This window comes from Paenibacillus artemisiicola (genome assembly GCF_017652985.1).
Classification (GTDB): domain Bacteria; phylum Bacillota; class Bacilli; order Paenibacillales; family Paenibacillaceae; genus Paenibacillus_Z; species Paenibacillus_Z artemisiicola.
The window spans coordinates 1-57,671 of record NZ_JAGGDJ010000031.1 but is presented as its reverse complement, the minus strand read 5'-3'; the positions used below and the strand labels follow the sequence as shown (position 1 = coordinate 57,671).

The 57,671-nt window shown below is 65.5% G+C and carries 48 protein-coding genes (1 of these 48 running past the window's edge); 40 read left to right on the top strand and 8 right to left on the bottom strand.

The annotated features are described in order from the left end of the window. From I8J29_RS24360 to I8J29_RS24330, 7 genes are all read left to right on the top strand, one after another. Nucleotides 1-2,113, top strand: partial view of a xanthine dehydrogenase family protein molybdopterin-binding subunit gene (locus tag I8J29_RS24360; protein WP_208850025.1) — the 3' portion only. Its footprint begins 215 nt before the window's first position; the window shows 2,113 of its 2,328 coding nt (coding positions 216-2,328); its start codon lies off the left edge, out of view; the stop codon is at nt 2,111-2,113. Further along, nucleotides 2,110-2,949, top strand: a complete 840-nt coding sequence (locus tag I8J29_RS24355; protein WP_208850024.1) for an FAD binding domain-containing protein — start codon at nt 2,110-2,112, stop codon at nt 2,947-2,949. The genes I8J29_RS24360 and I8J29_RS24355 overlap by 4 nt, the downstream gene beginning before the upstream one ends. Next, complete coding sequence (locus I8J29_RS24350; RefSeq protein ID WP_208850023.1) at nt 2,946-3,416, top strand: (2Fe-2S)-binding protein; 471 nt, start codon at nt 2,946-2,948, stop codon at nt 3,414-3,416. The genes I8J29_RS24355 and I8J29_RS24350 overlap by 4 nt, the downstream gene beginning before the upstream one ends. Next, complete coding sequence (locus I8J29_RS24345) at nt 3,409-4,617, top strand: XdhC family protein (RefSeq protein ID WP_208850022.1); 1,209 nt, start codon at nt 3,409-3,411, stop codon at nt 4,615-4,617. The genes I8J29_RS24350 and I8J29_RS24345 overlap by 8 nt, the downstream gene beginning before the upstream one ends. Beyond that, nucleotides 4,614-5,249 (top strand): nucleotidyltransferase family protein, encoded by a 636-nt coding sequence (locus I8J29_RS24340; RefSeq protein ID WP_208850021.1) that lies wholly within the window; start codon nt 4,614-4,616, stop codon nt 5,247-5,249. Before I8J29_RS24345 ends, I8J29_RS24340 begins: the two co-directional genes overlap by 4 nt. Before the next feature lie 299 nt (nt 5,250-5,548). Continuing rightward, a complete protein-coding gene (locus I8J29_RS24335; RefSeq protein ID WP_208850020.1) occupies nt 5,549-6,655 on the top strand; it encodes a glycosyltransferase in 1,107 nt (368 codons plus the stop codon). After that, nucleotides 6,652-7,269: a glycerol-3-phosphate acyltransferase gene (locus I8J29_RS24330; RefSeq protein WP_208850019.1), complete on the top strand. Its 618-nt coding sequence runs from the start codon at nt 6,652-6,654 to the stop codon at nt 7,267-7,269. The genes I8J29_RS24335 and I8J29_RS24330 overlap by 4 nt, the downstream gene beginning before the upstream one ends. Before the next feature lie 659 nt (nt 7,270-7,928). Here the strand turns inward: I8J29_RS24330 and I8J29_RS24325 are convergent. Both I8J29_RS24325 and I8J29_RS24320 read right to left on the bottom strand, forming a co-directional pair. Continuing rightward, entirely contained in the window at nt 7,929-9,353 is a 1,425-nt protein-coding gene (locus I8J29_RS24325; RefSeq protein ID WP_208850018.1) for a M81 family metallopeptidase, read from the bottom strand. Continuing rightward, nucleotides 9,350-10,150 carry a glucosamine-6-phosphate deaminase gene (locus I8J29_RS24320; protein ID WP_208850017.1) on the bottom strand — a complete coding sequence of 267 codons (801 nt, stop codon included), beginning with the start codon at nt 10,148-10,150 and terminating at the stop codon, nt 9,350-9,352. The genes I8J29_RS24325 and I8J29_RS24320 overlap by 4 nt, the downstream gene beginning before the upstream one ends. Before the next feature lie 95 nt (nt 10,151-10,245). On the opposite strand from I8J29_RS24320, the gene I8J29_RS34270 reads away from it, so the two are divergent. From I8J29_RS34270 to hflX, 13 genes are all read left to right on the top strand, one after another. After that, complete coding sequence (locus I8J29_RS34270; protein ID WP_276316327.1) at nt 10,246-10,371, top strand: hypothetical protein; 126 nt, start codon at nt 10,246-10,248, stop codon at nt 10,369-10,371. 80 nt (nt 10,372-10,451) lie between these two features. Beyond that, nucleotides 10,452-11,474, top strand: coding sequence for a zinc-dependent alcohol dehydrogenase (locus tag I8J29_RS24315; RefSeq protein ID WP_208850016.1), 1,023 nt, complete (start codon nt 10,452-10,454; stop codon nt 11,472-11,474). A gap of 662 nt (nt 11,475-12,136) precedes the next feature. After that, nucleotides 12,137-13,105 carry a CehA/McbA family metallohydrolase gene (locus tag I8J29_RS24310; RefSeq protein WP_208850015.1) on the top strand — a complete coding sequence of 323 codons (969 nt, stop codon included), beginning with the start codon at nt 12,137-12,139 and terminating at the stop codon, nt 13,103-13,105. Between the two features lie 13 nt (nt 13,106-13,118). Then, nucleotides 13,119-14,075 carry a CehA/McbA family metallohydrolase gene (locus I8J29_RS24305; RefSeq protein ID WP_208850014.1) on the top strand — a complete coding sequence of 319 codons (957 nt, stop codon included), beginning with the start codon at nt 13,119-13,121 and terminating at the stop codon, nt 14,073-14,075. Between the two features lie 9 nt (nt 14,076-14,084). Beyond that, nucleotides 14,085-15,437 (top strand): MATE family efflux transporter, encoded by a 1,353-nt coding sequence (locus I8J29_RS24300; protein ID WP_208850013.1) that lies wholly within the window; start codon nt 14,085-14,087, stop codon nt 15,435-15,437. Between the two features lie 156 nt (nt 15,438-15,593). Further along, on the top strand, nt 15,594-16,952 hold the full coding sequence (locus I8J29_RS24295; protein WP_208850012.1) for an aspartate aminotransferase family protein: 1,359 nt from the start codon (nt 15,594-15,596) through the stop codon (nt 16,950-16,952). 133 nt (nt 16,953-17,085) lie between these two features. Beyond that, complete coding sequence (locus tag I8J29_RS24290) at nt 17,086-18,507, top strand: ABC transporter substrate-binding protein (protein WP_208850011.1); 1,422 nt, start codon at nt 17,086-17,088, stop codon at nt 18,505-18,507. Nucleotides 18,508-18,616: 109 nt separating this feature from the next. Further along, the gene (locus tag I8J29_RS24285; RefSeq protein ID WP_208850010.1) at nt 18,617-19,573 is read left to right on the top strand and encodes a carbohydrate ABC transporter permease; all 957 of its coding nucleotides are present in this window, start codon (nt 18,617-18,619) and stop codon (nt 19,571-19,573) included. Nucleotides 19,574-19,598: 25 nt separating this feature from the next. Next, nucleotides 19,599-20,429: a carbohydrate ABC transporter permease gene (locus I8J29_RS24280; RefSeq protein WP_208850009.1), complete on the top strand. Its 831-nt coding sequence runs from the start codon at nt 19,599-19,601 to the stop codon at nt 20,427-20,429. Then, nucleotides 20,426-21,544, top strand: coding sequence for an ABC transporter ATP-binding protein (locus tag I8J29_RS24275; RefSeq protein ID WP_338113275.1), 1,119 nt, complete (start codon nt 20,426-20,428; stop codon nt 21,542-21,544). Before I8J29_RS24280 ends, I8J29_RS24275 begins: the two co-directional genes overlap by 4 nt. Nucleotides 21,545-21,590: 46 nt before the next feature. Continuing rightward, nucleotides 21,591-22,955: a (R)-1-hydroxy-2-aminoethylphosphonate ammonia-lyase gene (pbfA, locus tag I8J29_RS24270; protein ID WP_208850008.1), complete on the top strand. Its 1,365-nt coding sequence runs from the start codon at nt 21,591-21,593 to the stop codon at nt 22,953-22,955. 50 nt (nt 22,956-23,005) lie between these two features. After that, nucleotides 23,006-23,782: a DeoR/GlpR family DNA-binding transcription regulator gene (locus I8J29_RS24265; RefSeq protein WP_208850007.1), complete on the top strand. Its 777-nt coding sequence runs from the start codon at nt 23,006-23,008 to the stop codon at nt 23,780-23,782. Between the two features lie 519 nt (nt 23,783-24,301). Beyond that, complete coding sequence (gene hflX, locus I8J29_RS24260) at nt 24,302-25,582, top strand: GTPase HflX (RefSeq protein WP_208850034.1); 1,281 nt, start codon at nt 24,302-24,304, stop codon at nt 25,580-25,582. 395 nt (nt 25,583-25,977) lie between these two features. On the opposite strand, the gene I8J29_RS24255 is transcribed toward hflX, so the two are convergent. Further along, on the bottom strand, nt 25,978-27,045 hold the full coding sequence (locus tag I8J29_RS24255; RefSeq protein ID WP_208850006.1) for a phosphodiester glycosidase family protein: 1,068 nt from the start codon (nt 27,043-27,045) through the stop codon (nt 25,978-25,980). A gap of 10 nt (nt 27,046-27,055) precedes the next feature. Beyond that, nucleotides 27,056-27,478 carry a flagellar basal body-associated FliL family protein gene (locus tag I8J29_RS24250; RefSeq protein ID WP_240546447.1) on the bottom strand — a complete coding sequence of 141 codons (423 nt, stop codon included), beginning with the start codon at nt 27,476-27,478 and terminating at the stop codon, nt 27,056-27,058. Between the two features lie 286 nt (nt 27,479-27,764). Here I8J29_RS24250 and I8J29_RS24245 point away from each other — a divergent pair, with 286 nt between their 5' ends. The 11 genes from I8J29_RS24245 (at nt 27,765) to I8J29_RS24195 (ending at nt 45,394) form a co-directional block, all read left to right on the top strand. Next, entirely contained in the window at nt 27,765-29,594 is a 1,830-nt protein-coding gene (locus tag I8J29_RS24245; RefSeq protein WP_208850005.1) for a sensor histidine kinase, read from the top strand. Further along, complete coding sequence (locus I8J29_RS24240) at nt 29,587-31,236, top strand: response regulator transcription factor (protein ID WP_208850004.1); 1,650 nt, start codon at nt 29,587-29,589, stop codon at nt 31,234-31,236. Before I8J29_RS24245 ends, I8J29_RS24240 begins: the two co-directional genes overlap by 8 nt. A 151-nt stretch (nt 31,237-31,387) precedes the next feature. Further along, nucleotides 31,388-32,902 carry an ABC transporter substrate-binding protein gene (locus I8J29_RS24235; protein ID WP_208850003.1) on the top strand — a complete coding sequence of 505 codons (1,515 nt, stop codon included), beginning with the start codon at nt 31,388-31,390 and terminating at the stop codon, nt 32,900-32,902. A 223-nt stretch (nt 32,903-33,125) separates the two neighbouring features. Then, entirely contained in the window at nt 33,126-34,061 is a 936-nt protein-coding gene (locus I8J29_RS24230) for an ABC transporter permease (RefSeq protein WP_090639877.1), read from the top strand. Nucleotides 34,062-34,146: 85 nt separating this feature from the next. Then, nucleotides 34,147-35,061: a carbohydrate ABC transporter permease gene (locus tag I8J29_RS24225; protein ID WP_208850002.1), complete on the top strand. Its 915-nt coding sequence runs from the start codon at nt 34,147-34,149 to the stop codon at nt 35,059-35,061. 239 nt (nt 35,062-35,300) lie between these two features. Beyond that, on the top strand, nt 35,301-36,626 hold the full coding sequence (locus I8J29_RS24220) for a glycoside hydrolase family 125 protein (protein ID WP_208850001.1): 1,326 nt from the start codon (nt 35,301-35,303) through the stop codon (nt 36,624-36,626). After that, nucleotides 36,619-39,801 carry an alpha-amylase family protein gene (locus I8J29_RS24215; protein ID WP_208850000.1) on the top strand — a complete coding sequence of 1,061 codons (3,183 nt, stop codon included), beginning with the start codon at nt 36,619-36,621 and terminating at the stop codon, nt 39,799-39,801. Before I8J29_RS24220 ends, I8J29_RS24215 begins: the two co-directional genes overlap by 8 nt. After that, complete coding sequence (locus I8J29_RS24210; RefSeq protein ID WP_208849999.1) at nt 39,788-42,538, top strand: alpha-mannosidase; 2,751 nt, start codon at nt 39,788-39,790, stop codon at nt 42,536-42,538. Before I8J29_RS24215 ends, I8J29_RS24210 begins: the two co-directional genes overlap by 14 nt. A 295-nt stretch (nt 42,539-42,833) precedes the next feature. Continuing rightward, a complete protein-coding gene (locus I8J29_RS24205) occupies nt 42,834-43,676 on the top strand; it encodes a DNA-primase RepB domain-containing protein (RefSeq protein WP_208849998.1) in 843 nt (280 codons plus the stop codon). A 318-nt stretch (nt 43,677-43,994) separates the two neighbouring features. Further along, nucleotides 43,995-44,378 (top strand): ArsR/SmtB family transcription factor, encoded by a 384-nt coding sequence (locus tag I8J29_RS24200; RefSeq protein ID WP_208849997.1) that lies wholly within the window; start codon nt 43,995-43,997, stop codon nt 44,376-44,378. A 14-nt stretch (nt 44,379-44,392) separates the two neighbouring features. After that, on the top strand, nt 44,393-45,394 hold the full coding sequence (locus I8J29_RS24195; protein ID WP_208849996.1) for a cation diffusion facilitator family transporter: 1,002 nt from the start codon (nt 44,393-44,395) through the stop codon (nt 45,392-45,394). Between the two features lie 180 nt (nt 45,395-45,574). Here I8J29_RS24195 and I8J29_RS24190 read toward each other — a convergent pair whose 3' ends face one another. The 3 genes from I8J29_RS24190 to I8J29_RS24180 all read right to left on the bottom strand — a co-directional run bounded on the left by I8J29_RS24190 (nt 45,575) and on the right by I8J29_RS24180 (nt 47,322). Then, entirely contained in the window at nt 45,575-46,042 is a 468-nt protein-coding gene (locus I8J29_RS24190; RefSeq protein WP_208850032.1) for a hypothetical protein, read from the bottom strand. A gap of 8 nt (nt 46,043-46,050) precedes the next feature. Continuing rightward, nucleotides 46,051-46,842, bottom strand: a complete 792-nt coding sequence (locus I8J29_RS24185; RefSeq protein WP_208849995.1) for a hypothetical protein — start codon at nt 46,840-46,842, stop codon at nt 46,051-46,053. 147 nt (nt 46,843-46,989) lie between these two features. Beyond that, nucleotides 46,990-47,322 carry a YrdB family protein gene (locus I8J29_RS24180; RefSeq protein ID WP_208849994.1) on the bottom strand — a complete coding sequence of 111 codons (333 nt, stop codon included), beginning with the start codon at nt 47,320-47,322 and terminating at the stop codon, nt 46,990-46,992. A gap of 118 nt (nt 47,323-47,440) precedes the next feature. Here I8J29_RS24180 and I8J29_RS24175 point away from each other — a divergent pair, with 118 nt between their 5' ends. The 6 genes from I8J29_RS24175 to I8J29_RS24150 all read left to right on the top strand — a co-directional run bounded on the left by I8J29_RS24175 (nt 47,441) and on the right by I8J29_RS24150 (nt 54,102). After that, nucleotides 47,441-47,770 carry a four-helix bundle copper-binding protein gene (locus I8J29_RS24175; protein WP_208849993.1) on the top strand — a complete coding sequence of 110 codons (330 nt, stop codon included), beginning with the start codon at nt 47,441-47,443 and terminating at the stop codon, nt 47,768-47,770. 308 nt (nt 47,771-48,078) lie between these two features. Next, nucleotides 48,079-49,368, top strand: coding sequence for an ABC transporter substrate-binding protein (locus tag I8J29_RS24170; RefSeq protein ID WP_208849992.1), 1,290 nt, complete (start codon nt 48,079-48,081; stop codon nt 49,366-49,368). A gap of 131 nt (nt 49,369-49,499) precedes the next feature. Continuing rightward, complete coding sequence (locus I8J29_RS24165; protein ID WP_208849991.1) at nt 49,500-51,326, top strand: ABC transporter permease; 1,827 nt, start codon at nt 49,500-49,502, stop codon at nt 51,324-51,326. A gap of 1 nt (nt 51,327) precedes the next feature. Further along, on the top strand, nt 51,328-52,491 hold the full coding sequence (locus I8J29_RS24160; RefSeq protein WP_208849990.1) for an ABC transporter ATP-binding protein: 1,164 nt from the start codon (nt 51,328-51,330) through the stop codon (nt 52,489-52,491). Continuing rightward, on the top strand, nt 52,463-53,221 hold the full coding sequence (locus I8J29_RS24155; protein WP_208849989.1) for a PHP domain-containing protein: 759 nt from the start codon (nt 52,463-52,465) through the stop codon (nt 53,219-53,221). The genes I8J29_RS24160 and I8J29_RS24155 overlap by 29 nt, the downstream gene beginning before the upstream one ends. Further along, a complete protein-coding gene (locus tag I8J29_RS24150; protein WP_338113274.1) occupies nt 53,218-54,102 on the top strand; it encodes a MurR/RpiR family transcriptional regulator in 885 nt (294 codons plus the stop codon). The genes I8J29_RS24155 and I8J29_RS24150 overlap by 4 nt, the downstream gene beginning before the upstream one ends. Nucleotides 54,103-54,612: 510 nt before the next feature. Here I8J29_RS24150 and I8J29_RS24145 read toward each other — a convergent pair. Then, complete coding sequence (locus I8J29_RS24145; protein WP_208849988.1) at nt 54,613-55,509, bottom strand: helix-turn-helix domain-containing protein; 897 nt, start codon at nt 55,507-55,509, stop codon at nt 54,613-54,615. 196 nt (nt 55,510-55,705) lie between these two features. Between I8J29_RS24145 and I8J29_RS24140 the strand changes: the two genes are divergently transcribed. The 3 genes from I8J29_RS24140 to I8J29_RS24130 all read left to right on the top strand — a co-directional run. Continuing rightward, nucleotides 55,706-56,026 carry an SDR family NAD(P)-dependent oxidoreductase gene (locus I8J29_RS24140; RefSeq protein WP_208849987.1) on the top strand — a complete coding sequence of 107 codons (321 nt, stop codon included), beginning with the start codon at nt 55,706-55,708 and terminating at the stop codon, nt 56,024-56,026. 77 nt (nt 56,027-56,103) lie between these two features. Continuing rightward, on the top strand, nt 56,104-57,201 hold the full coding sequence (locus I8J29_RS24135) for a mandelate racemase/muconate lactonizing enzyme family protein (protein WP_208849986.1): 1,098 nt from the start codon (nt 56,104-56,106) through the stop codon (nt 57,199-57,201). A 10-nt stretch (nt 57,202-57,211) separates the two neighbouring features. Next, nucleotides 57,212-57,671 (top strand): glycoside hydrolase N-terminal domain-containing protein (locus tag I8J29_RS24130; RefSeq protein ID WP_240546446.1); only part of this gene is annotated, 460 nt, incomplete at its 3' end.

The following is a 57,671-nucleotide window of genomic DNA, read 5'->3' as shown; positions in this document are numbered from 1 at the left end:
GCCGACGGGACCGCTGCTCGCCGACCGGCCGCCGCTGGCGTACGGCAAGGTGCGCTATTTCGGCGAGCCGATCGCGGTCATCGTCGCCGACACGGAGTGCCTCGCGAAGCTGGCGGCGGGGCGGATCCGCGCCGCGTTCGAGCCGCTGCCGGCCGTGCAGTCCCCGAGCGCCGCCCTGCTGCCGGACGCGCCGCTCGTGCACGACGACCCGGCCGGGTACCGGCGGTACGGCGACGTGTACCCCGAGCCGCGTTCCAACATCGGCAGCCGAGCCCGCATCCGCAAAGGCGATATGGCGGCCGGGTGGGCGGCCAGCGAGACGGTCGTGGAAACCGCGCTGCGGTTCCGCACGTCCGACCACGGCGCGATGGAGCCGCGCTGCGCCATCGTGGAGATCATGCCGGGCGGGCTCGTGCGGATCGAGTCTTCGACGCAGGACGGCTTTCATATGGGACCGCTGTTCGAGCGGTTTTTCGGTTTGAAGCAAACCGAGGTCGCGACGCATGTCCCGTTCGTGGGGGGCGCGTTCGGCGGGAAGGGCTCCGTGCAGCTGGAATATATCGCGTACCTGGCTTCGAAGGCGTGCGGGGGGCTGCCCGTCAAGATCAACAACGTTCGGGAAACGGACATGGCCGGCTCGCCCAGCCACATCGGCTTGGAAGCGACCGTGAAGGTGGGCGCCTCGCGGGACGGCAAGCTGCAGGCCGTGGACATCACGTATTTATTCGATACCGGAGGCTATACGGAGCTGGGGCCGTCGGTGGCGACGGCGGCGGCGGTCGACTGCACGGGGCCGTACCGCGTCGACAACGTGCGCTGCGACTCGCTCTGCGTGTACACGAACCATCCGTACGCGACGGCCTTTCGGGGCTTCGGCCACTCGGAATCGCATTACTGCATCGAGCGGGCGATGGATCTGCTGGCGGACCGCCTTGGCATGGACCCGCTCGCGCTGCGGCGTTTGAACGCCGTCAAACCCGGCGATACGACGCCGACTCAGGCGCCCTTGAACCGGAGCAACCTGGGCGACGTGGAGCGGTGCATCGATCGGCTGAAGACGCTGATCCGGTGGGAGGACGGCCGGCGGATCGAGGCCGGCGACGGCAAGGTGAGGGCGAAGGGGGCGGCCTGCCTATGGAAGACGTCCACGTCCAAGATCGACACCGGCAGCGGCGCGGTCGTCACGTTCAACCCGGACGGCAGCATGAATCTCGGGGTCGGCCCGAGCGAGATCGGGCAGGGGAACCGGACCGTGATGGCGCAGCTGCTGGCCGAGCGGATGGACGTTCCGCTGTCCCGGGTGCGGGTCAAAATGGACGTCGACACGGAGCTGACCCCCGAGCATTGGAAGACGGTCGCGAGCACGTCGTCGATGATGGCCGGCCGGGCGGTCCTCGGCGCCGCGGACGACGCCCTCGCGCAGCTGAAGCGCAACGCCTCGTTCGTGCTGAAGCGTCCGCCCGAGGAGCTGGAGACCGCCGGAGGAGAGGTGTACGCCAAGGACGACCCGGAACGGCGCCTGACGTTCGGCGATCTGGCGAACGGCTACTCGTTTCCGGACGGGGACTCGATCGGAAAGCCCGTCATCGGCCGGGGGACGTACAAGGTGCACGGGCTGCGGACGCTCGACCCCGAGACGGGCAAAGGCATTCCCGGCCCGCAGTGGACCGTCGGCGCGCAGGCGGTCGAGGTCGAGCTCGATACTCGCGACTGGACGTACCGCATCCTGACGGCGGCGTCCGTGCTCGACGCCGGCCGCGTGCTGAACGAGGCGCTGGCGCGCGGGCAGGTCATGGGCGGCATGAACATGGGGCTCAGCTTCGCCACGCGCGAAGGCTTCCTGTTCGACGAAGCGGGCGCGGTGCTCAACCCGCAGCTGCGCACGTACAAGATCACCCGCTACGGGGAAACGCCGGAGTACTTGGTGGACTTCGTGGAGACGCCGTATCACGACGGCCCGTACGGCGCGCGGGGCATCGGGGAGCACGGCACGATCGGCATGCCGGCGGCGCTCGCGAACGCGCTGTCGGCCGCGGCCGGCATTCCGCTGAACGAGCTTCCGCTGACCCCGGAACTCATTTGGCGGCATAAGGAGGGCGGTGGACACCCATGATTGCGTACGATTTCGAATATTTCCGGCCGGCGTCCGTCGGCGAGGCGGTCCGGCTGTACCGGCAAGCGGAGGCGAGAGGCCAATCGCCGCTCTATTACGCGGGCGGCTCGGAGATCATCTCCATGGCGCGCCTGGAGCAGCTGCGCACCGGGGCGGTCATCGACATCAAGGCGATCCCCGACTGCTGCGTCATGGAATTCCGCGGCGACCGGCTCGTCATCGGGGCGGCGGTGCCGCTGATCGCGGTGGAGGAGCATCCGCTGTTCCCGCTGCTCGCGGACACGACGCGGGACGTGGCCGACCATACGAATCGGAACCGCATCACCGTCGGCGGCAATTTGTGCGGAAAGTTCTACTATCGCGAAGTGCTGCTGCCGTTCCTGCTCGTCGACGGCGAGGCCGTGCTCGCCGGGCCGGGCGGGACGCGGACCGTGCCGGTCGCCGACATCTTGAACGGCGAGCCGCGGCTCGCGCCGGGCGAGCTGCTCGTGCAAGTAATCAGCGACCGCCGGTATTTCGGGCTGCCGTACGTGACGGTCAAGAAGACGAAGATGGAGCGCATCGACTATCCCGTCGTCCGCATCGCCGCCTTGAAGACGGGCGAGGGCATCCGGATCGCGTTCAGCGGCGTCAGCGACATTCCGTTCCGTTCGGCGCGGCTGGAGGCGATCCTGAACGACGCCTCGCTCCCCATGGAGGATCGGATCGACCGCGCGATCGCGGAATGGCCGGCGCCGATTTTGAGCGACATCCTCGCCTCGGGGGCGTACCGGACGTTCGTGCTGCGCAACACGCTGCGGGATACGATGGCGGAATTGGAACGGAGGGGCATATGAGCGATCGGGGTATCGTCAAAGGCGAAATGGAGCTGCTGGTCAACGGAAGGCGGCGGCCCGTCGTCGTCCGTTCGGCGGATACGCTGCTGCGCGTGCTGCGCGAGCATTTGGGACTCACGGGCGCGAAGGCCGGCTGCGAGAACGGCGACTGCGGCGCCTGCACGGTCATGCTGAACGGCCTCGCGGTCAAATCCTGCCTGGTGCTGGCCATCGAAACGCACGGCATGCGCATCACGACCATCGAGGGCTTGGAGGACGCGCCGATCCAGCAGGCGTTCATCGACAAGTTCGCGTTTCAATGCGGCTTCTGCACGTCGGGCTTCATCATGAATTGCCAGGCGCTCCTCGAACGGTTTCCGGACGCGGACGAGGCGGTCGTGACGGAATGGCTGCGGTCCAATATTTGCCGCTGCACGAGTTACCAAGAGATTCGCGAAGCGATCCATGCGGTGCTCGATCGTGAATGACCGCTGCCGCATGCTGCGGGCGTTGAAGGCGCGCGGCCGGCAGCGCTGCGCGATGGCGACGGTGATCGCGGTCGAAGGCTCGGCCTACCGGCACGCGGGGGCCAAGATGCTGATCGGCGAGGACGGGGACGCGCAAGGGGTCATCAGCGCGGGCTGCCTGGAGGAGGATCTGCGGCACCGCGCCGGGGAAGTCATTGCCGGCGGCCGGCCGATGTCGCTGACGTACGACCTGCGGGCGGAGGACGATCTGTCCTGGGGGCGCGGGGCGGGCTGCAACGGACGCGTCACCGTCTACGTCGAGCCGTGCGCCTGGGCGGACGGGGCCGGCGACGGCGGCGCGTCCGTCTGGGCGCGCGCGGCGGCGTGCCTGGAGCGGGGCGCGCGCGTGGTGCATGCGCGGCGGCTGCGCGGCGAATGCATGGCGATTGGTGCCGAGAACGAGGCGAGCGGGGTGGGGCCGCATCCGAATTCCGAGGCGCCGTCTCGGCCGGCCGAAGCAGCTAGGCGGCCGGAGCGCGGGGGAGATCCCGATGCCGGAGGCGTATCCGAATGCGGCGGGGAGCGGGACGATGGCGCCGGGTTGTTTTATGCGGAGGACGGGGAGACCTTCGGACGCGCGGCGGGGCTCGGCGCGGCGGACGAATGGCTGCTCCCGGCGATCGGCCGGTTTCTCGCGCGCGGCGCGGCGATCGGAACCTTGGCGCTGCCGGCGGGAGAGGGAGCGCTGCTGCTCGAGCTCTACCGGCCGCCGGAGCGGCTGATCGTCTTCGGCGCGGGGCCCGATACCGAACTGCTGGTCCGGCTGGCGGCGGCAGCGGACTTCGCCGTCACGGTCGTCGACCCGCGCGCGGCGAGGTGCAGCGCGGCGAATTATCCGGACGCGCGGCTCGTCGCCCTGCATCCGGAGACGTACCTCGCGCGGCATCCGATTCCCGCGGACGCCTTCGTGCTCGTCATGACGCACGGCTTCGCGCAGGACCGGCAGATCGTGCGGCGGCTGCAGCAGGCTCCGCCGCGCTACGCCGGCGTTTTGGGGGCGCGGGGCCGGACGGAGCGGCTGCTCGCGCCCGATCCCGTGCCCGGCTGGCTGCATGCGCCGGTCGGCGCGGACATCGGCGCCGAAGGGCCGGAGGAGATCGCGGTCAGCATCGTCGCGGAGCTGATCGCGCACCGGAGCGGCCGGTGCCGGAGGCCGACATGAGCCGGGTCGGCGCCGTGATTCTCGCCGCCGGCCTGTCGACGCGGATGGGGCGGTTCAAGCCGCTCGTTCCTTTGGCGGGCAAGCCGCTGTTCCATTATGCGGCGGAGACCGCGCTCGCGGCGGGGCTGTCGCCGGTCGTCCTGGTCGGGGGACACCGCATGCGGGAGCTTGCCGCGTCGGCGGCTCCGTTCGGCGCGCGCATCGAGATCGCCGAGAACCCGGCATACCGGACGGGGATGGCGTCCTCGCTGCGGACCGGGATCGCGGCGCTGGCGGACCGGACGGACGCGGCGCTCGTGTTTTTGGCCGACCAGCCGCTCGTCCCGCGCGCCGTCGTCGACGCGCTGCTGCGGGAGTACGTCCGGAGCCGCGGCGAGGGCGTCCGCATCGTGCGGCCCGCCTATTCCGGCGCCCCGGGCCATCCCGTGCTGTTCGACGCCGGGTTGTACGCGGCGTTCGAGACGCTGGGCGGCGACGAGGGCGGCAGGTCCATCCTCGTCCGGCACCGCTCCGCGCTGCGGGTCGTCCCGTTCGGCGACGCGGCGTGGGGGCTGGACGCCGACACGCCCGAGGGGCTGGCGGAGCTGGAGGCGCGATTGGCGCGGGAGGAGGGCGGACCGGGGCCGGGTTGAGGGCTCCTGTCTTGGGCGCGCGGGTCACGACTGGCGCGGTGCTCGCCGCCGGCAGCTTGGCCTCGGGTCAACGAGCACCGACGGCGCGCGGCCGGCTCGGCCGCAGCGCGCGGGCCGGCGGTCGTCCCGCCCGCCTTTCGAGCGGACCATCCCCGCCGCCCCGACGCCCGGACAAGCCCTCCCGCGCGCGCCGTCGTGGCGGTTTTTGCGATTTTCTTCGCCGGTTTACAAACCGTGGAAGTTTCTAGCAATATCTCTTATGATAGATTCATATCCTGGAACTATACGGGGGTGGGGATATGGGCTTGCTGCTGCTGGCGGCTCTGCTGGCGTGCGGTTGCGCCGCGGGCTTGGTCTTGTTTCGCGCGAATACGATTCCTCTTGCCCTCCCTTCGGACGCGCCGGCGGGCGGCAGGCTGTCCGTCGTCGTCCCGGCGCGCAACGAGGCGCGCAATCTGCCTCACCTGCTGGGCTCGCTGCAGGCGCAGACGCGCCGGCCGTTCGAGATCATCGTCGTGGACGACGGATCGGAGGACGATACGCGGGCCGTCGCGGAGCGCTTCGGCGTCACGGTCGTCGCCGGCACGCCGCCGCCGGCGGGCTGGACGGGCAAAAACTGGGCCGTCTGGAACGGCTACAAGCGTTCGTCCGGGGAGCTGATCGCCTTTCTCGACGCGGACGTGCGGCTTGCGCCGGACGCGCTGGCATCGCTGCTGGCGGAGCGGGCGAAGGCGGGGGGCGTCGTCTCCGTGGTGCCGTTTCACCTGACGGAGCGGTTTTACGAGCGGCTGGCGCTCATCGCGAACATCCTCGGGCTGTTCGCGTTCACGTCCCCGTTCGAGCGGACCAATCCGAAGAAAGGGCTGTACGGATCGTGCATCCTGACGGCGCGGGACGATTACGAACGGGCGCAGGGCCACGAAGCGATCAAATCCGAGCTGCTGGACGACTTGAACCTGGGCGCCAAATACATGGAGGCCGGCATTCCGGTCACGAATTTCATCGGCCGCGGCATGGTGTCCTTCCGCATGTACCCCGGCGGAATCCGCAGCGAGATCGAGGGCTTCAGCAAGGGCGCGGTGCTCAGCACGGGCAAGCTGAACGGACGGACGGTCGCGCTCGTGGCCGCATGGCTCGTCGGGCTGATCGCCGCGGAGGCGGCGCCCTTTCTGCTCGGCACGTCCTGGGCTTGGCCGTTCGTCGCCGGCTACGCGCTCTACACGGCGCAGATTTATTATTTCGTGCGCTATACGGGGCGCTTCGGCCGGTGGCTGCCGGCGGTCCATATGCTGAGCACGGCGTTTTTCCTGGTTGTGATGGCGTACTCGGCGTACCAGGTCGTCTTCCTGGGCCGCGTCGCGTGGAAGGGAAGGCGCATCGAGGTGGGAGGCCGAAAAAATCGATGATCATCGTGTGGACGGTTCTGTCTTTTCTATGCGGCTCCTTGATGTTCTCATACTGGCTCGGCCTGCTGGCGAACCATAATTTGCGCGACGTCGGCGACGGCAATCCGGGCGCGATCAATTTGTGGAAATCGGCGGGCTATTCGTACGGGCTGGCCGGCATCGCGCTGGATTTTCTGAAAGGCTGCGCGCCGCTCTTCGCGCTCGCCGCGTCGGGCGCCTTGGCCGGGTACGGCCTCGTGCTGCCCGCCGCCGCCGCGATTCTCGGGCATATGTTCTCCCCGTTCCTGCGCGGGCGGGGCGGCAAGGCGATCGCCGTGACGTTCGGCGTATGGAGCGGACTGACGGGCTTCGCCGCCTCGCTTGCGTATGCCGTCATTTTGGCGGCGCTGCTGGCCGGCTCCCGGCTGTTCACGCGGGGCAAGCCGACCACGTCGGCGGCGGACGGCTTCCAGGTCGTGGCCGGCATGCTGCTGCTGACGGGCTACCTGGCCGTCGCCGGCTATTCGGGCGCGACGGTGCTGTTCGGGTTCGTCAGCTTCGGGCTGCTCGCGTACTCGCATCGGCGGGAGCTGCGGCGTTTCTTAGCGCAGGTGCAGGCTAGCCGGGGGCGGTAGCGCGGCGCGCGGCGCGGAGAGCGGATTCGCCGAAGGCGAGGAGACGGGCACGGGGGGCTGCCAGAGCGATGCATGGACGGCGAGGGAGACGGTTCGGGCCCTCGCGGTGTCGTGGAGCAGGCATACCGGCGCAGCGAGGAAGGCCGGTTCATGGCTATTCGCGGCGGTTTGTTCCGGGCGCTCGCGGCTAACTGGGCCGGATACCGCGGGTGACACCGATGGATGCAGCCGGGCCAGGAAATATTTGGGCGTTGCCGCCGAATGTCCGGGCCATTCGAGGTACAGGATTGCCCTCAAGTGCGCGTTATGCGGACAGGAGATCCGTTATTGGCGCGAAAAGCTCGATTTTTGAGATTAAGCGGCCACAGGAGCCGTTATTCAGCTTGAACGAGGGGATTTAGCTGCTTGACCTCCAAATAACGGAACGTATGGCCGCTTAACGGTGAGAATCGCCGTTTTCAGCGAAATAACGGCATGTGTGTCCGCCAAACTAGCTGGCGCGCTCTTTATGCCGAGGACAGCCGTCCCCGGTCGCATGCGATCCAAAAAAACCACCCCCAAAAAAGCCCGGCCTGCAGAGGCTGGGCTTTCGTGCGGCTAGGCATCGTGAACGCCATAAATATTCAACGTCGCAAGTTTCTGCCGAACTGCACCCCGCCCTACATCGCGTCCAGCGGAAAGATCGGCCGCGGCAGCCGCCGGTAGGGCAGCTCGGCGAGCAGCTCGTTGGTGTCGCCCGGCGTCAGCGCGAGGATCGCGCGCGCCGCAAGCGCTTTGTAGGCGGGGCTCAGGTAGCCGCTCTTGACGACGATCAGGTCGAACGTCTCGAGCTCCAGCCCGAGCGCCTCCAGAATCGTCGGATCGTAGACGGCGACGCGCCGGTCCGAGACGACGACCGTGACGCCGGCGGCGGCCGCGACGGCATAGGTGACGCCGTGCACCGTGCCGGTGCGGACGACGCGCACCCGCAGCGGCAGCGGCGTCGGCCCGGCCGCGTACGGGTCCAGCCGGCCCAGCAGCAGGTCGGCGCTCCCGCCGGACCCGGCGGCCGCGCAGGCCTGCACGGAGCCGGGATCGCAGACGGCGGCGACGAGCGCGCGCCGGGCTTGCCGGTCGAGCAGCGCCCGGACGACGAGCGAGACGTCCTGCGACGCGCCGGCCGTCGGGTTGTCGCCGGCGTCCGAGAGGACGACCGGCTTCCGCGGCTCGCGCTCGGCGCGATCGAGCGCCTTCTCGAGCGGCGCCGCCTCGGTGGAGAAGGCGAAGTCGCGCCGCTTCGCCCAGAACAACTCGGCGAGCCGGGCGGCCGCTTGGCGCAGCCGCTCGCGGTCCTCCGCGTAGCCGCTGACGACGGCCGCGCAGCCGCCGTGCGGCGAGTCCGCCCACGGGAAGCCGAGCAGGAAGGAGGCGCTGCGCACGCCCGGCGCGTCCTCCTCGCGGCGGAGCGCGTCCATGAGCTCGCGCATCGGCTCGGCGCCGGTCTCGGACTGCTCGCCCGCGAGCAGCATGGGAATGGCGGCCCACTCGTTCGCGAGCTTCCTGCCGGACGCCACGGCACCGTGCAGCAGCCGCGCGGCGCGGGCGCCGGTGTCGTACTCGTCGACGTGCGGCGCCGTCCGGTACGCGGCGAACCCGTCCGCGTGCGCGATCATCGCCGCCGTCGCGGTCGCGTGCATGTCGAGCGCGCAGACGACCGGCAGCGCCGAACCGACCGCGGCCCGCAGCCGCGCCAGCAGCTCGCCTTCGGCGTCGTCGCAGCCTTCCGCGCACATCGAGCCGTGCAGCGCGAGGCAGACGCCGTCGAGCGGCCCGCAGCCGGCGATGCCGTCCGCAATGCCGCGGCACATCGCCTCGAACGCCTCGGCCTCGATCTGGCCGGAAGGCAGCGCGCGGGCGAAGTAGACCGGGACCGGCTCGGCCCCGAGTTTGGCCAGCGTCTCGAGCGCGCCGGCGAACACTGTCCCCTTCCAGCGCGCGACGCCATGCACGGCGGAGCCTTCCGCGACGGTGAAGTCCGCTAGGCCCGTCCGCAGCGACGTGAACGTATTGGTCTCGTGCATCAGGCCGGCGACCGCGATCCTCATCGCGCCGGCTCCCCGGCCGCTTCGGAACGGCCCTCGCGGCGCGCGGCCGATTCGGCTTCCGCCTGCAAATAAAGCTCCGCCGCGGCTTCGTCCAGCACGACCTCGACGTTCGGATGCAGCTGCAGCACGGTCGCTGGGCATTCGGTCGTGATCGGTCCGCGCAGCGCCCGGGCGACGATCTCGGCCTTCTCCCGGCCGACCGCGACGAGAATGATTCGGCGGGAACGCATCACGGTGCCCCAGCCGAACGTCACGGCCGCCGTGGGCACGTCCTCCAGCCGGCCGCCGAACAGCGGCGCGTACAGCTGCCGGTTGACGTCCGCGATCGGCGTCACGAAGGAACGCGCGGGCAGCGAGGGGGCCGGCTCGATGAAGCAGACGTGGCCGTTGATGCCGAGGCCGACGAGCTGGTAATCGATGCCGCCGCGCGCCTCGATGAACCGCTCCATGCGCTCGCATTCGTCCTCGGGGCGGTCCGCCATGCCGTCCGGGATGAAGCGGCGCTCCTCGGGATGGTTGATGTGGTCGAAGAAATGGCGTTTCATGTACGCATGGTAGCTTTCTTCGTGCTCGCGGGGGATGCCAAGCTGTTCGTCGGGGTTGACGAACCAGCAGGAGGACAAATCGGCGGCGCCCGACTGCTCCCGCGCGATGAGCTCCCGGTAAATGCCGGTGCGCAGCGGGGTGTTGCCGGTCGTCCAGGCGATCAGGACGTCCGGCTTCGCGGCGACGACCTCCGCGATCTCGTCGGCGACGCTGGCGCCGATCCGGTCAAGCGGCAAAACGCGAATGTTCATGTGTGGCGGCCTCCTTCGGTTAACGGGGATAACGGCGCGAGCGCCGCCAGGGACCCGTTCGTCCTTAAGCATGGCAAAGGGGGGCGGAAAAGTCGATGAAGGAAACCGAACATTTGGTGCACGGATTTGACATCCGGCCGCCCGGCGGAGCGCGGGAAGCGGGGCATGCGGGCGACGGCCGGTCCGCGGCGGCGGGGGAGCGGGGCGGCATGGCGCGATAACGGACTGTCCGAATCCGCGCGCGGGTTTATAATGGAGTTGTCGGAAGGACGAAATAGGATGGGCCGGGGAGGATACGGGAATGAAGACGAAAGCATGGTACGCCAAGGCGCCGTTTCAATTCGAGCTGCGCGAGGGCGAGCTGGGGGCGATCGGCGAGGACGAGGTGCTGATCCGCGTCAAGGCGTGCGGGATCTGCGGTACGGACATGACGAGCGTGAAGTCGGCCGCGGCCGGCTGGGAGGCGATCGGGCACGAAATCGCGGGCGTCGTGGTCGAGGCGGGCGCGCGCGTCGGGCATGTCGGCGTCGGCGCATCGGTGACGCTGGAGACGAGCACGTTTTGCCGGACGTGCGAATGGTGCCGGGACGGCCGGTACGACTTGTGCAACAAGGGGCCGAGCTTCTGGGGACGCCGCTTCTCCATGGGCTTCGCCGAATACGTCGTGGCGCCGAAGGAGGTCGTCGTGCCGTTCGAGGGGCTGTCCTTCGCGGTCGCTTCGCTCGTGGAGCCGCTCGGCGTCGCGGTCGACCTGACCGAGACGGTCGACATCCGCATGGGCGACGACGTGCTGGTGCTGGGCCTCGGGCCGATCGGCCTGATGGCCCTTCGGCTCGCGAAGCTGCGGGGCGCGCGCAAAATCTACGCGGCGGCCCGCTCCCACTCCGTCAAGCGCATCGAGACGGCGCTCGCGTTCGGGGCGGACGAGATCATCTACACGGACAAGACGCCGCTCGAGACGTACCCGTTCGAACGCGGCGGGGTGGACCGGGTGCTCGTCACGGCGCCGCCGCAGACGATCCCGCCGGCGTTCAAGGCGGCGCGGACGGGCGGCGTGATCGGCTTCATCGGCATCGAATACGGCGCGGGCGCGAGCATCTCGTTCGACGCGAACGAATTCCACTTCAAGAAACTGCAGCTGAGGGCCTCTCACGCGACGCCGGCGCTGTATTTCCCGAAATGCATCGAGCTGCTGAAGTCGGGCGCCGTCGACGGCGACGCGCTCATCTCGCATACGTTCGCGCTGGACGAATTCCCGGACGCGATGAAGGCGCTGCGCGATGACCGCGGGTCGGCCATCAAGATGGTCATGGTGAACGAGTAGGGAGCTCGGCAATCGAGCGCCAAAAGCCCGGCCGAGGCGGCCGGGCTTTTCGCCGTGCATGGTCGCACGGCAGGAGCGGATGCGAACGGGCTGGCAGAGGGCTGCCGGGCTTCTCGCTTCCAGGCCGGGGCGGGCAAGTCGCCGCCGATCGCGCGGATCCGGCGTGCCGGCGCGCATCCCGGCGCCGGCCCCGTCCTTAACGGCATGAACCGTTCGCCCCGCGTTAGCGGCCGCAAGCGTTCCCGCATGTCATCGCGCAAGCACGCGTTCAAATTCCGATGCCTGAATCCAAAAGCCCGTCATTCAAAGGTCGGAATCCAAAGCCGCATCGCCATCATCCGTCCCAGCCGAGAACCAAGCCGCCAAGCGGCCCGGTTCTCGGCTTTTTTTCATGTTGGATTTTGTTGATTTCACGTAAAGACGCCGTTCGCGCCGCCTTGGCGGGGCCGGTCCCGGCATGCCGGAGGCTTCGCGCCGCACCGCCGCCGCGCACCAAGCCGATTTACAAAACCAGGTATGACAGCTAGGATTTGCGGCCGCGAATGTTAATATACTGTTAATTATCCCGCAGACGATTGAATTGCGCGAGAGGCCATTGTATGCTGAGGACAAACAACATAATAACAACTAAATACATGATAAAACCAACTGGAGGGACATTCGTGAAAAACATCATTCTGATCGACCGCGACCAACCGGCGTACAAAGGCAATCTGCATCTGCATACCACCTGGTCGGACGGAAGGCTGCCGGCGGCGGACGTCGTCGAGGCGTTCAAAGCGAAGGGCTATCATTTTATCTCGATCAGCGACCATGACGTGTACGCGCGCACGGACGAATTCGATACGGCCGATTTCATCACGCTTCCGGGCACGGAACGGGGCGAGCTGAATCCGGTTCCCGATAAAAATCCCGGCTACCACTTCGGAGTGCTGGACGACCCGACCGTCGAACCGGAGCTGCCGCGCTACGGCCATCTGGAGCAGTTCCCGACGCCGGTGCCGTGGGTCGGCGAAGCATCGCCGCAGCTGCTCATCGACGAGCTGCGCGCGCACGGCAATCTCGTCGTGTTCAATCATCCGGAATGGCATCTGACGCGCTTCGACGACATGGTCAAGTACGACGGTTTCTTCGCCGTCGAGATTTACAACCACTCCACGGAATGGTCCGCCGCCAGCTCGTACGGCGCGGCGTACTGGGATCACGCCCTGCAGAACGGCAAGCGCGTCTTCGGCATCGCGTCGGACGATTCGCACACGCACGAGCCGGATTGGAAGATTCCCGAGTACGGCGGCGGCTGGGTGCGGGTGCAGGCCGAGGCGCTCACGCAGACCGGGCTGATCCGCAGCCTGAAGGCGGGCCGCTTCTATTCCAGCTCCGGCCCGGAGGTGCGCGATCTGCGCGTCGAGGACGGCGAGCTGAAGATCGCGTGCTCCCCGTGCAAATTCATCATGTTCAAGGCGTTCCCGCAGCGCGGCCCGTTCATCGGCAATTTCGCCTCCGGCAAGCCGCTGACGGAAGCGTCGATGGTCATCGAGCCGGACATGACGTACATCCGCGTGGAATGCGTCGATTTCGAAGGCAACGTCGCGTGGACGAACCCGGTGTTCGTCGCGGACCTGCTGGACTAGGAGGGGGCCGAGGATGAAACCGATCGTGTATTTGGACGGAAGCAAGCGCAAATACAAAGGCAACCTGCATACGCACTCGACCCGGAGCGACGGCCAATACGCGCCCGAGACGGTCATTCAAGCCTATAAGGATCGCGGTTACGACTTCATGTGCCTGAGCGATCACGAGATCTATTGGAAGTCCGACGCGTTCGACGACGAACGCTTCATCATGCTCGACGGCTACGAGATGGCGTGCGAGATGAGCTGGCGGGAGACGGGGCAGCAGTACCACATTCACGGCCTGCTCGACCGTTCCCTCGGCTCCAGCGACGAGTTCGCCCACGACGAGGAGCACGCCAAGCCGGATTACGCCGGCCTGGAGACGATTCAGGCGCTGATCGACGAGATGCGCGCGAAGGGCAACCTCGTCATCCTGAACCATCCGACCTGGTCGCGTAACGAGCCGGAGGATCTGCTGCAGCTCGAGGGATATGCCGCCGTGGAAATCTACAATCATCAGTCCGAGCTCGACGAAGCGGTCGGCTACGGCCTGCGGCACTGGGATTACCTGCTCGCCCGCGGACGCAAGGTGTTCGGCGTCGCCGCGGACGACGCGCACGGCGGTCCGATCGACGCGGCCGTCTCCGAGTTCTTCGGCGGCTGGGTGGCGGTGGAAGCGGACGCGCTGAAGCAGGACGCGGTGATCGACGCGATGAAGGCGGGCCGCTACTACTCGTCGAACGGGCCGGAGATCCGCGACCTCCGCGTGGAGGACGGCTACCTGAAGGTGACCTGCTCCGACGTCAAATTCATCAAGTTCATCACGCATCCGTTCAACGGCCGGACGATCTTCAACCGCGACGCGTCGCCGGTGCGCGAAGGCGCCTTCCGCCTCGACGGCGGAGAGGTCTACGTGCGCGTGGAATGCGTCGATTACGAAGGCAACGTCGCGTGGTCCAATCCGGTCTTCCCGGACGACCTGAAGTAAGAGGGTCCCGTGAACGCCTCCAGCTTGGATCGGACATTCCGCAAAGACGTCGCCGCGCTAGTCATCCCGCTGGTCGGCAATTCGTTTTCCCTCGTCAACACGCTCATGGTCGGCCGGCTCGGCGACGCCGCGATCGCGGTCGTCGCCGCGGCGGGGCAGGTCGGCTTCATGCTCAGCATGATCCTCTCGGGGGTCTACGGCATGAACGCGTTCATCACGCAATATGACGGCGGCCGGGACCAGGCCTCCGTCCGCAAGGCGTTCGGCCTGATGCTGCTGTCCGGCACGGCCGTGACGCTGACGCTCGTCGCAGCGGCCTTCCTCTTCCGGAAGCCGCTGCTGTTGGCGTTCGTCCACGACCCGGATGCCGCCGCGTACGGCATGCCGTACTTGACCGTGCTGCTGGCGGTCTACGCCGTGAACGCGGTCAAGGACGCGTACGGCGGCGCGCTCGGCGCGATCGGCCGGGCGAAGCTGACGCTCGTCGTCGGCTTCGCCGCCATGGCCGTCAACGTCGCGCTCGACTACGCGCTCATCTACGGCCATTTCGGCTTCGAGCCGCTCGGCATCGTCGGCGCGGCCTGGTCGACGCTCGTCTCCTCGATCGTCGGCGCCGCCGCGTTCGTCGGCTGGGTGTACGCCCGGAAGCTGCCGTTCAACGTGTCGCCGCGGGAGATCTTGGCCGTCGACTTCGCCTTCGCGAAGCGGGTGTACGCGAAGACGCTGCCGCTCGTCTTCCACGAAGGGCTGTGGTCGCTCGGCAACATGCTGTACGCCGCGGCGTTCGGCTACATGGGCGTGTCCGCGCTGGCCGCGTTCCAGCTCGCCCGGACGTTCAACGGCTACTTCATGATGGGCGTCTTCGGCTTCGCCTACGCGGCCAACGTCATGATCGGCCGCAAGCTCGGCCAGGAGAACGCCGGCGAGGCGATCCGGTACGCGCGTACGTTCACTAAGTGGACCGTCTTGATCGCGCTCGCCGTCGGCGCGGCGAGCGCGGCCGCGAGTCCGTGGATCGTCCGGCTGTTCGGCCGCGCGAGCGCGGAAGTGCGGACGGATTTCGAACATATCCTATTCATTCAGTCGGGCGTGATGCTCGCGTATTTTCTTAATAATCTGTGGATCGTCGGCTTGTTCCGGGCGGGCGGCGACAACGCGTACACGATGAAGCTGATTCTCGTGACGACGTGGCTGATCGCGCTGCCGCTCGTGTTCGCCGGGGCGTGCCTGCTCCATTGGCCGGTCGAGCTGGTGTACATCATGTTCGCGCTCGAGGAAGTCTCGAAGGCGTGCATCGGCTACTTCCGGTACCGTTCGAACCGGTGGGCGAACAGCCTCGTCCGGCCCGGCCTCTCGTCCTGAGACGGGGGCCTCGCCTCACGGCCGACAGCTTAGACGACAACACGAAAGGGGCGCTATCGCCATGACAAGCAGAGAGAGAAGCGGCAAGCGAACGGGAACGGCGGCCGGCGAAGGACGCACGGCTTCCGTTTCCGCGTTGCGGGGGAGGGCGTTCCGATGGAGCTGAAGCCGTATTTGCGGACGGAAGGGGACGTGAACCTGTCCGAGGAGCGCCGCCGCTGGCAGGAGGCGAACTTAAGCGAAGCGTCGCTGGACGTCTTGGAGGAGGACGGGCGGTACTTCCTGCACCAGTCGATGTCGACGCCGTGCCTGAACGTCATCACCGACGCCGACGGCATCTTCCTGGAGGATATGGACGGACGCCGGTACATGGATTTCCACGGCAACAGCGTGCATCAGGTCGGCTACAAGAACCGCTACGTGATCGACGCGATGAAGAGCCAGCTCGACGAGCTGCCCTTCCTGCCGCGGCGCTTCACGAACCCGGTCGCCATCCGGCTCGCGAAGAAGCTGGCCGAGCTCGCGCCCGGCGATCTGAACAAGGTGCTCTTCACGCCCGGCGGCACGAGCGCAATCGGCATGGCTTTGAAGCTGGCGCGCCGGGCGACGGGCAAATTCAAGACCATCTCCACGTGGGATTCGTTCCACGGCGCCGGGCTGGACGCCATCTCGGTCGGCGGCGAAGGCGTCTTCCGCAGCCGGATCGGCCCGCTGCTGCCGGGCACGGAGCATATGATGCCCTACAATTCGTACCGGTGCTTCATCGGCGGCTGCGACGGCTGCGGCCTGAAGTGCCTGGATTACCTGGAATATATGCTGGAGCGGGAGGACGACGTCGGCGCCATCGTGATGGAGCCGATCCGCAGCACGGACGTGCAGATTCCGCCGAAGGCCTACTTCAAGCGGCTGCGCGAGCTGTGCGACAAGCACGGCGTGCTGCTCATCCTGGACGAAATCCCGACCGCCTTCGGCCGGACCGGCACGATGTTCGTCCACGAGCATTACGACATCGTCCCGGACATCGTCGCGATCGGCAAAGGCTTCGGCGGCGGCGTGTTCCCGATGGCGGGCATCATCGCGCGCGAAGGGCTGGACGTCGCGCAGGACATCTCGCTCGGCCATTACACGCACGAGAAGAGCTCCGTCGGCTCCGCGGCCGCGCTGGCGACGATCGAATACATCGAACGGAACGGGCTGCTGGAGCACGCCCGCCGGATGGAGGATGTGTTCCGCGAACGGATGGATTCCATGAAGGCGAAGTACGAGCCGGTCGGCGACGTGCGCGTGAAGGGCATGCTTGCCGCGATCGAGCTCGTCACGGACCGGTCCGCGAAGGAGAAAGCGATCGAGCAGGCGGAGAAAATCATGTACCGCTGCATGGAGCGCGGCCTCAGCTTCAAGGTGGCGAGCGGCAACGTGCTGACCCTCGTGCCGCCGCTCATCGCGACGCAGGCCCAGATCGAAGAAGCGCTCGACATCGTGGAAGAAGCGATCCGTTTTGTTTTTGTCGTTTAAAAACAACATAAATAATAATAAAACAACAATAAAACAAATTATTTACGTTGATTTAACCGTCCAATAACATGTCTGCGCTACACTCGATCTCGTAAGGTTGATAACCGAGGAAATTCTAGGGAGGGTATTGGCAGTGAAGAAGCTTGCAGGAGCAGCATTGACGGTCGTAATGAGCGTCGGGGTATTGGCGGGATGCGGCAGCTCGAACACCGCGGATACGGCAAACGGCGCGAACGGCGCGGACGCGGGCGGCACGAACGCCGCGGCGGGCAGCGCAGGCGGCAACGCGGCTAGCGCGGAGCCGAAGGTCGTGACGATCTCCGTGCGCGAGAACACGTGGGGCGCGCGGAAGGACAACTTCCAGGAGGCCGAGAAGCGGCTGAACGAAGATCTGAAGGCCCGGAACGTCCAAGTCAAGATCGATTGGTGGCCGGGCATCGACGACGACCAGCTCGTCTTGCAGGCGCAGGCCGGCAAAGTGGCCGACGTCTTCATCAACTCCAGCGTGGACATCGGCTGGGAACGCGACGCGGGCCTCATCCGCGACATCGACTGGGTGAAGGATTCCAAGACGTTCAAGAGCGTGCCGGAATCGTACACGAACATCATGAAGTACGACGGCCACTACTACGGCGCGATTCAGGACATGGACGCCTCGCCGGTGTTCATCAGCCGCAAGGCGCTCGAAGGCATCGGCTGGACGAAGGACCGGATCGACGGCCTGAAGGGCCGCGTCGACAGCGGGGACTTCACGTTCGGCGACCTCGTCGATCTGGCGGACCAAGCCAAGAAGAAGAACCTCGTCAAGACGGGCTTCGCCGTCGAAGACACGCGCTTCGAAGGCTGGAACTACGCGTTCGGCAGCTTCAACTACGATCCGGAGGCGAACAAGCTGCTGCTGAGCGACAAGGCGAAGGACGTCTACGCGTTCTGGGCGGACGTCAAGAAGCGCGGCGTCATCGCGGAAGGCATCGGCGACGTCGATACCGACAAAGCGGCTCAGATGTTCGTGAAGGGCGAGATCTTCGCCGAGTTCGCCCGCACGGAATTTTACCAAATGATGCGCGACGCGAACGGCATGAAGGACGACATCCCGGGCTACAACAAGTGGTTCGACGAGAACGTCGTGTGGATTCCGGTGCCGCCCGCGGAGAAGGGCGGCAAGCCGGTCTCGTACAGCAACCCGGCCATGATGTTCGTCGGCGCCAAGGTGGACGACGAGAAGATGCCGTACGTCCAAGGGCTCATCGAGCACGTGCTCGATCCGGACCTGCAGATCAACCATACGCTCGCGAGCGGCAAGCTGCCGGTTACGCCGGAAGCGCAGGAAGATCCGCGTTTCAAAGAAATGCCGTTCTACAAGGATCACGCCTACCTGGTCGAGTTCACCAAAACGCGCCCGGCGCTTCCGGACTACGCGACGTTCGTGAAGGGCTACACGCTCGGCGTGGACGCGATCCTGACGAAAGGCGCATCCGCCGAGGACGCGTTCGCCCTCTTCGAGAAGGACGTCAAGCAAAACGTGCCCGCGGACCGCGTCACGATTCAAAACTAACGTCCCGGCATCGCGCGCGGCACGCAAGCGCGAGCGCAGGCGCTCTAATCAAGCCGGTTAGGGCGCCTGTTCATTTCCCATTCCGAAGGAAGCAGGTGCTACATTCCGCATGAACCAGATGGAAACCGTCGCCGGGCGGGTCGATACCGGGGCGAAGCCGTACCGGAAGCCCCTCCGCAAAATCGCGTATCCGTATTTGTTCATCCTGCCGTTCTCGCTGCTCGTCCTGGTCTTCTTCATTCTGCCGGCGATCGCGACGGTGCTCATGGCGTTTACCGATTTGAACGTGTCCATGAAGCCCCATTTCGTCGGGCTGGTCAATTTCAAGCGCATCTTCACCGACTACAACCTGCCCGAGCTGCTGGGGCATTCGGCCGTCTTCGCCGTGCTGTCGCTCGTCGTCTCGCTCTTGTTCGCGCTCGTGATCGCGATCGCGACGCAATACTTCCTGAAGGGCGGCCTCTCCGCCGTCGTCTACCGCGTCCTGTGGCTCATCCCCAGCATCATTCCGTCCGTCGTCTACGTCACATTCTGGAAATTCATCTTCGATCCCACCGAGGGCGGCCTCATTAACGACGTGCTGCACCGCTTGGGGATCATCGGCGACCCGATCTCCTGGTTCACCAAGGGCGCCATGGCGATCGTCATTCTGGCGACCGTCGTCTCGACGATCTCCGGCGGCATGATCCTGCTGTCCGCGGCGATCAACTCCATTCCGGAAGACCTGTACAAGGCGGCGCGCGTCGACGGGGCGAGCGAGAAATCGGTCATCCTGAAGATCATCCTGCCCACGCTCAAATGGCCGCTCATGTACATTACGATATCGGATTTGATCGGCTTCGTGTCGTCCTACTTCTTCATCATGCTGCTGACGCAGGGCGGGCCGATGCGCGATACCACGACGCTGTCGCTGTACGCGTACGAGCAGGCGTTCAAGCTGCACTACTACGGCTACGGCTCCGCCGTGGCGCTGATCGTCGTGTTCATTTCGCTGGCGCTGACCTTGCTGCTGTTCCGCTTGTTCGATTTCGACGACATGATCAAGCCGTCCCGAATCGAAGACTGATCCAGATCCTGACGGAGGTGAACGTATGTCGAGCAGCACGCTGAAGAAGGCGCTCGTGCACACGTATATGATTTTGTTCACGCTGCCGATCGTCGGCATGATCGCGTGGTATTTCCTGGCGGCGACGATGAATTTCACGACCCATGCGTTCACGCTCGAGAACTTCGCGTTCTTCTCGCGCGCGACGGAGTACGAAGGCATCGAGCTGCCGGTCATCTGGCCGATCGTGCGCAACACGCTGGTCTACTCGCTGCTCATCGTCCTCATCGAGGTGGGCGTCGCCGTGCCGACGGCGTACGCGTTCTCGCGGCTCGACTTCAAGGGCAAGCGCGCGGCGATGAAATTCCTGTTCCTCATGCGCTCGTTCCCCGGCAACACGCTGATCATCGCGATCTTCGCCATCGTATTCAAGATGGGGCTGTTCAACACGTACCTCGGCATCATTCTCGTGGCGATCACGGGCTCGCTGCCGGGCCTGGTGTATATCATGAAAGGCTTCTTCGACGAAGTGCCCTGGGACATCGAGTGGGCGGCGATGGTCGACGGGACGACGCGGTTCGGCGCGTTCCGCAAAATCCTGGCCCCCTACGTGCTGTCCGGCATCGGGGCGATCGCGGTGTTCGCGTTCCTCGGTGCCTACGGCGAATGGTTCCTGTTCCAGCTGCTGCTGTTCAACGACGATCTGATGACGCTGGCGGGCTACCTCGCGAAGCTCGTCACGAAGGACAGCCAGATCATCGATTACGGCCTCATCACCGCCATCGGCCTGTTCTACACGCTGCCGGTCGTCGTCTTTTACATCTTTACGCAAAAAATGTTCATGCGCGTCAACCTGGGAGGAGTGAAGCAATCGTGATCACGCTGCGCAATATCGTGAAGGCGTACGACAACAAGAAGGAGAGCGGCCGCGCGGTGGACGGGCTCGACCTCGAGATCAAAAAGGGCGAGTTCGTCGCCCTGCTCGGTCCGTCCGGCTGCGGGAAGACGACGACGCTGATGATGCTCGCGGGCCTGCTGAAGCCGACGTCGGGCGAGATTTATTTCGGCGGCAAGCTCGTCAACCACGTGGAGCCGAAGGACCGCAACATCGGCATGGTGTTCCAATCCTACGCGCTGTACCCGCACATGACGGTGCGGGACAACATCGCCTTCCCGCTGCGCGAGCGCAAAATGCCGAAGGCGCAGGCGTACGAGCGGGCGAAGGACATGAGCCGGATCGTGCAGATCGACCATCTGCTCGACCGCAAGCCGGCGCAGCTGTCCGGCGGCCAGCAGCAGCGCGTCGCGATGGCGCGGGCGCTGGCGAAGGACCCGGACATCCTGCTGCTCGACGAGCCGATGTCCAACCTCGACGCGCGCCTGAAGCTCGACGTGCGCGACGAGATCCGCAAGCTGCAGCGGGAGCTCGGGGTCACGACGATCATCGTGACGCACGACCAGGAGGAGGCGCTCGCGATCTCTGACCGCGTCGCCATCCTGAACGGCGGGAAGATCCAGCAGTACGGGCCGCCGCACGAGCTGTTCGGCGAGCCGGCGAACCTGTTCGTGGCGAGCTTCCTCGGCAACCCGCCGATGAACCTGATCGAAGGCCTCATCATGGAGGACAACGGCGTTCAGGCGGTCGTGACGAGCGGCTTCTCGCTGCCGATTCCGGACGCGCGGCGCCTCGAGGGCAGCCATGCCGGCAAGGCGGTGCGGCTGGGCATCCGGCCGCACGACCTGCGGCTGACGGACGCGTCCGACCCGCAGGGCATCGCGATGAAGGTCGACCTGGTCGAGCACCTCGGCAGCGGCAAGCTGGTCAAGGCCGTCGACCCGGCGATGAAGCTCGGCGGCATGATCCGGCTGCTCGCGGACAACGAGGCGCGGGTGCAGGCCGGCGATACGATCTACATGCGCGTGCGCGACGATAAATTTCACGTGTTCGACGCGGCCGCGAACGGTCTCAACCTGACGCGGCGGCAGGGTTAGCGCCGACGGGGCGGACGCGCAACAATCGCAGGAGGCGAATGGGAAAATGACTTACAGCCGGGAGCAAGGAGACATCAACGCGAGCGACGCGCGCGGGCGGTACTGGGAACGGAATCTGTCGCCGGCCGCGCGGGCGGTATTCGAAGCGGACCATCGCTATTTTCTGCACCAAAGCTTGTCGACGCCCGTGCTGAACGTGCTGTCGCGGGCCGAAGGCATCCATATCTACGACATGGACGGCAAGGCGTACATCGACATGCACGGCAACGGCGTGCACAACGCCGGCTTCAACAACGACGCGGTCATCGAAGCGGTCGTCGCGGCGCTGCGGGAGAAGAACACGTTCGCGCCGCGGCGCTACACGAACGCGCACGCGGTCGCGCTGGCGAAGAAGCTGGTCGAGATCACGCCGGAAGGGCTGGATCGCGTCTTGTTCGCGCCGGGCGGCTCGGAGGCGATCGAGATGGCGGTCATGCTGGCCAAGCAGGTCACCGGCAAGTGGAAGACGATCTCGTTCTGGGATTCCTATCACGGCAACGGCTTCCAGGCCGCGAGCGTCGGCGGCGAGCGCCTGTTCAAGACGGGCAGCGGCCCGATGGTGCCCGGCGCGCTGCACGTGGAATTCCCGAACTATTACCGCAACCCGTGGGGCTTCGCGACGGAGGAGCAGGTCGACGACGAGATTCTGCGCCAGATGGAGCTGCTGTTCGAGCGCGAGGGCGACATCGCCTGCGTCGTCGGGGAGCCGATCTCGTCGACGCCGGTCGTGCCGAGCGGGCGCTTCTGGGCGCGGGTCAAGGCGATGTGCGAGAAGTACGGGGCGCTCCTGATCTTCGACGAGATCATCGAGGGCTTCGGCCGCACGGGCCGCATGTTCGCCTGCGAGCACAGCGTCACGCCGGACGTGCTCGTCCTCGGCAAGTCGCTTGGCGGCGGGCTATTGCCGTTCGCGGGTATCGTGACGCGCGAGGCGTACAATACGCTGCCGCATGTCTCGATCGGCCACTACACGCACGAGAAGAACGGACTGTGCGCCGCGGCGGGGCTCGCGATGATCGCGTACGTCGAGAAGCACGGCCTCGTGCGGCAGGCCGAGCGCGTCGGCGCGTTCGCGCTGGACTGGCTCGAAGGCATGCGCGCGCGCTGTCCGCTCGTCGGCCACGTGGGCGGCAAGGGGCTGCATATCGGCATCGAGCTGGTGAAGGACGGCGACGCGAAGGAGAAGGCCGTCGCGGAAGCCGAGGCCGTCATGTACAAGGCGATGGAGCGCGGCGTCGCGTTCAAGATCATCGAAGGCAACGTGATTACGCTGCGTCCGTCCCTGCTCATTACCGAGGACGAGATGCGCGGGGCGCTCGAGATCATCGAACAGTGCATCCGCGAAGTCGCGCACGGCCGCGGTTACGAATAACCGCGCAAATGCTATAATAGGCAATAAACGGATTCGAAGGGGAGAACGTCATGTCCCTGGCGGGCGAAGAACGGAAACGCGGCATTCTCTACATGCTGAGCGAGAAGGGCAAAGTCAACGTCAACGAGCTGTCGCAGAAGTTCGACGTGACGACGGAAACGATCCGGCGCGACCTGGACGAGCTGGAGAAGGAAAACAAGCTCAAGAAGGTGTACGGCGGAGCGGTGAAGTTCGCGCACGAGATCGAGCCGGCGTACCACGAGCGGGAAGTGAGCCGCGCGGAGGAGAAGCGGCTGATCGGCCAGCACGCGGCGAAGCTGATCGACGACCACGACGTGCTGGTCATCGACGAGGGTAGCACGGCGATGCAGATCATCCATTGCCTGGAGGGCAAGCGCGAGCTGACGATTCTCGTATGCGCCATCCCGGCGCTCACCCTGCTGATCGAATACCAGAAGCGGGGCAGCTTCGACGGCAAAATCATTTTCATCGGCGGCGAGGTCAACGCCAAGCATCTGCGGGTGTCGGGGCCGATCGCCGAGAAGATGATGGAGGACTTCTACGTGAACAAGTCGTTCATCTCCGTGGACGGCGTGTCGCTGGAGGGCGGCCTGTCCGGCTTCGACTACGAGCGGGCGCTGTTCACGCGCAAGCTGGTGCGCAGCTCCGAGACCGTCGTCGTCGTAGCGGATTCGTCCAAGATCGGCAAGCGGACGGTCGCCAAGATCGCCGACCTGTCGGACGCGCACTACGTCGTCTCGGACGCAGGCCCGCCCGCCGGTTGGGAGAAACCGCTGCAGGATATGGGCGTGACCTGGGTGCCGTAAGGCGCCGGACGGGAGCGGGGGAGGCCGGGATGCGCGCCGCCCGTTGATTTCCAATTCGTTTCCAATGGATTGCAATGCCCGCTCGTCCTGTGTTAGAATGGCGATACTTACAAAGGAACGGAGGGTTACGTGTGATAGACTTTATCCGATTGAGAACGTTGCGCGGCTAATTGAATAGCGCCAATGCTCTGCCCTGTGCAGAGGATCTCAGGATAGGTCTGTCCGTTGAAGGTAACCCGCAGCTAGATCGACGCTTACGAACCGCCGGCCGGGAGCCGGCCCGGTTCGCGTCGTTGCCTTCGGCTTCATACTCGGCACGGCGCCGCATCCCGCTTATCGGCGGGCTTCTTCGCGGCATCCGTCGCCGAACCGACCTTTCGCCCGCCTGCGGGAAGCTTCGGCTTCCGTCGCGGCGCGGGCGCCCACCTCGAGTTCCTCCGATCACGCACGGGCCGGCGCGCCGTGCGTTTTTGTTTTGTCCCCGTTTTTGTCGCAGACAAAGGAGGAATGACGTATATGATGGAACAACCGATCCTGCAAAAAGCCATAATCGTCGGCGTCAATTTGAACGACCGGCCGGATTTCGACTACGCGATGGAAGAGCTGCGGAACTTGGCGGAAGCCTGCAATATGGAGGTCGTCGGCGAGCTGACGCAGAAGGCGGTCAAGATCAACGGCTCCCATTACCTCGGCACCGGCAAGGTAAATGAGCTGTCCGCGCTCGCGGAGGGGCTCGAGGCGTCGACGATCATCTTCAACGACGAGCTGTCGCCGTCGCAGCTGCGCAACCTGGAAGGCGAGCTGCAGCGCCGCGTCATCGACCGCACGATTCTCATCCTCGACATCTTCGGCGAGCGCGCCCAGACGCGCGAAGCGCAGCTCCAGGTGGAGGTCGCGCAGCTGCAGTACATGCTGCCGCGCCTCGTCGGCCTGCGCGAATCGCTCGGCCGCCAAGGCGGCGGCTCCGGCCTCAAGAACCGCGGCGCGGGCGAGACGAAGCTCGAGCTCGACCGCCGCCGCATCGAGGAGCGGATCTCCGCGCTGCAGGACGACCTCGAGAAGCTCGTCGCTCGGCGCCAGGTGCAGCGCAAGCAGCGCCGGAAGACCGGCGTGCCGGTCGTCTGTCTCGTCGGCTATACCAACGCCGGCAAGTCCAGCCTCATGAACGCGCTGCTCGCCCGGTACATGCCGGATTCCGCGAAGCAGGTGCTGGCCAAAGACATGCTGTTCGCGACGCTGGAGACGTCCGTGCGGAGCATCGACCTGCCGGACAACAAGTCGTTCCTGCTGACCGACACCGTCGGCTTCGTCAGCCAGCTGCCGCATCACCTCGTCAAGGCGTTCCGCTCCACGCTCGAGGAGGTCGCGGAAGCCGACCTGCTGATCCAGGTCGTCGATTACGCGAACCCGGAGTACGAGCGGCTGATCGAGGTGACGAACGAGACGCTGAAGGCGCTCGGCGCGGACCACATCCCGATGGCGTACGCGTACAACAAGACCGACCTGACGGGCGAAGCCTATCCGCGCGCGGAAGGAGACGCCGTCTATCTCTCCGTCAAGGAGGAGGCGGGGCTCGAGGAGCTGATCGCGGTCGTGAAGAAGCGGATTTTCCAGGATTACGTGCGCTGCGACGTCGTCATTCCGTTCACGGAAGGGCGGCTCGTCTCGTACTTCAACGCCAACGGCAACGTGCTCGCCACGAGCTATGAGCCGAACGGCACGCGCCTGACGATGGAGTGCCGGCAGGCCGATTACGAGAAATACCGCCACCTGTTCGTCGAGCCGGCGGCGGTGGAATAGGCCGCGGCGGAGCACGCTCGCAGGCGCGCTTGGCCTGCAAGGCCTGCCCGCACGGCCTGCCCGCAAGGCGCGCTGCGCAGTCCGGTCCATGCGGCCCGTGCCGCAAGGCCGCGCTCCGGCTGCGCCGCGGGCAAAGCCCGGTCCCCGAGGGGGACCGGGCTTTTTTCGCCGCGTTTCGCGCCGGATTGGCCGGCCGAGGCGGCGCCGGCTGGAAAAAGCGGGCATACTATCGGGGTCTCGAAAAATAGTCGCGACGATCCGCTGCCCGGTGCCCCCGGCCGAGGCGGCCGCGCGCAAAAAAAGGACCGGCGCTTGCGCGGCAAGCGGCCGGTCCCCGTAAAGCGCGTATGAGGCCGATGGTTTCGGATGAGGCAGATTGGACTTGGATTGCTCGCTTACTCGAAGAACAGGAAGTGCGTCGGCACCGGCCGCGGCGTCCCGTCCGACGGATGGTTCACGACGCGGCCGTCGAACACGAGCGTCGACGAGCCGCCGCCGTCGAGGTTGTAGCCGTCGATGGCGCCGAACCGCTGCAGCAGGATCTGCGCCTCGGCGAGCGTCGCGCCCGAGCTGCCGTTCTCGTTGCGCCCGTCGATGACGAGGAAGAGCAGCTGGTTGTCCTTGTAATTCGCGATGATCGTCCGCGGCGCGCGCAGCGGGCTCGATTGCCACTTCGCGGGAATCGGCTGCGCGCGTCCGTTCTGCAGCAGCACCGGCACGAAGGAGGCGCCGAACCGCGGGTTCTCGCGGTCCAGCTGGTCCTCGTTCGCATACTTGCCGCCGATCAGCTCCATCTTGTCGTTCATGCCGACGAAGAACAAGTCCTTGAACGACGGATCGAAGCCGTTCAGGTAGCTGCCGTTCATCACCGTGGTGCTGAGCGGATACCGCTTGCCGCCGTCGTCCGCGAAGCCGCCGGCGTTCACGCCGGCGATCGCGCCGTACCGCCGCGCGGCCGCGAGCGTCGTCTCGGCGCCGCCGTTCTTGTCCTGTCCGAGCACCATCTTCATCGCGTCCGGCGACTTCAGCTTGACCTTGAGTGCGTAGCCGGTGAAGTGCTGCGCCCGGACGACGAACAGCTGCGCGCGGATGTTGTCCGAGTCGATCTGCTTCGCCGGCGCGCCGATCTTCAGCGTGATGCGGCGGTCGTAGATCTTGTACGGCCGGTCGGCCTGCGTGTCGGCGATCGCGACGATGGCGCCCATGCTCTTGTTCGTGGCCGTGTAGAGCGCGATCGACTTCTTGAGCGACTTGGCGGTCGCGAGCGCCGTCTGCTTCGCCTGGTCGAGGCCCGCGGCCAGCTTGTCGACGTTCGCCGCCGCGGGGGCCGCGGCCGGCTGCGGGAAGGCGTCGTCCGGCAGCGTGACCGACAGGTCCGCCGCGAGCAGCCAGACGACGAGCCCGATGAACGGGGCGCACGTCAGCAGGCAGAAGCGGTTAATGCGTTTAACCGTTACCCTCATTTCAGCGCCCTCATTTTAGCACGTCCAAGCTTTTCTGGAGCGCGGCCAGCTTCTTCTCGACCTCGCTCAGCTGCGTAAACAGCTTGTTGCTGTTGTCGGTCTTGGAGTTTGCGTTATCCTTCGTGAATTCCAGCAGCTCGTTCAAGGCGTCGACCTTGCCCTGCACCTTGCTCAGCTCGCCGGAGAATTGGGTTTGCATCTGCTTCAGCTGCGTATCGTAGTTTTGCTGCATGGCGGTGATCTGCCGCGAGGTCTGCTCGCCGATCTCCCGGGTCAGCTTGGCCTTCAGCTGGCCGGCGTACCAGACGGTGCCGGCAACGCCGCAGCCGATGAGCAGCACCCATACCGCCAGGAACAGCGGAACGGACGGCTTCGAGCGGCGCGCGGTCCGTTCCGCCGAGCGCGGCGCCGTCGTCTCGATGTTCGTTTCCATGCGAATCCATCACTCCTTACCTTCTGACTGACAGGGGACTAAGCTTTCATTCCTGCTTTCATGCTTTCATTCTAGCAATTCGGGCACAGCGTCTGCCAATGGAACCACTATTCTACCACAAAAGGCGTAGAAACGCGTAAACGCGGCGTGAAGGATCGGCAAACGCCGACAGCCGCGGGCGCGCGCCGCCGCAGGGCGCTCCGCCTCCCGCGCCGAATAGGCGAGCCTTCGGACTTAATGGTATAATGGCCGCAAATCCCAACCATCCGCGAGAGAGGGCAGCTGCGTGAGACTTCGGAAGATCTACAACAACTACATCCGCAACAACCTGTTCGTGAAGGTCATCCTCGTCTTCGCCGTCATCGTGAACCTGACGATCATCACGCTCTCCTATTTCCTCTTTACCCTCATGTCGGCTTCCGTCGTGAACGGGGAGCTGAACAATCAGAAGCAGGCGATGGAGCGGGTCAACCGCTACATGGAACAGAAGTACGACTGGGTGCAAAACACGGTGCAAGACATTTACCGGAACAGCGCGCTCGCGAGCAACGCCTCGTATTTCCTGCGCCATTCGTACGGCGATTACGCGCAGTACCTGCTCGACCAGAATTACGCCGGCGGCAACGAAAGCGCGGTCGACATTCTGAGCTTCCTGTCCGACCGGATGGAGGCGGATGCCGACATCCAGAACATTCTGCTCTACAGCGCCGACATGCAGCAGCTGTACGCGTTCAACCGCAACGGGCCGCGCCGGCTGTATACGACCAATCCGATCCGCTCCTACATCCCCGAGATCATGGCGGCGGAAGGGCCGGCCGCGGCGACGCCGAACCTCTGGATCCGCAGGCTGATCGGCCAGTGGAATCCGCAGCTGTATTCGATGCGCAGCCAGGTCAACGACCGCAATTCGCTCAAGAACGTCGGCCAGCTGCTCGTCTACTTCGACGCCGGCATGGTGAGCCGGTCGCTGGACCAGAGCCGGACGCCGCTCAAGGGCGAGATCGTCGTGCTGACGCCGGACGGTCAAGTGCTGTCCGATTCGGCGAACCGCTATTACGGCAAGCCGTTCCCGTACATGCGCCAGCTCGGCTCGCTGAAGGACACGGTCGTGCTGGACGAGCCCGCGTACATCAACACGCTCGCGCAGAGCAAGGCCGGCTTCACCGTCGTGGGCATCATGCCGAAGCGGGCGATGGCCGAAGCGTACGCGGGGCTGAAGCGGACGATCATCCTGATCAGCACCGCCTGCATCATCGTCGCGGTCATCGTGCCGTCCGCGGTCATCTTCAGCATCGCGCGCCGGACGAACCGCATCGTCCATTTCATGCGCAAAGTCGAAGGCGGCGACCTGTCGGCCCGCCTGCAGGACGCCCGCGAGGACGAGCTCGGGCAGATCTCCCAGAGCTTCAACGACATGCTCGACGAGCTCGGGCGGCACATCGACCGCGAGTACAAGGCCGAGCTGCGGCTCAAGCAGACGGAGCTGGCGGCGCTGCAGGCGCGGGTCAATCCGCATTTCCTGTACAACACGCTCGAGGTGATCCGCATGCGGGCGGTGTCCCAGGGGGCGACGGACGTCGGCGAGATGATCTACAGCCTGGCCGCGCTGTTCCGAGGCTCCGTCGACGCGAAGGCGGAGAGCACGCTCGGCGAGGAGCTGGAGATGTGCCGGCTGTACCTGGAGCTGTTCCGGATCCGGTACAAGGACAAATTTACGTACGCGATCAGCTGCGGCCGGGAGCTCGTGCCGGCGCCCGTGTCGAAGCTGCTGCTGCAGCCGATCGTGGAAAACTATATCGTGCACGGTCTCGACTCCCGGCGCAGGGACAACCGCCTGACGATCGCGGCGGCGCGGGAGGACGGGCTGATCGTCGTGCGCGTCCGCGACAACGGCAAGGGCATCGAGCCGGAGCGGCTGGCCGGCATCATGCGCCGGCTGAAGGCGCCGGAAGCCGAGGAATCGCAGTCCTTCGGCCTGCGCAGCGTGCACGAGCGGATCGGGCTGACGTACGGGCCCGGCTACGGGCTCCATCTCGAGAGCGCGCCGGGGAGCGGCACATCGGTGACGGTGAGCTGGCCCGCGGCGGAGTACGGAAAGGAAGCTGGCGATGTATAAAGTATTGCTCGTCGACGACGAGCCGTTCATCACGGAAGGGCTGAGCGACGCGGTGGACTGGTCCGCCTTCGGCCTCGAGGTCGTCGGCACCGCCGAGGACGGCGACGAGGCGCTGAAGCGGATCATCGAGGTGTGCGTCGACCTGCTCATTACCGATATCTCCATGCCGATCATGACGGGACTCGAGCTGATCCGCCGGGCGCGCCTGATCCGGCCGCAGCTGAAGGTCATCATCCTGAGCGGCTACAACGAGTTCGATTACTTGAAGGAAGGCATGCGCCTCGGCATCGAGAACTACCTGCTGAAACCGATCCGCTTCGAGGAGCTGGAGGCGACGCTGGCCGACACGGTGCGCAAGCTGGACGCCGACAAGCCGATGCCGGTCTTCGGCGAGGACGAGATCGGCATCCTCCGCGACAACGTCCTGACGCGCTGGGCGAACGGGCGGATCGCGTTCCCCGAGCTGGCCGAACGCGCGGCGCTCCTCGGCGTCGACCTGACGAAGCCGTTCGCGGCCTTCGCCATCGTCCGCTTCGGGCCGGCCGCGGGCGGAGGCGCGGAAGCGGCCGGCGCGGACGGCGGCGAAGCGGCTCGCGCCGCCGAAGCCGTTACGGCGGGCGGCCGAAGGGACGCCTTCTTCCCGGACGGAGCCGTCCCGGCGTTCCCCGTTCTGGCTGCGGATGTCGCGGCGCTGACGGCGGAAGGCGAAGCGGACGGGCTGTCGTTCGTGCCGTTCCTGAACGAAGACGACGACCTCACCGTCGCCTGCTGCTGCATAAACGGCGGAGAGGCGGATCATGCTAAGGTAGCGAAGGCGCTGGCACGGCTGGCGGACCGCTGGGAACGCCGCGGGCTCGCGCCGCGCGTCGCCCTCGGCGGGCTGGCGCCGGCCGCGGACGCCGCGACCGGCTTCGCGCAGGCGCGCAAGGCGCAGCAGTTCTTCCTCGTGCTGCCGGACAGCCGGCTGCTCGATTACGCCGCCATCTCGCGGGAGACGTCGGCCGTCCCGGCGGAATTGTTCGACTGGGACGCCTACGCCAAGCCGATCCTCGCCAAGGACAAGGACGAGCTGCTGGCCCGCATCGGGCGGGACTTCGCGGCGATCCGGGCGGCGGGGGGCTTAAGTCCCGCAAGGGCGAGGGCCGCGGCGGTCGAGCTGATCCTTCTCATGAAGATGGAAGTGGACAAGCTCGGCCGCGCGGACGCCGCGGAGCAGTTCCGCGGCGTGCTGGACCGGGCGGTGGCCGCCATCGCGCTCGAGGACGTCGAAGACGCCGTCCGGGCGGCGGCGTTCTTCGCGGCGGATTCGTTCGCCGGGGAAGACATGAGCCCCGTCATCAAGCAGGCGCTGCGCTACATCCACGAGCATTACGCGGAGGCGCTGACGCTGAAATCGCTGGGCGGACAGTTCCACATTCACCCGAACTACCTGGGGCAGCTCTTTCACAAGCAGACGGGCGAGACGTTCACGGATTACCTGAACAAGTACCGGATCGAGCGGGCGAAGGAGCTGCTGGCCGACAGCCGCCTCAAGGTAGGCGAGATCGCGCGGCAGGTCGGGTACTGGGAGACGGGTTACTTTTACAAACAGTTCAAGAAGCACGTCGGCATGGTGCCGGGGGACTATAAGGAGCTGCTGTGACGCCGCCGGCGCCGCATGCGGTTCCTTTCTTTACTTTGTACACTTATTCTTTGTTTTCTATTATTTTTGAAAATGGTTTCATCTTCTAAGATGAAGAAGCACCAAGTCGCGACTCGGCTTCGACTCACAGACAAAAGGGAGGCAACACCTAATGGCATTCAACAGAAAAACAGCGGCGATCGGCCTGACGTCCGCCATGGCGGCGATGTTGTTGTTAAGCGCTTGCGGAAGCGGCGGCAACAACGGCAACGCGGGCTCGAACAACGCGCCGGCGAACAACGCGTCCGGATCGGGCAACACCAGCTCCGAGCCGGTTGAATTGAACTGGTACACGATCGGCACGCCGCAGAAGGACGTCGACAAGGTCATGGAAGCGGTTAGCGCCTACACGAAGGACAAGATCGGCGCGACTGTAAAAATGACGATGATCGACTGGGGCGACTACAACCAGAAGATGCAAGTCCTGACGGCTTCCGGCGCGGACATGGACATCATGTTCACGGCCGCATGGGCGTTCGACTACGTGCAAAACGCGCGCAAAGGCGCCTTCGCTCCGATCGACGACCTGCTGAAGCAGCACGGCCAAGGCATCGTGGACACGCTGGACCCGGCGTTCCTGACGGGCTCCAAGGTCGACGGCAAGAACTACGGCGTACCGGCGAACAAAGAATTGCCGACGGCCGAAGTATGGCGCTTCAATAAGAACATCCTGGACCAGAACAAGCTGAGCATCACGGACGTGCGTTCCCTGGAAAGCCTCGAGCCGCTGCTCAAGACGGTCAAGCAGAACAACCCGGACGTGACGCCGCTGCAAGTGGACAAGAACTTCACGCCGTACATCCCGTACGACTACCTGATCGAGAAGTTCCCGCTCGCGGTCAAGCTGGGCGACTCGGGCTACAAGATCGTCAACGTTTTCGAAACGCCGGAAATGAAGCAAGCGCTCGAAACGATGCACAAGTACTACCAAGCCGGCTACATCCCGACGGAAGCCGCGACGCTGGAATCGTCCTCGGACGTGCAAGCGACGGGCAAGTGGTTCGCCGACAAGGCGACGACGCAGCCGTTCGCGGACAACGTCTGGTCGACGAGCTACGGCTACCCGATCGTCTCGACGCCGATGAGCGACGCGCTGATCTACAACTCGTCCGTCATGGGCTCCATGCAGGCGATCTCCGCGAACTCGAAGCATAAAGAGAAGGCGATGGAATTCCTGAACCTGCTGAACACCGATCCGGTCCTCCGCAACATGGTCGACTCCGGCATCGAAGGCACGCACTACAAGAAAACCGACGGCAACTACATGGAGAACCTGCCGGAGTCCAAGAACTACGACATGCCGACGTTCGCCCTGGGCAACATCATGATCACGTACCTGAACCCTGGCGACCCTGCGGACAAATGGGAGCAGTTCAAGAAATACAACGACGCGGGCAAACCGGCCGCCCTGCTCGGCTTCAACTTCGATCCGACGAAGGTCTCGAGCGAAATCGCGGCCGTGCAGAACGCGAAAGAATCGTTCTGGGCACCGCTGATGACGGGTACGGTCGATCCGGACAAATACCTGCCGCAAGCGATCAAGAAGCTGAACGACGCGGGCCTCGGCAAAGTCATGGCCGAAGCGCAAGCGCAGCTCGACGCTTGGAAGGCGACGCAAGCCAAGTAAGCCGCTTATAGCACCGAAGGGCGAATGTTCGGCATTCGCCCTTTTTTTAGGATGACGGACGCGCGGGGCTTCATGCCCCGGCGCGTACCGGATCCTAGGCGGCGATGGCCGGCGGGACGCTGCATGCAGAGCGCGCCGCCCGAATCGCCGGGGACGAAACGAACAGCCGCAGGCCTTTCCTGGCGCTGCGAACCGACTTCGCTAGAAAGGGTGGGTGAACCCCATGAAAGCCTTAGGGCGCTTCTTCAGAGACATGAACCGCAATAAAGCCCTGCTCCTGATGGTGCTTCCGGCGACCGTCTGGTTTCTTTTATTCTCGTATCTGCCGATGCTCGGCGCCATTATTTCGTTCAAGGAATACCGCATACACGGAGGGTTCCTGTCGAGCTTCATGCACAGCCGCTGGGTCGGCTTCGACAACTTCAAATTCCTTTTCAGCACCGACGACGCGTACGTCATTACCCGCAATACGCTGCTATACAACATCGTGTTCATCTTCATCGGGCTCGTCCTGGCGGTCGCCATGGCGGTCATTCTCTCCGAAATCGCAAACAAGAAGCTGGCGAAATGGTACCAGACCGGCATGTTCATGCCGTACTTCCTGTCTTGGGTCATCGTCAGTTATTTCGTATATAGCTTCCTCAGCTTCGACCGCGGCGTGATCAACAAAATCGCGCTCGGGCTCGGCATGGATCCGCAGCAGTGGTACTCCGAGCCGAAGTACTGGCCGTTCATCATCATCGTCGTGTTCCTGTGGAAGTCGCTCGGCTACAACAGCGTCGTCTACCTGGCGGCCATCATGGGCATCGACAAGTCCCTGTACGAAGCGGCCATGATCGACGGCGCGAACAAGTGGCAGCAGATCCGCAACGTTACGCTGCCGATGCTGGCGCCGCTGATGACGATCCTGACGCTGCTCGCGATCGGGCGCATTTTCTACGCGGACTTCGGCTTGTTCTACCAGGTGCCCCGCGATTCGGGGACGCTCTACAGCGTCACGAACGTTATCGATACGTACGTTTACCGCGGCCTGAAAACGACGGGCGAGATCGGCATGAGCACCGCGGCCGGCCTGTACCAGTCGTTCGTCGGCTTCGTGCTCGTCATCACGTCCAACTACATCGTTCGCCGGTTCAACAAGGATAACGCGTTATTCTAAGACGATTGGTTTGCGTTCACTGTCGGAGACAGGGAATGCAGCATTCGTCCGCTTCGTAAGCAATTAGGCAGAAAGGAGCATCATCATGGCATCCCTTACGAAATCCAAGGACTTCCACCGGCTTACGCCCGCGTGGAACGTCGTGTTCAATCTCCTCGCCGGCCTGTTCTCGCTGGCGTGCGTGTTTCCGTTCCTGCTCGTCATGATCGTCTCGTTCACGGACGAGAAGACGCTGGCGCGCGACGGGTATTCGCTGTTTCCGAAGAAATGGAGCCTCGAGGCCTACAATTACCTGTTCAAGGCAGGCGACCAATTGCTGCGCTCGTACGGCGTCACGATCCTCATTACGGTCATCGGCACGGCGATCAGCCTCGCGATGATCTCGTTCTTCGCGTACGCGATCTCGCGCAAAAGCTTCAAATACCGCAAGTTCTTCTCGTTCATGGCGTTCTTCACGATGCTGTTCAACGGCGGTCTCGTGCCGTCCTACATCGTGACGACGCAGTTTCTCCACCTGGGGGATACGCTGTGGGCGCTGATTCTGCCCATGGCCGTCAACGCGTTCTACATCATGATCATGCGCACGTTCTTCGCGACCATGATCCCGGACGCGATCATCGAGTCCGGCAAGATCGACGGCGCCGGCGAGTTCGGCATTTTCTTCCGGCTGATCATTCCGCTCGCGCTGCCGGGCCTCGCGACGATCGCGCTGTTCAGCGTGCTCGGCTACTGGAACGACTGGTTCAACGCCCAGCTGTACATCGAGAATCCGGACCTCGTGCCGCTGCAATCGATGCTCATGCGGATCGAGAACAGCATGCAGTTCATCCTGGCCAACTCGAACAACACGTCGCTCGGCGTGGGCGTGCTGCAGTCGATGCCGCAGGACACGTCGCGGATGGCGATGGTCGTGCTCGCGACCGGCCCGATCGTCCTGGCGTACCCGTTCTTCCAGCGCTACTTCGTCCAAGGCTTGACCGTCGGCGCCGTGAAGGAATAACGCGTTCGGCGACGAAAGATATGTAGGTTAAGAATTTCGTGCAGATAAACGTTAGCGAAGCTAAACGATTGCGCGAAGCAAACGGTTTGCGGCATAAAGGATCGGCGGGCGGGAGCCTTGCGCGGAATAGCGCAAGGCTCCCCGTTCGCCGCCGGAACCGCGCGCGCCTGATCGCGGCGGCGCTTCGCCTGGCCGCGGCCGTGCCCGCGATCGAGAACTGACAAAGGGGAAAAACGACCATGGAACAATTCAGACTGCCCAAAATCGACATGCCGCATCTCCCGCTGCCGCAGGCGGTGCGGGACGTGCTGGCGGAAGCGGAGACGCGGCTGGCGCACCGGCCGAAGCTGCTGCAGCTGTTCAAGAACTGCTTCCCGAACACGCTCGAGACGACGACGAAGCTGCAGGACGACGGCACGACCTTCGTCATCACGGGCGACATCCCGGCGATGTGGCTGCGCGATTCCGTCGAGCAGGTCATCCACTTCGTGCCGCTGGCCAAGGACGACGCGGACCTGCAGCGCGTCATCGCCGGCTTGATCAAGCTGCACATGCGCTACATCGTCCTCGATCCGTACGCCAACGCGTTCAACGAAATGGCGAACGACTGGCACTGGAACACCGACGACAAGACGGACATGTCGCCGTGGGTCTGGGAGCGCAAGTTCGAGCTCGACTCCATCTGCTTCTCGATGCGCCTCGCGTTCGCGTATTGGAAGGAAACGGGCCGCGCGGACATTTTCGACGCCGACTTCAAGGTCGCGATGCGCGCCGCGGTCGACCTGTGGAAGCGGGAGCAGCACCACTTCGAGCGCTCGCCGTACCGCTTCGAGCGGGATAACGGCATTATGACGGATTCGCTGCAGAACGACGGCCTCGGCATGCCGGTCAACTACACGGGCATGGTCTGGTCGGGCTTCCGGCCGAGCGACGACGCGTGCGACTTCCATTACAACATCCCGGACAACATGTTCGCCGTCGTAACGCTCCGCCAGATGCGCGAGATCGCCGAGTTCGTGTTCCGCGACCTGTCGTTCGAGAAGGAGATGGCCAAGCTCGAGCGGGAAATCGACCACGGCATCCAGCTGTACGGCATCTACCGCCATCCGGAGTTCGGCCCGATCTACGCGTACGAGACCGACGGCTTCGGCAATTACTGCCTGGCGGACGACGCCGGCACGCCGGGCCTCATCTCGATTCCGTACCTCGGCTACGCGGACCTGAACGATCCGGTGTACCAAAACACGCGCCGCTTCGCGCTCAGCTTCGAGAATCCGTTCTACTACGAAGGCACGGCGGCGAAGGGCATCGGCAGCCCGCACACGCCTCCGGGCTACATCTGGCACATGGCGCTGTCGATGCAGGGCTTGACCGCGTCGACGGACGACGAGAAGCTCGCGATGATCGCGGCGCTCGAAGCGACCGACGCCGACACGGGCTTCATGCACGAAGGGTTCCACGCGGACGACCCGGCCGTATTCACGCGCAAATGGTTCGCCTGGTCCAACAGCTTGTTCTCTCAGCTTGTCTATAAAGCGATGAAAGCAGGGCTGCTCGATGCCTAATTCGACGATTGTTTTTCTTGACGGCGCCTTTCCGGGCGCTTCTGCCATTGACGGGGCCTCTCTCGAGCGGCTGCGCGCGGCCGGCGAGGTCTGCGGCGCGGACGAGCTCGCGGCCCGTCTCGAAGGCGCGGAAGGCGGCGTGTTCGTCTCGCTGCACGCGCCTTATTTTCCCGTCGCGGCCTGGGAGGCGCTGGTCGGCTTCCTGAAGCGCGGCGGCGGCCTGATCAGCGCGGGCGGCGCGCCGTTCCGCGTGCCGGTGCGCAAGGAAGCCGGCGCGTGGCTCGCCGGTCCGGAGCAGACGGCGTATCATCGGCAGCTGCGCATCCACGAGATGCTGCCGGTCGCCTCGGCGCCGGTCAAGGCATACGCCGCGTCGGCGGACATTCCGCTGTTCCGCGGCCGGGAAGCGCTGCTCGGCGCGGCGGACACGTGGAACCTCGTGCCGCACGTGACGAAGGCGAGCGACCTGCCGCAGCAGATGGGCTCGGCCGGTCCGATGGACGCGCACATCCACGCGCTGCTGAAGGGCGTCTCGGCCGAAGGCCGCGAGGTGGCGGCGCCGGCGGTGCTGTGGGAGAACACGAAGGGCGACTTCGCCGGCGGCCGCTGGCTGTTCGTGAACCAGCCGCTCGGCGCGGACTTCTTCGCGCGCGGCGGCGCGGACGCGCTGCTCGACTGGGCGGCGTTCTGCGCCGCGGGCGTGACGGAGCTGTGGCTGAAGCCGGGCTACGCGTCGTACGAGCCGCATGAACGGCCGATGCTGACGCTGCAGGCGCAGAAGCTGGGCCGCTCCGGCGCGGACGCCGGTTCGGGCGCGTCCGCCGCGAAGACGCGATGGACGTTCGATATCAAGGTCCGCCGCCGCGGGGACAGCGCGATCGTGTTCACGTACCGCCACGAGGCGGAGGTCGGCGCGGCGCTCGAGATGAAGCGCATCCCGCTGCTCGGCGACGTCCGCCCGGGCTTCTATGAAGTGGACTGCGTCGCGGCGTCGGCGGACGGCGAGACGCGCCTGCTGCGCCAAGGCTTCTGGGGCGCGGACGAGGCGCTGCTGCGCGAGGGCGAGCCGCTGAAGCGCGGCCGCGATTATTTCGAGAAGGACGGCCGGCCGATGCCGGTCGTCGGCATGACCTATATGACGAGCGACGTCGCGCGCAAGTTCCTGTTCCTGCCGAACGCGGCGGTCTGGGACCGCGACATGGCGCAGATGCGCAAGGCCGGCATCAACTGGATCCGCACGGGCGTCTGGACGGCGTACCGCAACATCATGCAGGTGGACGGGCACGCGTCCGAGGAAGTGCTGCGCTCGATCGACGCGTTCTTCCTGACCGCGAAGAAGCACGGGCTGCAGGTGACGTTCACGTTCTTCTCCTTCACGCCGGAGACGTGGGAAGGGGTCAATCCGTACCTCGATCCGCGCAGCGTGGAAGCGCAGAAGCGGTTCATCCGCGCCATCGTCAGCCGCCACCGCGAGACGACGAACGTCGATTGGGACTTGATCAACGAGCCGTCGATGTTCGACCCGCCGCGCATCTTCTCCGACGGGCCGCGCTCGAGCCGCGACCGCTTCGAGCGGGAAGCGTATGCCGCTTGGCTGGCGGAGCGCCACGGCACGGTCGAGGCGCTGCGCGAGCGCTGGGGCATGACCTCGGGCGAGCTGCCGGACTTCGCCGCGGCTGCGGTTCCGGAGCCGGAAGACATCAACTTCGACGTGCAGGACATGCACCAAGGCAAACGGGGCACGCGCTGGCTGGACTACGCGCTGTTCTCGATGGACATGCACAACCGCTGGGCGAAGCAGCTGGTCGGCGCGATCAAGGAAGGCAACCCGTCGCAGCTCGTGACGGTCGGCCAGGACGAAGCGCTCGGCGCGCAGCGGCCGTCGCCGTTCTTCTACGGGGAAGCGGTGGACTACACGACCGTCCATTCCTGGTGGCTGAACGACAACCTGCTCTGGGACGGCATCTTCGCCAAGACGGCGGACAAGCCGAACGTGGTGCAGGAGACGGGCATCATGTACGTCGAGACGCCGGCCGGCTTCGCGAAGCGGTCGGAGGAAGAGCTGCGCGCGATGCTGGAGCGCAAGTACGCCTACGCCTTCGCGGCGGGCGGCGCCGGCGCCGTGCAGTGGATCTGGAACACGAACTTCTACATGGACAACGCCAACGAATCGCATATCGGCGCGCTGCGCGCGGACGGAACGGAGAAGCCGGAGGCGGACGTGTCGTACCGGTTCGGCAGCTTCATGGGCGAGATCCGCGACCTGTTCCGGGAGCGGGCGCTGGAGGACGTCGCCGTCGTGTACCCGTACTCCAACGACTTCTCGAACCGCAAGCTGGCGTTCGACGCGACGACGCGGCTGACGCGCGTGCTGGGCTACGAGCTGAAGGTGCCGTTCCGCGGCGTGTCCGAGTACGATCTGGCCCCGCTGGAGACGGATCCGGCCAAGCTGATCTTCGTGCCGTCGGCGCATAACTTCGCCGACGAGGCGTTCGCGCGGCTGCTCGGCATCGTCGGGTCGACGGGCGCGACGCTGGTATTCACGGGGCCGCTCGGCCTCGACGCGTACTGGCGCGAGACCGAGCGGCTGGCGGACGCGTTCGGCGAGCGCAAGCTCGGCAACGTCGTGCGCGAGGAGCGGCTCGCGATCGGCGAGCGGTCCTATCCGGTCTCGTACGGCCGCCGGCGCATCGCCGAGCTGTTCAAGGAGACCGCCTGCGGCCGCGGCGACGGCCCGGCGGGCGCGGACCGCGTGCTGGAAGCGGCCCATGGCAAGGGGCGGATCGTCTGGAGCCCGCTGCCGCTCGAGCTGAACGAGCGCGACGAGCCGATCGCGGCGCTGTACGCACACGCGCTGGCCGCGTCCGGCGTCCGGCGGGAGCTGGAGTGGGTGAAGGGCGGGGACCTCGCCGGCGTCTACGGCCGGAGCCTCCGTTTCCAAGACGGGGAGCTGTTCGTGTTCGTATCCGAATACGCGCACGACGCGCAGGTCGAAGTGAAATCCGCCGCGACGGGCGCCTCGTATTCGTTCGTGCTGGAGCGGGAGCGCGCGGTGCTGTTCGCCGCCGACCGCGACGGGCGCGTGACGGCGGTGTACCGTCCGGACGAAGTGGACGTGCTGGCGCTGCCGGCGGACTTGGAATCGAAAGGAGACGATCGCCTTGGCGAACGCTGACAATAGAAGAACGGCCCATATCATCTCGCACACGCACTGGGACCGCGAATGGTATTTGCCCTACGAGAAGCACCACGTGCGCCTGATCGCGCTCATGGACACCCTGATGGACACGCTCGAGCGCGACGGCGAGTACCGCAGCTTCTACCTCGACGGACAGACGATCATTCTCGAGGACTACCTGCAGGTACGGCCCGACCGCCGCGAACGGCTGGAGCACTGGATCCGCGAGGGCCGCATTCACATCGGCCCGTGGTACGTGCTGCAGGACGCGTTCCTGACGAGCAGCGAAGCGAACGTGCGGAACCTGCAGATCGGCCACCAGGACGCCGCGCATTACGGCACGATCGCGAAGATCGGGTATTTCCCCGACACGTTCGGCAACATCGGCCAGGCGCCGCAGCTCATGAAGCAGGCCGGCATCGACAACGCGGTGTTCGGCCGCGGCGTCAAGCCGACGGGCTTCAACAACACGGTGTCGGACGCCGCCTACGAATCGTCCTTCTCGGAGCTGATTTGGGAAGGGCCGGACGGCTCGCGCGTGCTCGGCATCCTGTTCGCCAACTGGTACAGCAACGGCAACGAAGTGCCGACGGACGAAGCGGAAGCGAAGGCGTACTGGGACCGCAAGCTGTCCGACGCCGGCAAGTACGCCTCGACGGGCCAGCTGCTGTTCATGAACGGCTGCGACCACCAGCCGATCCAGACGGATCTGCCGGAGGCGATCCGCGTCGCGGGCAAGCTGTATCCGGACACGGACTTCGTGCATTCGAACTTCCCGGACTACCTGGCGTCGCTGAAGGCGTCGCTGGCGGACAAGCAGCTGTCGGTCGTGCGCGGCGAGCTGCGCAGCCAGCGGACGGACGGCTGGTCGACGCTCGTCAACACGGCGTCCGCGCGCGTGTACCTGAAGCAGATGAACCAAGCCGGCCAGACGATCCTCGAGAAGGTCGCCGAGCCGCTCGCGGCGTTCGCGCACGCGGCCGGCAAAGCCCAATACCCGCATCACCTGCTGAAATACGCGTGGAAGACGCTCATGCAGAACCACCCGCACGACAGCATCTGCGGCTGCAGCGTCGACGAAGTGCACCGCGAGATGGTCACGCGGTTCGATAAGAGCCGCCACGTCGCCGAGACGATCGTCGACGACAGCAAGCACGCGCTCGCCGGCGCCGTCGACACGAGCGCGTTCGCGCGGCACGGCCAGAACGCGCTGCCGCTCGTCGTGTTCAACACGACGGGCTGGGCGAAGAGCGGCCCCGTGACGGTCGAGCTCGACGTCGCGCGGGTGTATTACCGCGAAGGCATCGCGCCGAGCGAGATGATTCGCATGATGAAGGAATACCGCATCGGCGAGCGGACGCTCGTGGACGCGGAAGGCAACGCCGCGGCCTATACGATGGAGGACCTCGGCCTGCAGTTCGATTACGACCTGCCGGACGACAAGTTCCGCCAGCCGTACTGGGCGCGCCGCGTGCGGCTGACGTTCGAGGCGGCCGGCGTGCCGGCGCTCGGCCTGAAGACGTACGCCTGGGTGAACGGCGCGGCCGAAGCGGCGCCGGCGCCGTCCCTCGTGGCCGGCCCGCGCGCGCTCGCGAACGCGAACCTGCGCGTCGAGATCGCGGAGGACGGCACGCTCGCGGTGACGGACCTCGCGACCGGCCGCGCATACCGCGACCTGCTCATCTATGAAGACGCCGGCGACATCGGCAACGAATACATGTTCAAGCAGCCGGACGGCGAGCCGGCGCTGACGACGAAAGGGCTCGCGGCGAGCATTCGCGTCGTCGAGGACACGCCGTACCGCGCGGCGTTCGAGATCGTGCACGAATGGGCGATCCCGGCTTCGGCGGACGAGCTGTTCGAGCAGGAGAAGCAGGAAGCCGTCTATTATCCGGAGCGCAAGGCCGGACGGTCGAAGGCGCTCGTGCCGTTCACGATCCGCACCGTCGTCAGCCTGGAGCGTTCCGGCCAAGGCGTCGGCGTCCGCACGACGTTCGACAACCGGGCGAAGGACCACCGCGTGCGCGCGCTGTTCCCGACCGACCTGGCGGCGTCCGTGCACCGGGCCGACGCGATCTTCGAGGTGGCGGTCCGCGACAACGAGCCGGCCGCCGAGTGGGAGAACCCGAGCAACGCGCAGCATCAGCAGGCGTTCGCGGACGTCAGCGACGGCGCGCACGGGCTCACGATCGCGAACAAGGGCTTGAACGAGTACGAGGTGCTGCGCGACGGGCGCAACACGATCTCCGTCACGCTGCTCCGCGCCGTCGCCGAGCTCGGCGACTGGGGCGTCTTCCCGACGCCGGAGGCGCAATGCCTCGGCGAGCACGCGACCGAGCTGCTGATCCTGCCGCATAGCGGCGACGGCGCGGCGGCGGGCGCGTTCGCGGCCGCGTACCAGTTCCAGACGCCGTGGACGGCCGTGCAGACCGGCGTGCACGACGGCGCGCTCGCGCCGGAGCACGCGTTCCTGGCGTGGGACGGCGAAGGCGTCGCGTTCTCCTCGGCGAAGATCGCCGAGGAAGGCGACCTCATGCTGCGCTGGTTCAACATGCGTCCGGAAGCGGCGGCGCTGCGCGTGCGGCCGAACGTCGGCCCGGTCGGCGCGGCGTACGCGAGCGACGTGCTCGAGCGCGCCGGCGAGCGGCTCGCGGCATCGGACGCGAACGGGGCGTTCGCGGCGGACCTCGGGCCGTGCGAGATTTACACGGCGGGCCTCACGATCGCGCCGTAAGCGGGCGGCGCGAGCCGTTAACGGCATGAAGTATAAACGACAATAAGGGATGGATCGGCCTGCGGCCGGTCCATCCCTTTTTTGCGTCCCGCGCGCCGCGCCGCGGGAAACCGAACCCGGCCGCGCGAACCTACGCCGCGCGGACCGGCGCCTCGCGGCGCCGCGGGGCTTGGCGGGCTGCCGTTCCGCCCGCGCCACCGGTACGGGCGACCACACGCGCGGCGGCCCCGCGGAATAAGATTGGTTAAGCCACAATCGACGCGTGACGTCAGCCTACACAGAGGGATGTGATACCGTGGAGCAGCGCTTGAGCCTGCATGCCGCCCGCATGCGGCTGCGTTCCCGCCAATTCCGGCAGTATATCAAGAAGCTCGGGTGCAAACGAAACCAAACCTTGCATTTCACGCTCGTCCACGATACGATGTCGCGCAAGCCCGCGCCCACCTCGCAGAGCAAGGCGCGGGCGATGACGCTGCACAAGCCGATGAAGCGGCTGGAGCGCCGGCTGTCGCAGGTCACGCTGTACACCCGCGCGAAGCGCAGCGTGCCGCTGCTGCAAATGAACAAGGAAGGCTACGCGGTGTTCATGACCGTCAATTACCGGGAACGGGACCGGGGCGACTTCCAGGGGGTCCGCGCCCATTTCATCGACGTCGATCTCAACAAGCTCGTCGAGACGTACCGGACGGGCGAGGAGGCGGAGCGCCGCATGCAGGAGCTGCAGGCCGATTCCGCGGAGCAGATCGAATCGGTGACCGTGACGCGCACATCGCAGGAGCGTTACGTGCTGGTCGCCCTGCGGGGCAAACGGCGCGTGCGCCAGCTGAAACGGCGCTTTCTCGCCAAACACCGGGAGCGCATCCGCGGCGCGATGATCGTCGAGACGAAGAACGGCTTCCACGTGTACTGGGCCATCCGCGGCGGGAAGCTCGGCCGGTTCGTGGCCATCCAGCGGGCGCTCGCCCGCAAGTTCAATTCCGATCCCAAAATCACGGACCTCGCCCGCGTCATGCGCGTGCCCGGCTTCCATCACCGGAAAAACCCGGCCAGCCCGTACCTCGTCCGCGTGAAGCGCTGGGGACGGAAGCGGCCGTATACGCAGGCCGAGCTGATCCGGAAGCTGTCCTTAACCCTTTAAGCCGCCGCAGGCCGGGCCCCCGCGGCCCGTTATCCTGGGCGGACAGCGGCGACCATTCTACCGCGGAGAGAAGCCCGGCCACGGGCCAGCACAGGCCCGGCCACAGGCGGCCCGGTTTCTCTCCGTGTACCGTTTGCGCGGATTCGCGGTACATGCAAGCGCGCGTTCATCGTTCGGGCCGCGGAACGGATGCGCGGGACGGAATAACGGCCGGCGAAATGGCAAATGCTTGAATGCTGGGCCTTCCCTATGCTACACTCAATATATGAATACTTGCTCATATATTAATCATAATAATTACGATTCGGGGTGGCGGCGATGGAAGACCTGATTACGGCGGAAGCGAAGGATAAGGAGTGCTGCGACGTCACGATCATTCACGACGACGTGGTCGCGGAAGCGGCCAAGATCCAGCTGGGCCACGACATGGTGCAGCGGATGGCGAATTTCTATCAGGCGCTGGGCGATCCGACGCGGCTGCGCATCGTGCATACGCTGATCCACGCGGAGATGTGCGTCTGCGACCTGGCCGCCGTGCTGGAGATGACGCAATCCTCGATCTCGCATCAGCTGCGCTATCTGAAGAACCTCGCGCTCATCAAGCGGCGCAAGGTCGGCCGCCAAGTCTATTACAGCATCGACGACGAGCACGTGCTGACGCTGTTCGAGACCGGGCTCGCGCACGCGGCGCATCAAGCCTAAAGGAGAATCCGCAGATGAGCCACAGTCATCACCATGCCCACGGGCACGGCCATAGCCACGGCCACGGCGACGTCTTTCACTCGCATGCGCCGATCGGCAAAATGAAACAGGCGTTCTTCCTCAGCTTCATCATCCTCGCGGTGGAGGTCGTCGGGGGCTTGATCTCGCACAGCCTGGCGCTGCTGTCGGACGCTGGCCACGTCCTGACCGACATCGCGGCGATCGGCCTGTCCTGGTACGCGATGAAGCAGTCGCTCAAGGCGCCGTCCGAGGGCTACACGTTCGGCTACCATCGCTCCGGCATTCTCGCGGCGTTCATCAACGCGGTCTCGCTCATCCTGATCGCGTTCGTCATTCTGTGGGAGGCGATCCAACGGTTCCAGTCCCCGCAGGAAGTCGGCAGCACGTGGATGTTCATCGGCGCGGGCGTCGGGCTCGTCATGAACCTGTACCTCGGGCTCGGCCTCAGCAAGGAGGACAACGTCAACGTCAAGAGCGCGGTGCTTCACATGCTCGGCGACGCGGCGGCTTCGGCGGGAGTCATCGTGGGCGGGATCATCATCCACTTTACGGGGTGGTACGTCGTCGACCCGATCCTGAGCGTCCTGATCGCGTTCTTGATCGCCTACGGCGCGATCGGCCTCGTCCGCGACACGATCCGCATCCTCATGGAGGCGACGCCCAAGGACGTCGATCTGAAGAAGGTGGCGGAGGCGATTCAAGGCGTGGAGGGCGTCCGCGGCGTGCACGACCTGCACGTGTGGAGCATCACGAGCGGCAAAAACGCGCTCTGCTGCCACGTTACGCTGGACGGCACGGCCACGATCGGCGGCAGCCAGGCGATGCTGCGGGAAATCGAGCACCGGCTGCTGCATCTCGGCATCGGCCACTGCACGGTGCAGATGGAGGACGACGGGCATCCGCACGCCAAGACGATGCTGTGCGACGGCTCGGAGCCGGCGCACGACCATCATCATGCCCGCGTTGCCGAGACCGCTCACGGTCACGCGCATTAAGCGCCGGGGGCTGCGGCGAAAGGCGTACGGGGCAGGTTCCGCGCAAGCTTGACTAAGGAATCAGGCGCTATGGAGGCAGGACATCTCAACACGGTTGGGGTGTCCTTTTTCTGTATGTAAGCGGGAAGGCAATCTAAGTGTAGGCGCGCTAGGGGGAGGGAGATAGCGGGAACGGCGCGTTCATGCCTGGGATTGGACTCTTGCCAATCCGAAAGCAAAATGGTGCCACAGGATATGCTCCACCAGATCGCCTTGATCTTCCGGGCACTCCACGATCAGGATGACCTCGGAATTCTTCCCGCGCAGCAGGCGCTGCTTTTTCTTGACGACTTTATAGTAAAACCAGTCGATCAGAAACCCTAACAGGAACCCGCCCGCGGTCCCGATCAGTCCCCAGTAGATGGGACCCCACGCCAGCCGGAAGCCTACGCTCGCTCCGACCACGGCGAAGGCGGTTCCTAACGCGGCCCCGGTACTGAGCAGCGAAATGCCGTCTTCGTTGTGCGTGCTGTCGAACAATCTGCGTTCCGATTTGCGATTCGTCAGCGGCACCGCAAAGATCCGTTCCTTGTTCACGCCGTTATTCTCCAGCGAGCTGATCGCCAGCTCCAGGCTTGCCGAATGCTCGAAGGTCGAGAAGATTTGCAGCATGTCGATTAATTCACCACGTTTCCTTTCTTGATCTTGAAGCCCGGCGATTGAAACTTTTTTTTGAGAAACGATTGCTGCTCCCATTCGAACAGCTTGTTGTTCTCGACGGTGTTGATATACGAATCGTACACGGCAAACCCCCACATGGACGGCATATAGAGCAGCCATTGTTCATCGAGCGCGGCCGTAGCGGCATGAATCTCTCCGAGGAAGAGCAAATGGACGGCGACGAGCGTCTTCGACATGTATAAGAAAATAATGGTCCACACCAGCGAAAAAAAGGCGGTCAGCAAGCGGTGGATATGCAGCTGCCCGAGCCCGGGCATAAACAGCGACCACAGCACCGACATGAACGGCGTGCGCTTGTCCAAGTAATTGATTTCCAGCGCTCCGATGACGAAGGAATTGACGGGGGCGTCTTCACGTTCGGCGAGCAACGACACTTTGTTCATATCCATGCAGGTGCGGTAACTGTCCCAGATGCTGAATAGATAAACCGGAATATACATCAACATCCACCGCGGTTCCAAGGTTTGCTTCGCCAGTTCGATGTCGCCGCAAAAGGATTGAACCATGGCCAGGTTGATTTTGGCGTTGTAATTGACCACGACCTCCCACATGAACAGCACCAAGCCGCGCAAATATTTGCTTAAGATCAGGTGGCCGAAGCCGGGGAAAGCCGCCGACCACCAGGCGATGATGTACGGGTTCCGCAAGTGGATCTGGGTCGTGCCGGCGATGCTGACATGCGCCTTATAGCGGCGGAATTTATTTTCGAGATTCCGGTAGTTATCCATAACGGTTACGTCCCTCGCGGCGGATATTGGCAAGCTTAGCGTTCCGCAACTTATGGGAATTATTCCATATCGGGTTCCGGCGGTTCCGACGGGCTTGTGGCCAGGGACGACAAAAAAAACGACCGCGCATGCAGCCGTTTCGGTTCGCTATCCTTTTTTGAGTTTGTGCGAGAGCACGACCTCGACGATCGCGACGAGCAGGAACAGCGTCGCGAGCTTCCGCTGTCCCGATCCGTGCAGCACGGCGGCCGCCGCGGCGAAGACGAGCAGCTGCAGCGCGAAGCGGACGAGCGGCCGGACGGGGACGCGCGCCTTCGGCGCGACGAACGTGCCCCAGAAGACGGCGACCAGCACCGGAGACCCGATGCCCGCCAGCGTCCGGACCCACGTCTCGGCGCCCTTCAGATGGAAGCCCCAGTAGCAGAACGCCGCGAGGGCGCACAGCTCCAGCGCGAAAAAAATCAGATCGACCAGCAGCATGCCATGTCCTCCTTGGAAGGTGGGGTTCTTGCAAACCGGACGCGCTTCAGCCGCTTCAATCGGCTCCGGCGGGGTAATAAAGCAATGAAAAACGAACCGCCGAAGGAGGGCTTCCGCCATGTCACGGGAACAAATCGAACAATGCATCGCGCAATGCCTGGCCTGCATGCAGGCGTGCAACCACTGCTTCGACGCCTGTCTGCGCGAGGAGGAGGCGCCGATGATGGCCGACTGCATCCGCCATAACCGCGAATGCGCCGATCTGTGCGCCTTCGCTGCGCAGGCGCTGGACCGGGGCAGCTCGTACGCGCGGGCGCTCTGCCGGCTGTGCGCCGACGCCTGCGAGGCGTGCGGCGAGACGTGCCTGAAGCACGCGAGCGAGCACTGCCGCCTCTGCGCCGAGGCGTGCTTCGCCTGCGCGAAGGCGTGCCGCGGCATGGCCGCTTGAAGGCGCTGACCGGCGGCCGGGCGCGAGGCGCGGCCGCTACCAGTGTATGACGGGACATCCCCTCGGGATGTCCTTTTTTTTCGCGCGGGACGGCCTCCTCTACGATACCAGTCATTTGTGTACGCAGCGTGAACGCGGGCATGCCGGCAGAAATAAATTAAAATTACCATTTGAAATAAATAAATAGTTTTTTACCAAATATCCATGTGACGGTAACATGTCGCTGACAATTCGGGCCTATAGTTCAGGGAGAGAAGACAACCATACGAGATGCGGCCGCGCATCGGCCCATCGCCTAGGAGGATATCATGAAACGGTTCAATCGGCTCCATCCCCGCAAGCCCGCGCAAGCCGCGCTCGTCTTCGCATCCGCCGCCTTGTTGCTGACGGCCTGCGGCCAGAACGGCGGCGCCAACGGCGCGAATCATGCCGCGAACAACGCCGCGAACGCCGATACGTCCGCGAACGCGAACGGCCAAGCGTCCGGCGGGAACGGCGGCAGTGACGCGGCCGCGAACGGCGGCGCAAGCGGCAACGCGGCTGCCGGCAGCGCCGGCGCGGCCGAGGATTCGCCGGACGCGCTGTACGCGAAAGCGAAGGAAGAGGGCAAGGTCATCGTCTATTCCACGTCCGGACGCGCCAACGACGCCGCGGAGACGTTCATGAAGCAGTACCCGGGCGTCAAGGTCGAGGTGAGCAAGGTCAAGTCCGACGAAATGATGGACAAGGTCATGAAGGAGCAGGATGCCGGCCAATTCAATCCCGACGTCATCATCACGAAGGAAGTGAGCGGGGCGGTCGAGGAGGAGATGGTGAAGCCGGGCCGCTACGTCAAATATCTGCCGGCGGACATCGCGCCGAAGGTCGACGAGCCGTACCGCACGCAGGCGGAAGGCTACGCCGACTACGTGGAGTTCCGGACGATCTTCTATAACGCCTCGCATTACGCGCAAGCGCCGGTGACCAACTGGTGGGACCTGACGACGCCCCAATTCAAAGGCAAGGTCTACACCGCGGATCCGCTCAGCTCGCCGGCGTTCATGGACCTGTTCACGACGATGGTCAACAACAGCGACGACATGGCGGCGGCGTACAAGGAGAAGTTCGGCAAGGACATCGAGCTGCACGGCACGGAGAACGCCGGCTACGAATACATCCGGGAGCTGTTCGACAACGGCCTGATCGTCCTGAAGGGCAGCGACGACGTCCTCGACGCCATCGGCAAAGCGGACAGCGACGCGGTCGGCCTCGCGGTATCGGGCGACGTCTCGAAGAACGAGGAGAACGGCTGGACGATCCAGCCGATCTACGACATCAAGCCGAAGACGGCCGTGCCGGATTCGGGCTACTTCTTCCTGGCGAACAAGGCCCCGCACGAGGCGGCCGGGAAGCTGTTCCTCCGCTGGATGATGGGCGAGACGGACGGCAAGGGCGCCGGGCTCGATCCGTTCAACGAGGTCGGCTCGTGGGTGCCGCGCTCCGACGTGCAGACGAAGAACGATAGGCCGTACGAGCAGCTGAACCTGTGGGCCTTCGACGGCGAAGCGCTCTACAATGCCGCGCCGAAGGTGCGCGATTTCTGGATCAAGCAGAAGTAACGAGCAAGAGCATCGAGCAGAAGCAACGAGCAGAAATAACGAGCAGAAGCAACAAGCAGAAGCAACGAACAGATAACGAGCAGAAGCAACGAGTAACGAGCAAAAAGTAACCGGCAGAGGTGGAGAGAGCATTGGCGAACAAACCGGCGCCGGCCGGATACCGGTGGCGCCCGCTGAACCGGGCGCTCGATTGGCTGCGGCATCCCGTCCACGCGATCGGGACGGCCGCCCTTCTCTTTTTGGCCTATACGGTCGTCTGGCCCGTCCTGCGCATCGCCAGCACGACCTTCGTCTGGCGGCAGCAGGACGTCCGCCTGACGGCTGCGGCGAACCCGGGGCATTTCACGCTGTACCATTGGACCCGCGTGCTGGCCAGCGACATGAGCGCGTCGCTCTTCTATAAGCCGATCCTGAACTCGCTCGCCGTCGGCGCGGCCGTATCCGCGCTCTCGCTGGCGCTCGGCTGCGGGCTCGCCTGGCTCGTAACGCGGACGGACATGCCTCTCAAGCGGACGATTTCGTTCCTCGCGGTCATTCCGTACCTGCTGCCGGCCTGGATTCTGTCGCAGGCGTGGTTGACGTTCTTCAAGAACGGCAAGATCGGCGGGACGCCCGGCATTCTGCAGTCATTGCTGCACGTCTCGCCGCCGGACTGGCTGTCGTACGGCTTCGTGCCCATCGTCGTCTCGCTGTCGCTCCACGACAGCGTCTTCTTCTTCCTGATCGTCGGCGCCGCGCTGAACGCGATGAACGGCCAGCTCGAGGAGGCGGCGAGCGTGGCGGGAGCGAGGCGGCTGACCGTGCTGCGGCGGATCGTCCTGCCGCTCGTGCTGCCGTCGATCCTGTCGGGGTTCATCCTGATCTTCACGAAGGCGATCGGCGCGTACGGGGTGCCGGCGCTGCTCGGCACGCCCGTCGATTTCTACATGATCTCGACCATGCTCTACTCCAGCATGCGCTCGCGGCTGACGACCGAGGCCAACGTGCTCAGCCTGACGCTGATGCTCATCTCGATGCTGGCGATCTATCTCAATCAGCGGGCGGTCGGGCGGCGGCGCAGCTTCGTCACGGTGACGGGGAAAGGCGCCGCGCGCACGCTGACGCCGCTCGGCGCCTGGCGGAAGCCGGCCGCGGCGGCGGCGGGACTGGCCATGGCGGCGGTCGCCGCCGTGCCGCTGCTCGTGCTGCTCGCGCAGTCCTTCATGCTGAAGGAGGGCCACTACGGCCTCGGCAACTTCACGGCGCATTACTGGTGGGGCGGCTCCGACCCGGATATCAACACCGGGGAGAAGGGCGTCATGCGGAACCCGATTTTCCTGCTGGCGCTTCGCAATTCGCTCTACATCGCCGGCGCCGCGTCGGTCATCGCGGCGGTCGCGGGGCTCGTCCTCGGCTACGTCGCGGCGCGCGGCCGGCACACCTGGCTCGGCCGGGCCGTCGACCAGGCGTCGTTCCTGCCGTATCTCATCCCGGGCATCTCGCTCGCGGCGATCTACATCTCGATGTTCGCCAAGCCCACGCTGTTCATTCCGGCGCTGTACGGGACGATCTCGCTGCTCGTGCTGATCACCGTCGTGAAGGAGCTGCCGTTCACCGTCAAGGCGGGCGGCGCCGCGATGATGCAGATCGGGGTGGAGCTCGAAGAGGCCGCGCAGATCGGCGGGGCGTCGTGGTTCATGCGGTTCCGGCGCATCCTGCTGCCGCTGACCCGCAAGAGCCTCGTGTCCACGTTCCTGCTCGTGTTCATCGGCGCGATGAAGGAGATGGAGCTGATCATCATGCTCGTGACGCCGCGGACCGAGACGCTGACGACGCTCACCTTCTACTATGCCGAGAAGGGCTACGAGCAGCTGACCAACGTCATTCTGATGATCATCATCGCGATCGTCATCGCGGTCTACGCGATCGCGGTCAAGTTCGGCAAGGCGGATCTGACGCAAGGAATAGGAGGTTCGTGACATGGCGGCCATCGAATTGACGGACATCCACGTGCGCCTGCAGCGCAAGCAGGTGCTGAGCGGCATCGACCTGACGATCGAGCCGGGCGATTTCATCACCTTCCTCGGCCCGTCCGGCTGCGGCAAAACGACGCTGCTGCGCACCATCGCCGGCCTGCAGCGGGCGGATGCCGGCACGATCGCGATCGGCGGCCGGGAGGTGGCGAACGGCGCGACGGCCTTCCATCTGGAGCCGTCGAAGCGCGGACTCAGCCTGGTGTTCCAGAGCTATGCGCTGTGGCCGCACATGACCGTGTTCGACAACGTCGCGTTCGGCCTGCAGGTGCGCCGGCTCGGCAAGGCGGAGATCAAGCGGAGCGTGCGGGCCGCGCTGGACGACATGCGCATCGCGGAGCTCGCGGACCGCTACCCGGGCGAGCTGTCCGGCGGGCAGCAGCAGCGCGTGGCGATCGCCCGCGCCATCGTGACGCGGCCGGACATCCTGCTGCTCGACGAGCCGCTCTCCAACCTCGACGCGAAGCTGCGCGTGGAGATGCGCGCCGAGCTGAAGCGGCTCCATCAGGAGCTGAACACCACGATTGTCTACGTGACGCACGACCAGCAGGAGGCGCTGTCGCTGTCGACGCGGGTCGCCGTGTTCTTCGGCGGGCGCATCGTGCAGACGGACAAGCCGCGGGAGCTGTACCGGCATCCGCGCACGCTGGAGGTGGCGGACTTCCTCGGCAGCGCGGGGCTGCGCCTGAACCGGCTCGACGGCGTCATCGCGCGCGAAGGCGGCCAAGCCTGGCTGAAGACGCCGGTCGCGGCGATCCCGCTCGCGCAGCGCGGTCTCGAGGACCGCAAGGAGGCGATCGTGACGATCAAGCCGGAAGACGTCCGGCTGCACGGCCGGCCGGGCGAAGGCCGCATGGCGGCGCGGGTGGAAGCGGCGTTCCCGTCCGGCGCGGAGACGCTCGTGCAGCTCCGCGCGGGCGAAGCGTCCCTGACGGCGCGCGTCATGGGCGACGCGGAGTACGAGCCCGGCGACGAGCTGTACGCGGACCTGCGAAGGTCCAACTTGAATTTCTACGACAAACGGACCGGCATGCGCCTCGCGCATGTCGCGCCGATTCCGAACCCGATGGAGGAACCGCAACATGAAGATCGACTTTCACATTCACGTTAAGCTGTCCAAGAAAACGAATTTCGAGCGCGAGCATTTCGAAAGCATGGTCCGCGAGGCGCGGGCGCAGGGGTTGGACGCGATCACGCTGACGGAGCATTTCAACACGCACCGGTTCGCGGACGTGTACGGCACGCTGGACGGCCTTTACCCGTGCAACGATCACTATTACAATGTGGAGGGCTTCCGCATTTTCACGGGCATGGAGGTCGACGTCGCCGAAGGCGGCCATATTCTGGTCAGCGGGCCGAAGGGCAAGCTGCTGGAAATCCGCGAAGCGCTGGAGCCGCATACGGCGCCGGGCGGCTTCATCGGCCTCGGGCGGCTGTTCGAGCTGTGCGAGCCGCGGGGCATGCTGGTCATCGGCGGCCATCCGTTCCGCGCTTCGAACCCGCTGCATCCTATCGGCCGGGACCTGCTGCGGCGGTTCGACGCGTTCGACCTGAACGGCAAGGATCTCCACGAGATCGGCATCCAGGAGAACATCGCGAAGGTGCTGACGCTCGGCGAGGAGCTGGGCGTGCCGGTCGTCGCGGGCAGCGACGCGCACCAGCTGTTCCAGGTCGGCTGCGTGCACAACGAGTTCGCCGGGACGTTCGAGACCGTGGCGGAGCTGAAGGCCGCCATCCGGGCGGGCGCGTACAAGCGCGTCATCTCGCCTTCGCTCGACCTGCAGGTGCGGGCGGCGAACACGGTCAAGAAGCTGCTGAAGAACAAGAAGGAAGTCGTGTGACCGGCCGCCGCGAAGCGGACGGGGACCGGAAGGGGAATGCGAGGGTGGAGACGTTGTTCGCGGACAAGAAATTCACGCGGGGCCATCAGCGGCTCGCCGATTATATCAGCAAGCACATGGACGGCATTCCGTTCATGGTCGAGGATGATCTCGCGCAGGCGTGCCAGGTCAGCATCTCGACCGTGTCGCGGTTCTGGGCGGAGATCGGCTGCCGGAACATGAAGGAGTTCAAGCAGCGGGTGAAGGACGAGGTGCTGCTGTCGCCGTCCCGCAAGCTGCAGTCGGCCTTCGACAAGGCCGGCGGCGGCCACGGCGCCGGGGCGAACGTGCTGGCGACGGCGGATTACCTGCGGCAGACGGCGGACCGGCTGGACCAGGCGGCGTTCGACGAAGCGGTCGGCCTGCTCGGCGGCGCGGGCTGCGTCCATCTCTACGGGCCGGGGTCGGCGGAGAGCCTGGCGGCGCTCCTGGACTTCCGGCTGACCCGGTTCGGCGTGCAGGTCCGGCGGCTCGACCGCGGCGGCCACGAGCTGTTCGACCGGCTGCTGCACGTCAAGCCGGCGGACGTCATCGTCGTCTTCGGCTTCGTCTCCGAATCGCCGGAGATGGCGGTGCTGTTCGATTTCGCGAAGGAGCGGGGTTGCAGGACGCTGCTCGTGACCGATCTCGTCGTGAGCGCCATGCCGGAGAAAGCGGACGTCATGCTGTACACGGCCCGGGGCGAGCTGTGGGAGTTCCACTCCATGGTCGCGCCGGTCGCGATGATCGAGGCGCTCGTCGCCGCCGTCGGCAAGCGGCGGGAGGACGAAGCGCTGCGCGGCGGCGAGGAGCTGCATCGGCTGCGGCGGCAGTACCAGAAGTGGCTGCCGAAGAAGCCGTAGCCGCCGGGCTCGGCTTGATTGGAAGGGAAAGGTTGTTCAAGGCCGACTGCGGCTTTGAGCGGCCTTTTTTTGCGTTTGGAGCGGGGAGGCGCGGTGCGGGCGCGCGGCCGGCGCGAGGGGCCGGGACGGCCGCGGGCGGCGTCAACGGACGCCGCGGGTTGGCCACGGGTTGGCCGCCGGCCTCCGCGCGCCGAATGTCACGTCTCCCCGCCCCGCGCCTCCGGGCCGTCCGCGCGCCGACCGTCACGGCTCCCCGCTCCGCACCTCCGGGCCGTCCGCGCCGACCGCTACGGCTCCCCGCCCCGCGTCTCCGGGCCGTCCGCGCGTTCTCGGCGCCCTACTCGTGCCTTCGGACCGTCCGCGCGCCGACCGTCACGGCTCCCCGCTCCGCGCCTCCAGGCCGTCCGCGCGCCGAATGTCACGGCTCCCCGCCCCGCGCCTCCGGGCCGCCCGCGCGCCGACCGTCACGGCTCCCCGCTCCGTGCCTCCGGGCCGTCCGCGCCTCGTGCGTCACGGCCCCCCGCCGGGAGTCTCCGGGCCGTCCGCGCGTTCCCGGCGCGGGTTGAGCCGGTACTGCTTCGGGCTGACGCCGTAGTAGGCGCTGAAGTGGCGGGTGAACGGGTGAATCGACGGATAGCCGAGCCGTTCGGCGATCGCCGTGATGCTGAGGTCGCTCTCCTGCAGCAGGTGCAGGGCGCGCCGCATCCACAGCCGATGCTGGTACGCCTTCGGCGTCATGCCCGTTTCGCGCAGGAACAGCTCGTGGAAGTACGTCCGCTTGAGGCCGCAGAGCGTCCACCACTGCTCCACCGTTTCGCGGCGCTCGGGGTTCGTCTCCAGCTGCTCCAGCAGGCGGACGATCCGGTAATCCCGGGGGCGGCGCGCATGGACGGCGTTGTGCCAGCTGAGCATCCACGCGTACAGCAGGCTGTTGACCGTCTCGGCGCGGTAGAAGCTCAGCTCGTTGTACAGCTTCACGATATGCAGGAACGCGTCGTACAGCTGCGGATGCGGCTGCAGCGAGAACACGCCGGGCAAGCCGCCGAGCTCCGCGCACGGCTCCGCGGCCGACTGCTCGGGCAGCCGGAACGGTTGGGGCGCGTAGATGAACGTCCGGTGCGTCGACACCGGGGCGCGGTCGTTCCACAGGTCGCAGTACAGGTTGTGTGAAGCTAGCGGATGCGACGGCGAGATATGGAACGCGTGCGGCTGACCGGGGCGCAGGAAGACGAGCGTGCGATTGCCGATGGGATAGCGGACGCCGTCGATCTCCATCTCCCCCGGTCCGTCCGTGAAGAGATGGAACGCGTAGACGCTGCAGACGCGCAGCCCTTCGTTGGAGCTGCCGTCGTAGAGGTAGGGCATGGAATCGCCGACATGGGGCGTCAGCTCCGCCAACGTTTTCATAAACAGGCTCCTTCGGCGCATGGCATAGGTGGCGAACGATCCGATTAGCGGATGAATCGTCAACTTTTTGGATCGGCGTGCAAATACGGCCGCTACCGCCCATGATACGATAAACGGACAAGGAAAAAAAGCGCGCCGCGGGCCTTCCCGGCGCCATTGGAGGACGGCGGACGCGCGGCGAAAGAAGGGGATGGCCATGCGGTTCGCGGGCCAATTCGCGATCGTGACCGGCGGAGGCTACGGCATCGGCGAGACCGCCGCGATGCGCTTCGCCGGGGAAGGCGCGTCCGCCGTCGCCGCGGACGGGAACGAAGCCGGCGGCGAGCGCGCGGCGGAGCGGATCAATGCGCAACTGCCGGTGGCGGCGGACGGACGTCCGCGGGCCATCGCGGCGCGCGCGGACGTCTCGCGTGAGGACGACGTCGAGCGGCCAGCCGGCGTTCGTAACCGGCGTCGCGCTGCCCGTCGAAGACGGCGCTTCTTTAGGCGATTGACGATTCGCGCGCTTAACCGTTAACGGCCTGTATTCCCCCGCGAGAGCGGCTGGCCGGATCATTTCCCCCATTACACGCATGCGAAAAAGGAGAATCCTTCATGATCATTACCAAAGTCGAAACGTTCGTGCTGCACGTGCCGATCACGCCGCCGATTACCGACGCCATCAACGTCGCCACCCACTGGGGGCTGTCCGGCGTGCGGATCCACACCGACGAAGGCATTACGGGCTGCGGCTACACGGGCACGTGCGCGCAGGGCGACGAGATGATCGTCGACACGATCGACCGCTACTACGCGCCGGAGCTGATCGGCAAGGATCCGTTCATGGTCAAGGAGCTGTGGGACGCGATGCGCTTCGGCAAAATGCACTGGATCGGCCGCGCCGGCGTGACGCACATGGCGCTCGCCGCCGTGGACGTCGCGCTCTGGGACATCATGGCGAAGGCCGCGAACAAGCCGCTCTGGCAGTACCTCGGCGGCCATAAGAGCAAGGGCATCAAGGCGTACAACACGAACGGCGGCTGGCTGAACTGGTCGAAGGACCGCCTGCTAAAGGACGTCGCCGAGATCGTCGAGCAGGGCTTCGCCGGGGTCAAGATCAAGGTCGGCAAGCCGGATCCGCGCGAGGACTACGATCGCGTCAAGGCAGTGCGCCAGGCGATCGGCGAGGACCCGATCTTCATGATCGACGTCAACCAGCAGTGGAACGTGAATACGGCGATGACGTGGGGCAAGCGGCTGGAGGAGTTCAACCTGTTCTGGCTCGAGGAGCCGCTGAACCCGGACGACATCATGGGCCACAAGAAGCTGGCCGACGCGCTGAACGTGCCGATCGCGCTTGGCGAGCACGTGTACACGAAGTACGCGTTCCGCGATTACATCCACAACGGCGCGCTGGAGTACTGCCAGGTCGACGTGACGCGCGTCGCGGGCGTGACCGAATGGCTGCAGGTCGCGGGCCTCGCCGCCGCGTACGACGTGCCGGTCTGCCCGCACGTCGGCGACATGGGCCAGATTCACCAGCATCTCGTGGCGGCGACGCCGGGCGCGTTCATGCTGGAGTACATCCCGTGGATCCGGCATATTTTCGAGGAGCCGGCGACGGTCAAGAACGGCCTGTACGTGCTGCCGGAGCGGCCGGGCGCGTCCACGGACATCATTCCCCGCTATTTCGACGAATACCGGGTGAAATAAGAGGAGCGATATGATGAGCGACAAGATGAGCGGGATGAGGCTTCGGTACGACGGGCCGGCGGACGGCTGGAAGCAGGGGCTGCCGCTCGGCAACGGCCGGCTCGGCGCGGTGGCGTACGGGGGACATGAACGCGAGACGTGGTGCGTGACGGAGATCACGTACTGGTCGGGACGGAGCGAGCCGTCGCCGACCCCTTCGCGCGGACGGGCGGACCTCGACGCGATGCGCGAGCGGTTCTTCGCGGGCGACTACGCCGGCGGCGAGGAGATGGCGAGCCGGCTGCTGCAGGCCGAGAAGGGCAACTTCGGCACGAACCTGTCGCTGTGCGACGTGCGGCTGAGCTTCGGCGCCGGTGCGAATGCGGCCGGCGGCGCGGGCGCCGGGGGCGCGGACGATGGCGGCTCGGCTCTCGGGAGCGCGGGCGGCGCGGCAAGAGCAGGCGGCGCGCAAGCGGACGCCGTCGGCGGCA

Excerpts from the sequence above, each read along its gene's own strand:
- I8J29_RS24355 (WP_208850024.1), top strand. The coding sequence starts at position 2,110 with ATGATTGCGTACGATTTCGAATATTTCCGGCCGGCGTCCGTCGGCGAG.
- I8J29_RS24350 (WP_208850023.1), top strand. The coding sequence starts at position 2,946 with ATGAGCGATCGGGGTATCGTCAAAGGCGAAATGGAGCTGCTGGTCAAC.
- I8J29_RS24340 (WP_208850021.1), top strand. The coding sequence starts at position 4,614 with ATGAGCCGGGTCGGCGCCGTGATTCTCGCCGCCGGCCTGTCGACGCGG.
- I8J29_RS24335 (WP_208850020.1), top strand. The coding sequence starts at position 5,549 with ATGGGCTTGCTGCTGCTGGCGGCTCTGCTGGCGTGCGGTTGCGCCGCG.
- I8J29_RS24330 (WP_208850019.1), top strand. The coding sequence starts at position 6,652 with ATGATCATCGTGTGGACGGTTCTGTCTTTTCTATGCGGCTCCTTGATG.
- I8J29_RS24325 (WP_208850018.1), bottom strand. The coding sequence starts at position 9,353 with ATGAGGATCGCGGTCGCCGGCCTGATGCACGAGACCAATACGTTCACG.
- I8J29_RS24320 (WP_208850017.1), bottom strand. The coding sequence starts at position 10,150 with ATGAACATTCGCGTTTTGCCGCTTGACCGGATCGGCGCCAGCGTCGCC.
- I8J29_RS34270 (WP_276316327.1), top strand. The coding sequence starts at position 10,246 with ATGAAGGAAACCGAACATTTGGTGCACGGATTTGACATCCGGCCGCCC.
- I8J29_RS24315 (WP_208850016.1), top strand. The coding sequence starts at position 10,452 with ATGAAGACGAAAGCATGGTACGCCAAGGCGCCGTTTCAATTCGAGCTG.
- I8J29_RS24305 (WP_208850014.1), top strand. The coding sequence starts at position 13,119 with ATGAAACCGATCGTGTATTTGGACGGAAGCAAGCGCAAATACAAAGGC.
- I8J29_RS24295 (WP_208850012.1), top strand. The coding sequence starts at position 15,594 with ATGGAGCTGAAGCCGTATTTGCGGACGGAAGGGGACGTGAACCTGTCC.
- I8J29_RS24285 (WP_208850010.1), top strand. The coding sequence starts at position 18,617 with ATGAACCAGATGGAAACCGTCGCCGGGCGGGTCGATACCGGGGCGAAG.
- I8J29_RS24280 (WP_208850009.1), top strand. The coding sequence starts at position 19,599 with ATGTCGAGCAGCACGCTGAAGAAGGCGCTCGTGCACACGTATATGATT.
- pbfA (WP_208850008.1), top strand. The coding sequence starts at position 21,591 with ATGACTTACAGCCGGGAGCAAGGAGACATCAACGCGAGCGACGCGCGC.
- I8J29_RS24265 (WP_208850007.1), top strand. The coding sequence starts at position 23,006 with ATGTCCCTGGCGGGCGAAGAACGGAAACGCGGCATTCTCTACATGCTG.
- hflX (WP_208850034.1), top strand. The coding sequence starts at position 24,302 with ATGGAACAACCGATCCTGCAAAAAGCCATAATCGTCGGCGTCAATTTG.
- I8J29_RS24255 (WP_208850006.1), bottom strand. The coding sequence starts at position 27,045 with ATGAGGGTAACGGTTAAACGCATTAACCGCTTCTGCCTGCTGACGTGC.
- I8J29_RS24250 (WP_240546447.1), bottom strand. The coding sequence starts at position 27,478 with ATGGAAACGAACATCGAGACGACGGCGCCGCGCTCGGCGGAACGGACC.
- I8J29_RS24240 (WP_208850004.1), top strand. The coding sequence starts at position 29,587 with ATGTATAAAGTATTGCTCGTCGACGACGAGCCGTTCATCACGGAAGGG.
- I8J29_RS24235 (WP_208850003.1), top strand. The coding sequence starts at position 31,388 with ATGGCATTCAACAGAAAAACAGCGGCGATCGGCCTGACGTCCGCCATG.
- I8J29_RS24230 (WP_090639877.1), top strand. The coding sequence starts at position 33,126 with ATGAAAGCCTTAGGGCGCTTCTTCAGAGACATGAACCGCAATAAAGCC.
- I8J29_RS24225 (WP_208850002.1), top strand. The coding sequence starts at position 34,147 with ATGGCATCCCTTACGAAATCCAAGGACTTCCACCGGCTTACGCCCGCG.
- I8J29_RS24220 (WP_208850001.1), top strand. The coding sequence starts at position 35,301 with ATGGAACAATTCAGACTGCCCAAAATCGACATGCCGCATCTCCCGCTG.
- I8J29_RS24215 (WP_208850000.1), top strand. The coding sequence starts at position 36,619 with ATGCCTAATTCGACGATTGTTTTTCTTGACGGCGCCTTTCCGGGCGCT.
- I8J29_RS24200 (WP_208849997.1), top strand. The coding sequence starts at position 43,995 with ATGGAAGACCTGATTACGGCGGAAGCGAAGGATAAGGAGTGCTGCGAC.
- I8J29_RS24195 (WP_208849996.1), top strand. The coding sequence starts at position 44,393 with ATGAGCCACAGTCATCACCATGCCCACGGGCACGGCCATAGCCACGGC.
- I8J29_RS24185 (WP_208849995.1), bottom strand. The coding sequence starts at position 46,842 with ATGGATAACTACCGGAATCTCGAAAATAAATTCCGCCGCTATAAGGCG.
- I8J29_RS24180 (WP_208849994.1), bottom strand. The coding sequence starts at position 47,322 with ATGCTGCTGGTCGATCTGATTTTTTTCGCGCTGGAGCTGTGCGCCCTC.
- I8J29_RS24175 (WP_208849993.1), top strand. The coding sequence starts at position 47,441 with ATGTCACGGGAACAAATCGAACAATGCATCGCGCAATGCCTGGCCTGC.
- I8J29_RS24170 (WP_208849992.1), top strand. The coding sequence starts at position 48,079 with ATGAAACGGTTCAATCGGCTCCATCCCCGCAAGCCCGCGCAAGCCGCG.
- I8J29_RS24160 (WP_208849990.1), top strand. The coding sequence starts at position 51,328 with ATGGCGGCCATCGAATTGACGGACATCCACGTGCGCCTGCAGCGCAAG.
- I8J29_RS24155 (WP_208849989.1), top strand. The coding sequence starts at position 52,463 with ATGAAGATCGACTTTCACATTCACGTTAAGCTGTCCAAGAAAACGAAT.
- I8J29_RS24145 (WP_208849988.1), bottom strand. The coding sequence starts at position 55,509 with ATGAAAACGTTGGCGGAGCTGACGCCCCATGTCGGCGATTCCATGCCC.
- I8J29_RS24140 (WP_208849987.1), top strand. The coding sequence starts at position 55,706 with ATGCGGTTCGCGGGCCAATTCGCGATCGTGACCGGCGGAGGCTACGGC.
- I8J29_RS24135 (WP_208849986.1), top strand. The coding sequence starts at position 56,104 with ATGATCATTACCAAAGTCGAAACGTTCGTGCTGCACGTGCCGATCACG.